The organism is Kitasatospora sp. NPDC059160 (assembly GCF_042755465.1).
Lineage (GTDB): Bacteria > Actinomycetota > Actinomycetes > Streptomycetales > Streptomycetaceae > Kitasatospora.
Window position 1 is genome coordinate 1 of sequence record NZ_JBHZCN010000046.1, and the last position, 57,671, is coordinate 57,671.

Sequence of the window (57,671 nt, forward strand, 5' to 3'; positions counted from 1 at the left end):
TGCCAGCCGGCTCCATTCGTCGTTCGTCAGATCACCCCGCCCCATGCCGGGCACAACGAGCCCGGCATGGAGAAGTCACATGATCCGCCGGACAGAACCTAGCCCCTCACCCGCCGGGCGCCGGGGGCAGCCGGAAGCCGACCTCGGCGCCGCCGGAGGGGGCGGCCGTGGCGAACACCGAGCCGTGGTCGGCGGCGACCAGGTCGTGGACGATGGCCAGGCCCAGCCCCGAGCCCGGGGTGGACTGGGTACCCGCCGCGCGGTAGAAGCGCTCGAACACGGCCTGCCGGTCGCCCGGGGCGATGCCCGGCCCCTGGTCGCGCACGGCCAGCCGGCCGCCGGTGACCCGGATCTCCACCGGGGTGCCGTCCGGGCTGAACTTGACGGCGTTGCCGACCAGGTTGTCCACGCAGCGCTGGAGCGCGCGCGGGCGGGCCAGCACCGGCACCGGCCCGTCGGTGGTGACGGTGATCTCCCGGCCGGTGCGGCGGCGGAAGCGGCGGGCGCTGTCCTCGGCGGCGGCCGGCAGGTCGACTGGCTCCGGGTCCTCCGCCGTCCACTGGTCGGTGGCCAACTCGACCAGCTCGCGCACGAGTTCGTCCAGTGCGACGGTCTCGGTGACCAGGGTGCCGAGGATCTGCTCCTCGTCCGCGGGGGCGAGCCGGCCGCGGGCCCGCTGGAGGAGTTCGGCGCAGCCGCGCACCGAGGTCAGCGGGGTGCGCAGCTCGTGGCTGGCGTCCTGCACCAGGCGCTGCTGCTGCTCCCGGGAGCGCCGCAGCGCGCCCACCATCGCGTCGAAGGCGCGGGTGAGGCGGCCGACCTCGTCACGTCCGGCGGCGGGCAGCGGGGTGGTCAGGTCGCGGGTGGTGGTGATGTGCTCGGCGGCGTGGGCCAGCCGCCGCACCGGGCGCAGGATGCGGCCCAGCACGAGCCAGCTGAGCAGCGCGGAGCCGACCGCGGCGGCGACACTGGTCCAGGTGATCCGCAGCAGGAAGGCCTCGTCGACGGCCGTCACCCCGGCGTAGGTCTGGCCGACCGTCACCGCGCCCCGCCCGTCGGAGCGGGCCTTGGTGAGCAGGCCGTACGGAGTGCCGTCGATCTCGACGTCCTCCTGGTGGGAGCCCTGCCCGGTGCGGGCCACCTCGCGGGCCCGGTCCGAGACCGGCAGCGCCGCCGCGCCCGGGGTGAGCGGGCGGGCGGTGCCGTCGGGGGCCAGCAGCTGTTCGACGGTGTCGGGCCGGGCGATCGGGACACGGTCGAGGTCCACGGCGGCGAGCACGGTGTCGGCCCGGTCCGCCAGGCTCAGGTCGAGCTGGTCGGCGACCAGGGTGGTGACGCCGCGGTAGGCGGCGACGACCGGCACGGCGATCGCGAGCAGCACGGAGGCGAGGACGACCAGGCCGATCCTGGCGCGCAGCATCAGGCGGTCCGGGCGGTGTAGCCGACGTTGCGCACGGTGTGGATCAGCCGGGGTGCGCCGTGCTCCTCGGTCTTGCGGCGCAGGTAGCCGACGTACACGTCGAGCGAGCGGGAGTCGGTGTCGAAGTCGTAGCCCCAGATCCGCTCGTAGATCTGGTACCGGGTCAGCACGGTGCCCTGGTTGCGCAGCAGCAGCTCCAGCAGGTCGAACTCGGTCTTGGTGAGGTCGAGCGGGCGGCCGCCGCGGTGGGCCCGGCGGGCGGCCGGGTCCAGGGCGAGGTCGTCCAGGCCGAGGTCGGCGCTCTCGGCGCCGACCGGCTCGGTGCGGCGCAGCAGGGCGCGTATCCGGGCCAGCAGTTCCTCGGTGGCGAAGGGCTTGGCGAGGTAGTCGTCGGCGCCCGCGTCCAGCCCGGCGACCCGGTCGCCGAGCTGGTGGCGGGCGGTGAGGACCAGGACGGGCAGCCGGTCGCCGCGCCGGCGCAGCATCCGGCACAGCGCGAGGCCGTCGAGCCGGGGCATGACCACGTCCACCACCGCGAGGTCGGGGCGCCGGTGTTCCAGGAGCTCCAGGGCCTCCTGGCCGTCGGCGGTGGTGAGCACCCGGTAGCCCTCGAAGCGGAGCAGGTGGTCGAGGGTGTTGCGGACGCCGGGGTCGTCCTCGACGACCAGGACGGTGCGCCGGGCGGCGGTGGGATCTGTCATGGCGTCATCTTCGCTGGTGGCGGGCGTGGTCATGGCGGCCGGGGGGCGGTCGGGGGCGGTCCGTGGGCGGCTCGGAGCCGGGTCAGCGCGGGACGGGGACGACCGGCACCGGCGGGACGCCCGCCAGGCAGGAGGTGTCGCCGACCTCGCCGGTGCGGATGAAGCGGCCGGCGATCTCCAGGGTGCAGCCGGTGGACTCCATCTCCGGGACGTGTCCGCTGTTGGGCACCGAGACGAACGCGCTGTGCTTGAACTGGGCGGCCGCACGGCGGGAGTTGAGCTCGGGGGTGTTGGTGTCGAGGTCCCCGGAGAGCACCAGGACGGGGACGTCGGGCACGTTCCGCAGGTCGGTCGGCTGCGGGCGGGCGGTGCCCCGGCGCGGCCAGTTCAGGCAGTTGTCCCCGCCGTCGGTCTGCCCCTCGGCCCAGCCCTTGGCGCTGAACGCCCCGAAGTCGGCCGGGTCGGTGGCGGCCAGGGCGGCGCGGTACTGGCGGCGGCGCTCCGCGACCGGGGCGTCCTGGTCCCAGGCACGGGCGTAGTCGTTGCAGGTGACGGCCAGGAAGGAGGCCTGGTCCTCGGTGCCGGTGCCCTCGATCTGGCCGCGCACCAGGGCGGTCAGCGGCGCCTCGTCGCCGGCGGCGAGGGCGTGCAGGGCGGCGGGCAGGGCGCCGAGCAGGCCGGGCTCGCCGGGGTGCAGGCCGATGCCGCGGGTGGCGGGCTCGTACATCAGGTTGGCGAGCTTGTCCTCGGTGAACGCCACGGTGCGCTTGCGGCCGTCGACCGTGGCGGCCACCTTGAGCGGGCGGGTGCGCAGCCGCTCGGTGACGGCGGCGAGGTCGTGCACCACGGTGTCCGGGTCGCAGGAGCCGCTGCGCTCGCAGATCCGGCGCAGCGTCAGCGACACCTGCTGGGCGCCGGGGCGGGCCAGCGAGTCGAAGGCGAGGGGGTAGGCGCCGGACAGCACCATCCGGTCGACCCGCTCGGGGTGGCGGTCGGCGTAGACCGGCATCAGGTAGGTGCCGTACGAGAGGCCGTACAGGACCAGCTTGGGGGCGCCCAGGCGCTCGCGGGCCGCGTCGAGGTCGTCGGCGGTGGCGGCGCTGGTGTAGCCGCGGGCGCGCGGGCCGAGCTCCTCGGCGCAGTCGGCGACCAGCTCGCGCTGGTCGGCCCGCGGGGCCCAGCGGTACTCGGCCTCGGTGACGTCGCAGGGCAGCCGGCCGGAGCGGCCGGTGCCGCGCGGGTCCAGCAGGAGCAGGTCGTAGTCGTCCAGCACTCCCTGGAGTGCCGTGCTCACCTGCCCGGCGCGGTCGATCATGGTCTCGCCGGGGCCGCCCGGGTTGAGCGCGATGGTGCCCAGGGCCGGGCCGGGGCGGCTGTGGCGCACCACGGCGTGGCTGACGCCGATGGTGCCCAGGCCGGGCTCGTCGGCGACCAGCGGGCGGCGCATCGTGGTGCAGTCGACCCGGTGCCCGGGGACGGTCGGGCACCAGGCGGGCCGGCCCTCGGCGCCGGCGGGCGCCGCCTGGGCGGGGGAGGGGAGGGCGCCGATCGGGAGCGCCGTGGCGAGGACGGCCAGCGCGGCGGCGGCCAGGCCGCCCCGGCGGGCCCGCTTCGGGGTGGTGGTCGGGGTGGTCGGGGTGGTGTGCGTGATCGCGGTCATCGCGGTGCCCTCCTGGCGTCCTGCGGTCGGTGTGGGAACGACCTTGCCTGGGGCGCGTCAGGCGTTCGGCAGAGCGATGACAAAGGCGTGTAAGAACTCTCACCGGCCGTGGCGACCGGGCCCGGACGCGGATGTCGGAGCGGGGCGGTACGGTCCTGGTCATGGCAGCCCGGATCGATCTGACCCTCGACTGCGCGGACGCGCAGCTCCTCGCCGCGTTCTGGCGGACGGCCCTGGGGTACGTGGACGAGCCGCCACCGCCCCCGTTCCGCACGCGCGCGGAGTGGCTCGCCCAGTTCGACCTGCCGGAGGACGACTCGGCGGACGACGGCGCCTGGCTCTGCGACCCGCAGGGGGTCGGTCCCCGGCTGTCCATCCTCCGAGTGCCCGAGCCGAAGCGGGCGAAGAACCGGCTGCACATCGACATCCGGGTGCCGGGCCACGGCGGTCCGGCCGAGCGCTGGGCCCGGGTCACCGCGGAGGCCGCGCGGCTGGCGGCGGCGGGCGGGCGGGTGTTGGCGGAGGCCGACGGGCACCACGTGGTGATGGCCGACCCGGAGGGCAACGAGTTCTGCGTGGCGGCGGGCCCGGCCACGGGCTGAGCCGGGGCGTGCCACGGGGCGTGCGGTCCGACGGGGGAGCGCCGCGGGCCGGGCCGGTGGTCGTCGGCCCGGCCCGGCCCGCGCGCCGGTCCGGTCAGGCCTTGATGGTGAGCCAGGCGCCGAGGCCGTTGCAGCCGCGGGCGTCGTAGGTGGTGCTGCGGTAGCCGGCCGGGATCGGCGAGTAGGGGCAGGTCCAGATGCCGTTGCGGACCTGCTCGTGGAACCAGGCGCCGACGCCGCTGCAGCCCTGCGGGTTGTAGTTGGTCAGCACGTAGCCGGAGACGATCGGCGAGCCCGAGCAGGTCCACAGGCGGTTCTGGGCGGGCTGCTGGAACCACGCGCCGTGGTTGTTGCAGCCGCTCGCGTTGTACATGGTGATGACGTAGCCGCTGGGCACGGGCGCGCCGGAGCAGCTCCAGCCGCCCGTGGCGGAGGCGGTGCCGGCCGCCGCGGTGCCGGTGAAGGCGGCGGCGAGCACGGCGATCGCTGCGGCCGCCCGTCCCAGGCGGGTGGTCAGCTGGCGGAGGGTCCTGGTCACGGTGTCACCGGTCCGATCGGTCGTCCCCGCGCCGCTGTCGGGGGCGGGGCGGGAGGGGGAAGTGCGAGGCTGCGCCGCACCCTAGCGGCGGTGATCAGGTCCCTGAAAGATCAGGATCGCAGGATCTTCACAACTGACCGAAAACGATCCGTCGGGACTCCTGCCTCCGCCGAGCCGTGGTGGGGACAACCCCAGGACGGACACACCCGCTGGCCGGACTGCGGTTCGAGGGCGACCGACCGTACCGTCGGCGGCATGAACTCCCTACGCCCGAAGGGCAGATCACGCTCCGTCCGACTCCGGGCCGGCACCGTGCTGGCGCTGGCAGCCCTGGCCACCACGACCGTGACGGCGGGGGTCGCGTCGGCGGCCCCGACGGACCGGTGGGACCGGTCGGACCACGGCGAGCGCGGTCGACTGGTCTCCGCCCGGCTGACCGGCACCCTCGACAGCAAGGACGCCGTCGCCACCGCCCTGACCGCTGCCAAGTACGACGCGGGCGCCGTCCGCTACGGCGTGGACACCTACCGCCTGGAGTACCGGACCGTCGACCCGCAGGGCCGGCCGACCACCGCCAGCGGCCTACTGGTGCTCCCGCGCGGTGGCGAACACCAGCTGCGGACGGTCTCGTTCACCCACGGCACCGCCAGTTACCGCGGCGACGCCCCCTCCACCACGGCCAAGCCCGGGTTCGTGACCTCGCCCGCCCTCACCTACGCCTCCGCCGGGTTCGCCGCCGTCGCCCCGGACTACCTGGGCCTGGGCACCGGCCCCGGCACCCACCCCTGGATGGACGTGCCGTCCGAGACCACCGCTTCCCTGGACATGCTCCGGGCGGCCCGCGCCTTCGCCCCGCGCACCGGCCGCACCCTCGGCCACGACGTCCTGGTCACCGGCTTCTCCCAGGGCGCCTCGGCCGCGACGAGCCTCGCCCGCGCCCTCCAGGACGGCGACGACCGCTGGTTCCGCCTCCGAGCCCTCGCCCCGGTCAGCGGCGGCTACGCCTTCCGGGAGGCCGAGCTGCCGGCCCTGCTCGACGGCTCCCTGGAGCCCAAGTCGAGCGCGCTGTACGCCGCGTACCTGCTCGTCGCCTGGAACCGGCTGCACCACCTCTACGACTCCCCGGGCGAGGTGTTCCAGGAGCCGTACGACCGTACCGTCGAGGCGCTGTTCGACGGCTCGCACACCGGCCCGGAGCTGTTCGCGGGCACGCCGGGCACCATCGGCGAACTGCTCACCCCGCGCGCCCTCGCGATGCTGCGCCACCCGGCCGGCCGCTTCGCCGCGGCGCTCCGGGTGGCCGACGGCACCTGCGACTGGGCGCCGCGAGCCCCCGTGCGGCTCTACGCGGCCGAGGCCGACGAGCAGGCCGCCGACGCCAACACCGACCACTGCGCGGCCGCGCTGCGCGCGCACGGCGCGGACCCGGAGGTCATCGACCTCGGCACCCCGGACTTCGCGGGCTCCCGCCACCTGGGCTCCAACGTGGCCGCCACGGCCGACATCGTGCGCTGGTTCAGCGCCCTCGGCTGAGCGGGTGCGGGCCGCGCCACGGCTGATCGTGGTGCGGCTGATCGTGGCGCGGCCGCCGTTGGCACGGCCCCCGCCCGCTCAGCCGGAGCGCAGGACCCGGAACCGGTCGGGCGCCGCCGGATCCCGGTCGACCACCTGGACCGGCGGCCACGCCCACTGCCACACGCCGCTGCCGGGCACCCGGGTGAACCGGATCCGCCCCCGGGTGCCCGCGACGTCGACCCGCGGCCAGGCCGCGGCGACGCGCTCCCGGTCCGCACCGGCGGAACGCAGCACCTCGGCGAGGACGGTCACGGCGTCGTAGCCCTCGAAGGCCACGAAGGACGGCGCCTCGCCCAGCCGCTCCCGCACGGCCGCCGCGACGCGCTCGCCGGTGGCGCCCAGCCGCTCGGGCAGGTAGCGCAGGAACGGGACGGCCGCGCCCTCCTCGCCCAGCAGCGCCCGCCACTGCGGGAACTCCGGCTGCCCCGCCGGGGCACCGATCAGGACCCCGGCGAGGCGCCGGTCACGGCGGACGGCCCGGACGATCGGCACGGCCGGCTCGGGGTGGCCGACCAGCAGCAACAGGGCCGTCGCGCCGTGCCGGGCGAGCTCCCCGCACAGCTCGGCGGGGGAGAGCGCGGCGGCGTCCAGCTCGACGACGGTGCCGCCGTGCGGAGCCAGGCGCTCGCGCAGGACACGGGCCCCGGCGGCCCAGTAGACGCTCTGCTGGGCCGCCACGGCGATCCGGCGGTGGCCCGCGTCGAGGAGGAACTCCGCGTAGATCCGCCAGCCGTTCGACTGCGCCGGGCAGAGCCGGGCGACCCCGTCCGTCGGCCCGTCGGTGAGCGCGTCCAGGACGGCCGAGGAGCAGAGGTACGGCACACCGAGCGCCTCCGCCCGCGCGGCCACCGCCCGGGCGACCACGCTGTGGTACTCCCCGGTCAGGGCCACCACGCCCAGGCCCGCCAGCTCCTCCACCGCCGCCGCGGCCCGCTGCGGATCGGCCGCCGTGTCCCGGACCAGCAGGTCCAGCGGCCGGCCGGCGATCCCGCCCGCGTCGTTGACGTCCCGGACGGCGGTCTCCAGCCCGGCGAGCAGCTGCCGGCCGGCCTCGACCCACCCCGGGCGACTCAGCGGGACGAGGGCGCCGATCGGCACCGACGGACCGTCGGCGCGCTCCGCGCCGGCCGACGAAGATGGCGTACTCATGGGCCGGCGTCTCCCGCCTGACGGTCCGGTGACAGGCGCTCCTCCGGACCGCCGACCGGCGGGGCCGGGAGGCGCACCTGTGTGATCATGCCGGACATTGCACCCGGCCCGGGGGGTGGCGGGCAACCGGTTTTTCGCCGAGGTGCTGCGCGTGACCCGCGCGAAACCGGCCGTGGTCAGTCGCAGACGAAGCAGGGCGGCCGGTCCCGGGCGGTGACGGCACCCGCGGTGTCGAGGCTGTCACCGGGCACCTGTATGTTGATCAGTCGCCGACCCTGCCGCGCTCCCCACCGGGATGCCGACGCCCGGGTCCGGCCCGGACCGGTACGCGCATCGCGGAGGTCGGGCCGTCGGTGCGGGGGGAACTGCGGAGGGACCTCGGCCCGGGGCGGAAAGCCGCTCACCGTCCCGACGTTCCCGAAGGATCCCGTATGACCGTTCCTGTCCCGCCCGACAGCCCGCAGCCGGGGGCGGCGCCCGCCGGCGCCGACCCGGGGACGCCGCTGACCCCGGGGCAGGGCGAGGCTCCGGAGCAGGCAGACACTCAGAGCGAGGCCCTGAGTGAGGCTCAGGTCGACGCCCAGGGCGAGGCGAAGGGCCCCGCCGCTGAGCCCGCGCCCGCCGATGCCGAGGCCGCCGTCGACGTCGTCCCGCTCGCCGAGGCCGCCACGCCTGCGCCCGCCGATGCCGTCTCGCTCGCCAAGGCCGCTGAGCCCGCGCCCGCCGATGCTGAGGCCAAGGCTGAGGCCGAGGCCGAGGCGGAGGGCCCCGCCGCCGAGCCCGATTCCGCGCCCGTGCCCGCCGACGCGGCGCCTGCGGCGCCTGTCGCGCCCGTGCCGGTCGGTGCTCCCGCTGCCGTAGGAGGCCCGTCGCCGTTCGCTCCTCCGGAGGCGGCCCCGACCCCGCCCCCCGCCCCGGCCGCGTACCCGGCCGCGTATCCGGCCCCGGGCCAGGGCCCGGCCGGTGCGCCCGGTGCGTACCCGGGCGCGCCGTACTGGCAGGGCTACCCGGTGGTCCCGCCCCAGCCGCGCAACGGCCTGGGCACCGCGGGCATGGTGCTCGGGATCGTCGGCACCGTCCTCGGCCTGGTCGTCGTGCTGTTCTGGCTCTCCTGGCTGCCGGCCCTGCTCGCGCTGATCTTCGGCATCATCGGCCTGGGGTACGTGCGCAAGGGCGAGGCGACCAACCGGGGGGTGGCCCTGGCGGGCGTCATCCTGGGCGTCACCGGCCTGCTGTTGTCGGTCGGCGGCGGGGTGGTCTTCGCGGTGGCGCTGAACTCCGTGCAGGAGGACGAGAAGGCCGAGGCGCACGCCGCCCGGCTCCGCTCCGAGGCCGACGACCGGGCCGCCGCCGACCGGGCGGCGAAGGCCAAGGAGAGGCTCGACGCCGCGAAGAAGAAGTTCGAGGAGGAGCAGCAGGCGCGGGCCGCCGACGAGAAGGCCCGGCACCTGGGCTTCGGCCAGTCCTACACCTACGCCGACGGGTTGAAGGTCACGATGGCCGCGCCGCAGCCGTACGTGCCGAACGAGACCGTGTTCCCCGCGCCGAAGAACAGCACGATCATCCAGATACGGATCACCGTCACCAACACCGGCTCCAAGGACGTCTCGCTCGTCGGATCGGGGCTGCCCACCGTCAAGGACGCCAACGGGGGCCTGGTCACCGCGCTGATCGACGGCAGCGGCCGGATGAAGTTCATCGGCGACTCGCTGGCTCCGGGCGCGGAGGCCACGGGGGTGTCGGCGTACGCGCTGCCGAACGCCGCGGCCGACCCGTTCTCCGTCCAGTTCACCTACTACGGCAGCGGGCAGGGCATGAAGTCCGTGACCTGGACCGGCTCCCCGAACTGACCCGGGTTCCGGCTCCGGCTCCGACATACCGAGACCCCTGACCCCCGACCCCTGGCCTCCAGGGGCCGGGGGTCAGTCGTGTGCGAGGCAGCGCCGGAGCTCGTCCAGCCGGTAGTAGTGGCTGCCCTCGGCGATCGGCCGGCAGGAGGGCTTGAAGGCGATCTCCTCCTCGTTGTAGAGCATCCGGACCAGGTGGTCGGCCGGGCCGCCGTCGGAGGGCGCGTTCTCGTAGAGGTCCCACTGGATGTTCGCGGCCATCGGCACCACCTCGGCGCCGCGCCACGGGTTGTTCCGGTAGCTGTACGGCTGTTCGGGATCGGCGCCCTCGGTGCTGCCGGGCAGGCCCATCAGGGCGGCGAGCGGCTCGATCTCCTCGGCGTGGGTGAAGCGCAGCACCGCGCCGTTGTGGTTGCGGCCGTCGGCCCTGGCCCCGGCCTGGGCGAGGAGGTCGTCGAGGAGGACGCCGGCCATCCGGTAGGTGATGGTGCGTCCGCTGAACGCGGGGCCCTTCTGGTAGAACTCCTCCGCGTCGTCGAGGTAGCCCAACCACCGGGCGTCGTGGGCGGTGAGGTAGCGGGAGAGGTCGACCGAGGGCGCCTCCACGGCGAGATCGGGAGCCGCGCTGTACAGCTCGTACAGCGAGCGGGCGAAGGAGAGCTGCTCGTCGACGGGCAGCGCCGTGACGAAGTCCGCCCGGAACAGGCGGGAGAGGGCGTGCCGGGCCGCTTCGGCGGTGCGCGGATCGGCCTCGTTCCGGGCGAGGACCGCGGCGAGGTCGGGGTCGTTCGCCAGGTACGCGCGGTAGTCGGCGTTCTGCGGCTGCTTGTGGAAGTACAGCAGGTCCGTGTCGGTCACCGGGGCCCCGATCAGGCCCGTCAGGCCGGGGTCGCCGGCGGTCAGGCCCGCGGTGAAGGCGTCGGCGCTGGCCACCGCGCGCGGGACGCCGGAGGTCTCCACCAGGACGGGCTCCCGGTCGGCGACGATCGTCCGGAACAGGGACGGCAGCCGCTGCTCCAGGCGCAGCGCCGTCTGCCGGTGCTCCCGGGCTCCCAGGGCGGAGAGGTTCCCGTAGCCGAGGGTGGCGGCGGAGGCCAGCAACGACCGTACCTGCGGGGCGAGTCGGGCCCCGAGGTCGGTGAGGGCGTCCTGCCGTTCCGCCTCGGCGAGGACGGCGAGCACGGCGTCGCCGTCCTCGCTGCCGGTCATGGCCCGGGAGCCGTGGCGGGCGACGTTCTCGGTGAAGACCGGGCGGAAGCCGTGAGGGGGCTGCTGGTAGCGGTCCGGATCGCCCTGCGGCCGGTAGGGGGTCTTGGTCCCGTAGCGGCCGTGCCGGGCGGTGTCGGCGTCGGCGCCGGAGCGGTCGTGGGCGGACGCCGTGCCCGCGGTGGACAGGACGCCGAGGGCCAGGGCGAGGGCCAGGGCGGCGGAGAGGGCGGGGGTGCGCTTCACTGCGGTCCTCCGGGTCGGAGCGGTCGGGTCGGCTCAGGTCTGGTCGGGTCAGGTCAGGTCGGGTCGAGTAGCCCCGGTCAGGTGGTCAGGGCCTTCGGCCGCGCGCATGCTGTCATGCGCATGTGAACGCGAGTTGACGTGTCACCGACGGCAAATCGCCACCCTGGCCGGAATGATGACCCCGAGTCGGCCGAACTCACGATCTTTCGGACAGTGGACGATCAAGCTCTTGATCTCCGGCCGGGCGGCTTCTAGATTGCGGTGCAATGTCACACTGAGCCGACCGACGCGGCCTTCCTGGGGGACCGGTGCCGGACACCGCACAGCAAGTACCGCTCCAGACCACCGAGAAGCTGCCCCGGGTGTTCTACCGGCTGGCGCTGGGCGACGCGCTCTCCACCTACGGGAGCCAGCTCGACCTGGTGGCGCTGAGCCTGTTCGCCTACGAGGCGGCCGGGAACGCGCTCGGCACGGCCGGGTACCTCATCCTGCGTCTGACCGGCGGTTTCGCCGGTGGACTGGTCAGCGGGCGGCTCGTCGCCCGGGTCGACCGGCGGCGGCTGATGACGGGCTGTGCCCTCGCCCAGGCGGTGGCGCTGGTCGTGGTGGCCCTCGCCCCGGCGTCCGCGCGGATCCCGGTGCTCTACCCGCTCGCGCTGGTCTTCGGCGGCGCGGCCGCGGTGTGCGCCGTCGCGCTGCGCACCAGCATCCCGGAGATGGTCGGCGCCGAGCGCCGGGCCCGCGCCAACAGCCTGATGGCGAGCTGCCGTTCGGCCGCCATGGTGCTCGGCTTCGCCTCCGCCGGTGTGGTGGTGGCGTGGGCCGGGTTCCGTGCGGCACTGCTGATCGACGCGTCGAGCTTCGTGGTGTTCGCCGCCGTGGTGCTCAGGCTGCCGTTGCGCACCCGGGCCGAACCCGCCGAGCAGGCGGCCGGACAGGCCGCCGGCGCGGCCGCGACCGGTACCACCGCCGACACCGAGCCCGACAGGGCTGCCGACGGCGGCAAGGCGAAACGATTCGGCAGCCGGTGGCAGGCGCTGGTGGTGCTGCGCGCGGCCCCCGTGGTCGGTGCGATGGCGGCGATCCGACTGCTGGACGCCTTCGGCTCCGCCGCGCACAACATCAGCCTGCCGGTCTTCGCCAACCAGCACGACCCCGGCAACCCGGCCGCGCTGCTGGGCATGTTCTGGGCCACCTGGGCGGTCGGCAACCTCGGTGCCCAACAACTGGTCTCCCGGCTCATGCTGCGCCGGGGCATCGAACCGGGCGAGCGCGCCTTCGCCCTGGGGACCTGCCTGATGTCCGGCTGCTTCATCCTGGTCTTCACCGGACTGCCGACCCCGCTGTTCCTCCTGGTGGCGATCGGCGCGGGGCTCGGCGACGGCTTCACCGAGATCTCGTACACCACCCGGATCCAGGCGCTCACCGACGAACGGCGCGGCCAGGCCTTCGGGTTGCTCGCCTCCGCCGAGAACGTCGGCATGGGCACCGGGATGCTGCTGAGCGGATCGCTGCTGGCCCTGCTCAGCCCGCTGACCGTGGTCGGCGTCTCGCACGCCGTCCCGATCGTGCTGGCGCTCGGCTTCCTGGTCCTGGTCGGCCGGGCCCGGAAGCGCTGACCCGCACCACCCGGCCACGCACCACCGGACCACGTACCGCCGGACCGTACCCGCGACCACCGTGCACCGTGCCACCGCACCCGCAAGTACCGCGCCACCGGATCCGCCGACGCCCCACCGGGCCGCAGGCGACCCCGATCCGCCCACCCTCCGCAACCCGGGGCAGCCCTACCCGCGCACGCCCCGCACCGATCCGAAAGGTGCCGTCGCCGATGAGCCCCACCGGTTCCGAGCGCGCCCGGCTGCGCGCCCTGGAGGCCCGGCTGCTGCTGCGTCCCGAGGTCGCCGACTGCGCAGTGCTGCCGGTCGAGCGCGCCGACGGCCGCCTCGGCCTGCTGGCCTACCTGGTGCCCGCCGCCGACACCGACCCCGTCGCGCTGCGCCGCCGGGCCACCGCCGCCCTGCTGGACGCCGACCCGGGCACCGAGGTGCACCTCCTGGACGGCATCGTGCGGACCGCGCTGGGCGAACCCGACCGCGCCGCCCTCGCCGCCGCGGCGGCCCGGCCGCCGGCCGGGGCCGGGCCCGCGCTCCGCCACCTGCGCGAACTCATCCCGCACTGGCGGCCGTTCGGCGCCGCCGGCACGGCCGCCGGTGCAACCCCGAGCGGTTCGACGGCCGGCTCGACGGCCTCGTCCGAAGAGGCCGCGCCCGAAGAGGCCGCGCCCGAGGAGCCCGGGAGCGAGGACCCCGGGACCGAGGCGGTCGGCGCCCGGCTGCTCGCCCCGGCTCCGGACGCGCCGCGCACCCTGCCCGAGGCCCTGCTGCGCGCCGCCGAACGGCACCCGGACCGCGGCCTGCACCTGGTCCGGGCCGACGGCGGGGCGACCAGGCTGACCTACCGCCGGCTGCTGGAGCGGGCCCGGGAGACCCTCGCCCTGCTGAGCGCCGCGGGGCTGCGGGCGGGCGACCGGGTGATCCTCCAGGTCCCGGACCAGGAGGGCTACTTCACCACCCTGTGGGCCTGCCTGCTGGGCGGGGTGCAGCCGGTCACGGTCGCTCGTCCGCCCGCGTACGACCAGCCCAACCCGGTCCTGGAGAAGCTCTGGCACGCCTGGCAGACGCTGGCGGAGCCGCCGGTGCTCGCGGGCGGGCCGGCCGTGGCGGGCCTGGCCCGGCTCGGGGAGCTCTACCCGGCGCCGGGCCTGCGGGTCATCGCGGTCGACCGCCCCGCCGACGGCGCCGCCGCAGCCGTCGGCGCGGGCGCCGAGCACGCCCCGGACCCTGGCGACGTGGCGATCCTCCAGCTCTCCTCCGGCAGTACCGGCCGCTCCAAGGCGGTGCAGATCACCCACCGCGGCATCCTGGAGTACGTGGCCGGCGCGGTCGCCCAGGGCACCCTGCCCGAGGACGTCACCGTCAACTGGCTGCCGCTGGACCACGTCGCCGGGCTGCTGATGTTCCACCTGCGTGACGTGGCGCTCGCCGCCGACCAGGTGCAGGTGCCCACCGAGCTGGTGCTCGCCGACCCGCTGGTCTGGCTGGACACCCTGGAGCGCTACCGGGGCGCGCACTCCTGGTCGCCCAACTTCGGCTACCGGCTGGTCGCCGAGGCGGTGCGGGCGGCCGGCCCCGGCCGGAGCTGGGACCTCTCCTCGGTCAAGTCCCTGATCAACGCGGGGGAGCAGTGCACCGAGGCGGTGCTGGACGAGTTCCTGGCCGCCACCGGCCCGTTCGGCGTACGGGCGGAGCACGTGCTGCTCGGCTGGGGCATGGCCGAGACCTGCACCGTCATCACCTACAAGCGCTACCACGAGGACGGCGCCCGCCGGCTGGTGCGCACCGACTCGCTGACCGGCCGGCTGGAGCCCGCGGACCCGGACTCCCCGGAGCGCGGCACCGCGTTCCTCAGCATGGGGCGCCCCGCCCCCGGCGCCCGGATACGGGTGGCGGGCGAGGACGGCAGGGCCCTGCCCGAGCACCGGGTCGGCCGGCTCCAGGTCGACTCCGGCCGGGTGACGCCGGGTTACCTGAACAACCCGGCCGCCGACGGCGAGGCCTTCGTCGGCGACGGCTGGTTCGACACCGGGGACCTCGCCTTCCTGGCCGACGGTGAGGTGGTGCTCACCGGCCGGCGCAAGGAGATCATCATCGTCAACGGGGTGCACCACTTCTGCCACGAACTGGAGGACGTGGTCGCCTCGGTGGCGGGGGTGCGCTCCGGGCACGTCGCCGCCTTCGGGGTCCCGGACGAACGCACCGGCACCGAACAGCTGGTGATCGCCTATGTGCCGAACGACCCGGACGCCCCCGCAGCCCCGGTGGCCGCCGAGGTCCGCCGGGTGCTGGCCGCCCGGCGGCAGCCGGCCCCCGCCCTGGTGCTGCCGGTGCCGGCGGCCGACTTCCCGCGCACCACCAGTGGCAAGATCCAGCGCACCGCACTGCGCGGGCGCCTGCTCGACGGCGGGCTCGACGAGCACCTCGTGGCGATCGACCTGGCGGAGGCCAACGCCCGGACCGTTCCCGACTGCGTCCGTCGGATCGTCTGGGAACCCCGCCCGGCGCCGGACGCCCCTGAGGCTCCGGAGGATTCCGAGGCTCCCGCGGATTCCGAAGGTTTCGAAGATCCTGAAAGTTCCGAGCCTCCGGAGCCGACCCTGCTGCTCGGCCCGGCCGGTCCCGGGACCCTCGCCGAGGCACTGGCCGCCGCCCTGCCCGGGGCCGTCCTGGTGGAGCAGCCGCCGACCGCCGACCCCGCGCAGTGGCGGCGGGCGCTCGGCGCCGAGCGCCCCGGGCGGGTGGTCCACCTCTGGGGCGCGGACGGCGGGCCCGCCGCGTCGTCGGACGGCGTACCGCCGGACGTAGCCCTGCTCGCCCTGCTGCGGGCCCTCGCCGAGCGGCCGCCGACCGGCGAGCTGGTCACCGTCAGCGCCGGACTGCACGCCGTACTGCCCGGTGAACTCCCCGACCCGGCGGCGGCGTTGACGGCGGCACTGACCGCCGGGGCGAGAGCCGAGCAACTGGTGCCCGCCGCCCGGCACATCGACCTGCCGGCCGGTCCGCCGCCCGCCGAGCAGGCCGCCGCCCTGCTCACCCTGCTGGCCGAACCCCGGCCGGAGCCGGAGAGCGCCTGGCGCCGGGGCCGCCCGTGGGTGCCCAGGCTCGGACCGGTCGAACCCGGCACCGCCACCGACGCCACCGCCGACGAGGGCTGCTCGCTGCTCTCGCCCGGCGCCCGCTACCTGGTCACCGGCGGCCTCGGCGGGATCGCCGCCGAGCTGCTGCCCGGCCTGCTGCGCGACCACGGCTCCCGACTGCTGCTGATCGGCCGCACCGACCTGGACGCGCCCACCGCCGAGGCGGCCGAACGCCGCGCCGCGCTGCACCGGCTGTCCGGCTACGGCGGCCGGGTCGACTACCGCCGTGCCGACGTGACGGACCGCGAGCAGCTGGCCGCCGTGGTCGCCGAGGCCGAACGGGACTGGGGAGCACCGCTGGACGGCGTGCTCCACCTGGCCGGCGCCTACCGGATCGCCCTGCTCTCCGGCACCGGCCCGGACGACTGGCGGGAGGCGGTGCGTGCCAAGACGACCGGCACGGACCACCTCGTCGAGCTGGTCCGGCAGCGCCCCGGCGCCCAGTTCGTCGGCTTCTCCTCGATGGTCGGCTTCCAGGAGGCCGTCGGCTCCACCGCGTACGCCGCCGCCAACCGCTACCTGGAGAGCGCGGTCGAACGGCTGCACCGGGAGACCGGCACCCCGGCCTGGACGATCTCCTGGGGCCTGTGGAGCCGGGTCGGCATGAACCGCGCCACCGACCACGAGCAGGCCTCCGCCGCCCGGGGCATCGCCGTGCTGAGCGCCGCGCAGGGCCGCCGGCTGGCCACGCTGCTGTTGGCCGGCGCCCCGGGCCGCTGGTACGCCGGGCCGGACCCGAGCGCCCCCGCCGCGCGCCGCCACCTGCTGGCGACCGCGCCCCGGCCGGTCCCGGAGGCGCCCGCCGGCCGTACGGACGAGGACCGGCCCCCGCAGCGGGTTTCCGAGCCCGCCCCCGCCGCGGCCGCCCCTGCCGAGCCCACCCCTGCCGCCGCCTCGCCGGTCTCCACCGAGCTGCGCCGGACCGTCCTGGACGCCTTCGAGACGGTCCTCGACGCCCCGCTCGACCCGGCCCGCCCGCTGGCCGAACTCGGCATCGGTTCGCTCCAGTTGATGCGGGTGCACGGCGCGCTCAGCACGGCCCTGCCGACGCCCCCGGCGCCCACCGAACTCTTCCGGCACCCCACCGTGGACGCCCTGATCGCCCACCTGACCGAGGCCCCCGCGCCGGCCCAGGCCACCGCGACCGCCACCGCGACCGCCACCGCGACCGCCACCGCGACCGGCACCGCCCCCGGGGCCCCGGCGGGCGACGACCGCCGGATCGCCGTCGTCGGCCTGGCCCTGCGCTTCCCCGGCGCCGACACCCCCGAGCAGTACTGGCGCAACATCGTCGACGGCGTCCGCAGCACCACCCGGTTCACCGAGGAGGAGCTGGCGGCGGCCGGACTGCGCCCCGAGGAGTACCGGCACCCCGACTTCGTCCCGGTGACCGGGGCACTGCCCGACACCGACCGCTTCGACGCCGAGGCCTTCGGCATCAGCGGCACCGAGGCCGCCCTGATGGACCCCCAGCAGCGCCTGCTGCTGGAGATCTGTCGCCAGGCCCTGGAGGACGGCGGCTACGACGCCCCCGACCCGCACCGCCGGGTCGGCGTCTTCGCCGGCACCGGGATGACCCTGTACGCGCTGCGCACCTACTACCAGCACACCCTGGCCGGCACGGCCGACCCGGCCCAGCCGGTGTCCGCGCTGCAGACCGCGATCGGCAACCAGGCCGACTTCGCCGCCACCCGGGTCGCCTACCGGCTGGGCCTGACCGGCCCGGCGATCGGCGTGCAGACCGCCTGCTCCACCTCGCTGGTCGCGGTGCACCTGGCGGCCCAGTCGCTGCTCGCCGGTGACTGCGACCTGGCCCTGGCCGGAGCCGCCGCCCTGCACATCCCGCAGGCCGCCGGATACCGCTACGAGGAGGGGTCGATCCTCTCGCCCGACGGCGAGTGCCGGGCCTTCGACGCGGCGGCCGCCGGCACCGTCGGCGGCAACGGGGTCGCGGCCGTCCTGCTCAAGCGCCTGGACCGGGCACTGGCGGACGGCGACACCGTGCACGGCGTGATCCTCGCCTCCGCCGTCAACAACGACGGCGGGCTCAAGGTCGGCTACACCGCGCCCAGCGTGGACGGGCAGGCGGCCGTGATCGGCCGGGCCCTCGACCTGGCCGGGGTGCCGGCCGAGAGCGTCGGCTACGTCGAGGCGCACGGCACCGGCACCCCGCTGGGCGACCCGATCGAGTTCCGGGCCCTGGCCCAGGCGTTCCGAGCCCGGACGCGGGCCGCGGACTTCTGCTCGCTCGGCTCGGTCAAGCCCAACATCGGCCACCTGGACACCTGCGCCGGAATGGCCGGGCTGATCAAGGCCCTGCTGGTGCTGCGGCACGGCACCGTCCCGCCGCTGGTCAACTTCGACCGCCCCAACCCGGCGCTGGAGCTCGCCGGAAGCCCGTTCCGGCTCGCCGCCGAGCGCCGCGACTGGCCGGCCGGCGCCACCCCGCGCCGGGCCGGGGTCAGCGCACTGGGCGTCGGCGGCACCAATGCCCACCTGGTGCTGGAGGAGGCCCCGGCGTCGTCCGCGCCCGGTGCCGCCGACGGCCCCCGGCAGGAGGCGCCGACCGTCCTGCCGCTCTCCGCCCGTACGGAACAGGGCCTGACCGCCCTGGCCGGGCTGCTGCGCGACCGCCTGGCCGCCGGACCGGCGCCCGCCCCCGGCGACCTGCCGCTCACCCTGGGCGGCGGGCGCCGCGCCCTGCGCCACCGGCTCGCCGTCACCGGCGCCGGTCCGGCGGACCTGCTCCGCGGCCTGGAGGCCCACCTGGCGGGCCGCGGCTCGGCCACCGCACCGGTACGCCGCGAGGCCCCGCGCGGTGACGTCCGGCCGGTGCTGCTCTTCACCGGCCAGGGCGGCCAGTACCGGGGCATGGCCGCCGAACTCCACCGCGCCTTCCCGGTCTTCCGGGCCGTCCTGGAGGAGTGCGACCGGCTGCACCGCGAGGCCTGGGACGAACCGCTGCTGCCGCTGCTGCTCGACCCCGTGCCCGAGGGCGCCGCCGACGACTGGACCACCGAGGCCGCGCAGCCCGCGCTGTTCGCCCTGCAAGCGGCCCAGCTGCGGCTCTGGAAGGAGCTCGGGCTGCGCCCGGCCGCCGTCGCCGGGCACAGCGCCGGCGAGTACGCGGCCTTCCACGCGGCCGGCGCCCTCGACCTCGCCGACGGGATGTTCCTCACCGCGCTGCGCGGCCGGCTGATGCACCGGGCGACCGCTCCCGGCGCCATGGCGGCGGTGATGGCCGGTCCGCAGCGGCTCGCCGAACTCGCCGACTGGCTGCCCGGGGTGGAGCTCGCCGTGGTCAACGGCGCCGGCCAGTGCGTGCTGTCCGGCCCGCCGCGCGACATCGCGGCCGCCGAGGCCGTGCTGGCCGCCGAGGCCGTGACCACCGAACGACTCGCCACCGACCGGGCGTTCCACTCCCGGCTGCTCGACCCGGTGCTCGCACCGTTCCGCGAACAGCTCGCCCGGCTGCGGCTGCGCCCGCTGACCGTACCGCTGGTGAGCAACCTGGGCGGCGAGGTGCTGGCCCCCGGCACCGTGCCCACGCCCGACTACTTCGTCCGGCAGACGAGGGAATGCGCGCGCTTCGACCAGGTGCTCGCCGCCCTGGACGGGCAGGGCCACGAACTGTTCCTGGAGCTCGGCCCGCACCCGACGCTCACCGGCATGGGCCGTCGGGAGCTGCCGCACCGCCACTTCGTGGCCGGTGCCCGCCGCGGCGCCCCGCAGGAGCCGCAGTTCGACGCCGCGGCCGGCGCGCTGTGGTCCCACGGCGTCCCGATCGACTGGGCGCGGTTCGCCGCCGCCCGTGACTGGCCGGACGGCCCGGCCCGCCGGGTGCCCCTGCCGACCACCGTCTACCAACGCCGCCGCCACTGGTTCACCGCCCCCGACCGGCCGACGACCACCGAGGACCCCGCCATGCACCAGGCACCGCCGCCCCAGCCGACCGCCCCGGCGGCCGCCGTCCCAGCGTCCGCTGTCCCGGCCGCCGTCCCCGCCGCCGCAGCAAGCCCCGAGCAGCTCGCCGAGGAGGCGGTGCTGCGCCGGGTGCTGGAGCAGACGGCCCGCCAGCTGGGCCACGACGAGGGGGCGGTCGGCGCCGACGACCCCTTCTTCGACCTGGGCGCCGACTCGCTCGGGATGATCAACATGATCCGGGACCTGGAGCGCGCCTTCCGGGTGCGGATCTCGATGCGCGAACTGTTCGAGGCGGCGGACACCCCGGCCCGGCTGGCCGGGCTGATCGCCGACCGGCTGGAGCCCGACGTCCGGGACGGGCTGCTCCCGGCGGCCGCGCCGGAGCCGGTCGCGGTGCCCGAACCGGTCGCGGCCCCGGCGCCCCTGGCCGCAACGCCCGCCCTCCCCGTACCGGCCGCGCCCGCCGCACCCGTCGTACCCGCCGCGACCCTTCCGTCCGCGCCCGCTCCTGCCGCGCCCGTCCCGGCACTTCCGTCCGCACCCCCGGTCCCGGTCCCGCTCGCCTCCGCCCCGGTGACCGACGGCACCGGCCTGATCGAGCGCCAGCTCGCGCTGCTCGGCCAGTTCTCCGACCTGATGCGCGACCAGCTCGGCCTGCTGGCCGGGACCGGGCCGGCGCCCGCGACCGGGGCGGTACCGCCCGCGCCCCTCCCGGTGGCGGCCCCCGCCGCCCTGCCCCCGTCCGTCGCCCCGGTCGTCGTCCCGGCCGTCGAGGCCCCGCTTCCCGCCGCCGCCCCCGCGCCGGCCGCCCCGCAGGTGCACGGCCCCCGGGTGACCGTCTCCCGCGAGTCCGGCATGGCCGCCGGCGGCCTGACCGAGCAGCAGCGCGCCCACGTGGACGGGCTGGTCGCCCGCTTCACCGCCCGTACCGCCGCCTCCAAGGCGGTCACCCGCCGCCACCGCCGCACCCTCGCGGACAGCCGCGCCGTGGTGGGCTTCCGCTCCTCGACCAAGGAGATGCTCTACCCGCTCGCGGCCCGCCGGGCCCGGGGCTCCCGGCTGGAGGACCTCGACGGCAACACCTACGTCGACATCACCATGGGCTTCGGCGTCCTGCTCTTCGGCCACGACCCGGAGTTCGTCGCCGAGGCCGTCCGCGAGCACCTGGCCGGCGGGCTGCGACTGGGCCCGCGCGGCCCGGAGACCGGGGAGGCCGCCGAGCTGCTGGCCGAGCTGACCGGCACCGAGCGGGTCGCCTTCGCCAACTCCGGCACCGAGGCGAACGCCGGGGCGATCCGGCTCGCCCGCGCCTTCACCGGCCGGGACAAGATCGTCATGTTCGAGGGCTCCTACCACGGCCACTTCGACCACACCCTGGGCCGGACGGTGGGCCACGGCGCCGACCGGGAGACCGTCCCGGTGTCGAGCGGCATCCCCGGCAGCGCCGTCGCCGACCTGATCGTGCTGCGGTACGGCGATCCGCAGAGCCTCCAGGTCATCGAGGAGCTCGGCGACCGGATCGCCGCCGTACTGGTCGAGCCGGTGCAGAGCCGCCACCCGGGGCGCCAGCCGGCCGAGTTCGTCCGTTCGCTGCGCGAACTGACCGCCCGCCGCGGCATCGTGCTGCTCTTCGACCAGATGCTCACCGGCTTCCGGCCCCACCTGCGCGGCGCCGAGGGCTTCTGGGGCGTGACCCCGGACCTCTCCACCTACGGCAAGGTGCTCGGCGGCGGCTACCCGATCGGCGCGATCGCCGGGCGGGCCGACATCCTGGACGGGATCGACGGCGGCCACTGGGACTACGGGGACGACAGCTACCCGCCGAAGGACACCACCTTCTTCGGCGGCACCTACATCCAGCACCCGCTGGCGATGACCGCGGCCGGTGCCGTGCTGCGCCACCTCAAGGAGGCCGGCCCCGGCCTCCAGGAGCGGCTGAACGCCCGCACCGACGAACTGGCCGCGACCCTCAACGGGTTCTTCGAGGAGGAGGAGTTCCCGCTCCGGCTGGCCCACTTCGGCTCGCTGTTCCGGTTCGAGCCGCGGGCCGACGTGGAGCTGTTCTTCCCGGAGCTGCTGACCCGCGGGGTCTACGTCTGGGAGTGGCGCAACTTCTTCCTCTCCACCGCCCACACCGACGGCGACCTGGAGTTCGTGGTCGACGCCGTCCGGGAGTCCCTGCGCGGTCTGCGGCGCGGCGGCTTCTTCCCGGCCTCGCCCGGGGTGCGGCTCCCGGCCCCGACCCCGCGCCCGGCGGCCGACCTGCCCGAACTGCCCGCACTCACCACGGAATCCCGCACCGGTACCGGGGCCGAGCCCGTTCCGTACCACCCGGTGAGCGACCCGCAGCGCCCGGTCGATTTCAGCCTGTACTTCTTCGGCGACTACCCCCAGGACTCCCCGGAGGACGAGAAGTACCGCATCGTCCTGGAGAGCGCCCGCTTCGCCGACCGGCACGACTTCCACGCCGTCTGGCTGCCGGAGCGCCACTTCCACTCCTTCGGCGGGATCTTCCCCAACCCCTCGGTGCTGGCGGCCGCGCTGGCCCGGGAGACCAGCCGGATCCGGCTCAACGCGGGCTGCGCGGTGCTGCCGCTGCACCACCCCGTCCGGGTGGCGGAGGAGTGGTCGGTGGTGGACAACCTGTCCGGCGGCCGGGTCGGGCTGGGCTGCGCCAGCGGCTGGCACCCCAACGACTTCCTGTTCTTCCCGGAGAACTACGGCGGCCACAAGGAGCTGATGCACCGCCAGGTCGACACCGTCCGGGCGCTGTGGCGCGGCGAGCCCTACCGCGGCCGCAACGGCAACGGGGAGCCGATCGAGGTGACCCTGCACCCGCGCCCCTTGCAGGAGCAGCCGCCGATGTTCACCGCGATCGTCGGCAACCCGGACAGCTTCCGCGAGGCCGCCCGGCACGACCTCGGCGTGATCACCAACCTGATGACCCAGGACATCGCCCAACTCGCCGAGAACGTCGCCCTCTACCGGCGCACCCGGGCCGAGCACGGGCTGGACCCGGAGGCCGGCCGGGTGGTGGTGCTGGTCCATACCTACCTGGGCGCCGACCTCGCCACCGCCCGCGCGCAGGCCTACCGCCCGTTCTGCCACTACCTGCGCTCCTCGCTCTCGCTGTTCGGGCAGATGGCCAACAGCCTCGGCCTGACCCTGGACTTCGAGAACACCCGCGAGGAGGACCTCGAGTTCGTGCTGGAACGCGCCTACGAGCGCTACTGCGCCTCGCGCGCCCTGATCGGCACCCCGGAGAGCGTCGGGTCCGTGCTCGCCGAGCTGCGGGCGGCCGGCGCGGACGAGATCGCCTGCTTCGTCGACTTCGGGCTCGCCCCCGACCTGGTGGCCGCCGGCCTGCCGCAGATCGACGCGCTGCGCCGCTCCACCGAGCGGGGCGCCGCGCTGTCCTACGCGCAGCAGCGGATGTGGTTCCTGCACCGGATGCTGCCCGACGCCGCCCAGTACAACGAGGTCAAGGCCGTCGAACTGGACGGCCCGCTGGACCCGGAGGCGCTCGACACCGCGCTGCGCGCGCTGGTGGAGCGGCACGTCGGGCTGCGCACCGTCTTCCGGGAGCAGGACGGCGAACCGTTCCAGCAGGTGATCCCGGCGCCGGACGGCCCGGTGCTGGAGCGGGTCCCGGTGCACGGGCCGGCCGAGGAGGCGGTGGCCGCGCTGGTCGCCGCCGAGGGCGCCCGCCGCTTCGACCTGGCCGAGGGCCCGCTGTTCCGCGCCGGGCTGCTGGCGACCGGGCCGGACCGGCACGTCCTGGTGCTGTCCATGCACCACATCGTGATCGACACCCTGTCCACCGTGGTGATCACCCGGGAGCTGGGGGAGCTGTACCGGGCGGCCCGGGAGCAGCGGCCGCACCGGCTGCCCGCGCTCACCACCACCCCGGCCGCCGAAGCCGCCCGGGAGCGGGCCGCGGTGGCCGCCGGGGCCTACGAGGAGAGCCTCGACCACTGGCGCAAGGTGCTGGGCGGCGAGCTGCCGGTGCTGACCCTGCCCACCGACCGGCCCCGCCCCGCCGTACCGGACGGTCGCGGCCGTTCGTACGTCCGCCACCTTCCCGCCGAACTCTCCTCGGGCATCCGGGAGTTGGCCCGCGAGCGGCGCTCGACCCTGTTCATGGTGCTGCTCACCGCCTTCGCCGGGGTGCTCCAGCGCTACAGCGGCCAGGACGAGGTGGTGCTGGGCACTCCGCTGGCCAACCGGGCGGACGGCACCGAGGACCTGGTCGGCTTCTTCGTCAACACCCTGGCGCTGCGGCTGGACCTCACCGGCGAGCCGGACTTCGCCGAGGCGCTGGACCGGGTCCGCTCCACCGCGCTGGACGGCTACGAGCACCAGCAGCTGCCCTTCGAGGTCCTCGTCCAGGAACTGAACCCGCAGCGGGACACCAGCCGCAACCCGCTCTTCCAGGTCATGGTCGAGTTCGAGAACCACGCGGTCTTCGAGCTGGACCTGCCCGGGGTGACGGCCCGCCCGCTGGACCACGTGGTCGACCGCTCCGCCTTCGACCTGGCGCTCTTCCTCACCAACCTCCCCGACGGCATCCGCTGCCACGTGGAGTACGCCGAGACCCTGTTCGACCGGGCCACGGTGGACCGGCTGTTCGACGCCTTCGAGCGGCTGCTGGCCGCCGCCGTCGCCGACCCGGCGCGACCGCTCACCGAGCTGACGGCGGCCCCCGCCGACCCCGCCCTGGAGTGCGGACCGGAGGCGGCGCCGGCGCCCGCGCACCCGCTGGCCCGGGTGGCGGCCACGGTGGCCGACCGGCCGGAGGCCGTCGCGGTGGTCGCCGCCGACGGCACCGAGACCGACTACCGGACGCTGCACGCCAGGGCCGAGGGCCTGGCCCGCCGGCTGCTCGCCGCCGGGGTGCGGGAGGGCGACCGGGTGGCCGTGCTGCTGCCGCGCTCGGCGGACCAGGTGGCCGCGCTGCTGGCCGTGCTGCGGCTGGGCGCCGTCCTGGTGCCGATCGACCCGGTGCAGGGCGCGGAGCGCTGCCGGCTGATCGCCGCGGACAGTGCCCCGACCGTGCTGCTCACCGCCCGGGGCACCGACCTGATGGGCATCTCGCTGCCGACCGTCAACACGGACGCGGACACCGACACCGGGCCCGCGGGCGGGGCGGAACTGCCGCCGCTGCCCGTCCCGTCGGCGCAGGCCGCCGCCTACCTGCTGTACACCTCCGGCTCCACCGGCCGCCCCAAGGGCGTGCTGATGCACACCCTCGGCCTGGCCTCGCTGATCGACTGGAACGTCGCCGAGCACCCGGCCGCCCGCACCCTGCAGTACGCCTCCTGCGGGTTCGACGTCAGCGTCCAGGAGATGCTGACCACACTGGCCGGCGGCGGCACCCTGCTGCTGATCGAGGAGGAGACCCGCTACGACATCACCGCGCTGGCCGCCGTGGTCCGCGCCACCCGGGCCGAGCGGCTGCACCTGCCGTACACCCCGCTGGCCGCGCTGGTCGCGGCGCTCGGCGACGAACCGGCGCCCCACCTGCGCGAACTGATCCAGGGCGGCGAGCAGTTGCTGCTCACCCCCGCCCTGCGGGCGTTCCTGGCCCGCAACCCCGGCTGCCGGCTGCTGAACCACTACGGCCCCACCGAGACCCACGGGGTCACGGCCGGCGAGGCCACCCCGGACGGACCGGACCACGCCTCGATCGGCCGCCCGGTGCCGGGAACCCGGATCGTGCTGCTGGACGCCGCCGGACGCCCCGTCCCGGCCGGGGCCGTCGGCGAGATCCACGTGCTCGGCGTCCAGGTCGGGCTCGGCTACCCCGGCCGGGCGCAGGAGAGCGCCGCCGTCTTCACCGACACCCCGGAGGGCCGCCGCTACCGCACCGGCGACCTCGGCCGCTGGCGGCCGGACGGCACCCTGGAGTACCTCGGCCGGGCCGACCGCCAGGTCAAGGTACGCGGCTACCGGATCGAACCGGGCGAGGTCGAGACCGTGCTGCGGACCGTGCCGGGCGTGCGCGGCGCCGCCGTGACGGGACGCCGGACGGCGACGGGCACCGCGCTGGCCGGGTACGTCCAGTGCGCGGCCGCCGACCTGCCCCGGGTGCGCGACCGGCTGGCCGACCTGCTGCCCGAGCACATGGTGCCGGGGCTCTGGGCCGCGGTCGCCGAACTGCCGTTCAGCGTCAACGGCAAGCTCGACACCACCGCCCTGCCGGAGCCGCTGCCGCTGGGCGCCGGACTGGCCGCCGTCGCCCCGGCCACCGAACTGGAGCGCACCGTGCAACGGCTGTGGGAGGAGGAACTCGGCCGCCCCACAGGCGTGGAGACCTCCTTCTTCGACCTCGGCGGCCACTCGCTGGCCGCCACCCGGCTGCTGAACCGGGTCCGCGAGGCCACCGGGCTGCGGATCGGCGTGCTGGAGTTCTTCCGCCGCCCCACCATCCGGGCGATGGCCGCCCACCGCCCGGCCGTCCAGGACCGCCCGGCCCCGGCCTACGAGGAGGGCGAGCTGTGACCGCCCCCGCCCCCGTGTCCACCGCCGACCAGGGCTGGGACCGCCTGGTCCGGCTGCTCGACGAGCGCGGGATCGTGCTGCGCACCACCGGCGAGCGGCTCGGCTACCTCGCCCCGGCCGGCGCGCTGGACGAGGAGGCCGCCGGGCTCGTCCGGGCGCACCGGGACCGGCTGCTGGCCGTCCTGACCGGCTCCGGCGCGGCGCTCGCCGCCGCGCCGGCCGGGCTGGCCCAGCGCCGGCTGTACGGGATGCACGGCCGCTCCGCCGACCCGGCGGTGTGGAACATCACCCAGCGCATCACCCTGCGCGGCCCGCTCGACCCCGAGCGGCTGGCCGCCGCCCTCACGGCGCTGAGCGAGCGCCACGAGAGCCTGCGGACCGGCTACCGGCACACCGACCTGGGCCTGCTCCAGCAGGTGCGGCCGAACACCCCGGTGGAGCTGCCGGTCGAGGACCTGCGCACGCTCGACCCGGCCGCCCGGGACGCGGCGCTCGCCGGGGCCACCCGGGCCGAGGGCGCCCTGCCGTTCGACCTGGACGGCGACCGACTGCTGCGCGCCCGGCTGCTGCGCACGGCCGAGGACGTCGCGGTGCTGCTGCTGTCGCTCCACCACATCGTGGTCGACGGCTGGTCCCTGGCCACCCTGCTGGCCGACCTGGGCGCGCTGTACCGCGGGGACGGCGCCGCGCTGCCGGACCCCGGCCGGATGACCGACCACGCCTGCTGGGAGCGGACCGTGGTCACCCCGGCCGCCGTCACCGAGGCCCTCGACCACTGGGCCCACGTCCTGGGGGACACCCCGCCGGCGGTGGACCTGCCCACCGACCGGCCGCGCCCCGAGCAGCGCTCCGGGCGCGGCGGCACCCTCGCCTTCCGCGTCCCGGCCGGGTCGGCCGAGGCGGTGCGCCGCTGCGCCGCCGGGCGCTCCACCACCGCCTCGGCGGTGCTGCTCGCCGCCTACGCCCGGCTGCTCGGCGAGCTGACCGGGGCGGCGGAGACCCTGGTGGTGCTCTCGTACGCCAACCGCACCCGGCCGGTGGACGAGCAGGTCGTCGGCCTGCTCACCACCGGCCTGCCGATCCGGCTGCCCACCCGCCCGCCCGGCGGGTTCGGGGCCTCGGTGGACACGGCGGCCAGGGCGGTGGCCACCGCCCTGGACCACGCCACGGTGCCCTTCGGCCAGCTGGTCGAGCCGCTGCGCGAGCGCGGCGTCCGGCTGCCGGCCGGGTACCCGCAGGTCCTGCTCGCGGTGCAGAGCACCCCGGCGATCGCCCTCGACCTCCCCGGCCTGGCCGTCGAGGTCGAGGACGTGCCGGGCCCCTCCACCCGCGCCGACCTCTCCGTGCTCCTCACCCCGGACGCGGACGGCTACGCGGGCCTGGCCGAGTACGACGCCGACCTGTTCGACGCGGGGACGGTCCGGTCCTGGCTGGAACGGATGGTGGCGGACCTGGCCCGGGAGCTGACGGACTGACCGTTCCGGCCGCCCGCCCGGCGTGCGGAACCGGCCCGCGCCCCCCGGCAATCCGGCCGGAACTCCGGAAGATCGGACCAACTCTCGTTCTGTACACGTAAGATGACGCAGAGTTGGGTCCGGTCCGTTCGGAGCGGGCCGGGCAGGACCTGTCGGAGAGGGCCGTGCGAGAGATGCGCTTCACCGTCCTGGGGCCGCTGCGGGCCTGGTCCGCCGACCGGGAGCTGCGGATCAACCGGGCCAGGGACCGGGCGGTGCTCGCGGTGCTCCTCGCCGCCCAGGGCCGGACCGTCCCGGTGGGCGAGATCGTCGACGGGGTGTGGGGCGAGGAGGCGGACGGCGCGCCGGACCGGCCCGCCGCCCTGCCCGGCCACGTCTACCGGCTCCGCAAGGTGCTGGACGGCGCGGCGCCGGACCGGACCGGCCCGAGCGTGCTGCGGCACCAGGGCAAGGGCTACCGGCTGGACGTCGACCCGGGCGCCGTCGACCGGACGGCCTTCCTGGCCGGGCTCGCCGACGCCGCCACCGCCCGCCGCAACTGGCAACCCGAACGCGCCCGCACCCTGCTCTCCGGCGCACTCGCGCTCTGGTCCGGCCCGGCCCTGGACGACGTGCCGGGGCCGTTCGCGGCCCACGAACGCCGCCTGCTGGCGGGCCGCCGGGAGGAGGCACTGCGGCACTGCCGGGAGCTCGACCTGGAGCTCTCCGGCCACCCGGCGCCGACGCCGACGCCGACGCCACCCACCCGGGCGGTTCGACGGCCCTTCCAACTGCCCCCCGATCTGCCCGACTTCACCGGACGCCGGGCCCAACTGGCCGCCGTCGCGGCGCTGCTGGCCGGTCCGGCCGGCCGCACGGCGCCGCTGGCCACCGTGACCGGCCCGCGCGGCGCGGGCAAGAGCGCCCTGGCGGTGCACGCCGCCCACCTGGCCGCCACCGGCTACCCCGACGGCCAGCTGTACGCGGACCTGCACACCACGGGCCCCGACGCCGTGTCCGACACCCTGGCGGCGTTCGTCCGTGCGCTGGGCGTCGAGGACGGGGCCGTACCGCCGGGTCCGGCCGAGCGCCGGGACCTGTTCCACCGGCTGCTGGCCGGACGGCGCCTGCTGGTCGTGCTCGACGGCGCCGCCGCCGTGGCAGCCGTCCGCCCCCTGCTGCCCACGGCGCCGGGCTGCGCCGCCCTCGTCACGCTCGACGGCCCAGGCGGCCCAGGCGGCCCGGGCGGTTCGGACGGCCCGGGCGGTTCGGCCGGGGCGGCCGGGATCGAGGGCGGCGGACACCCCGTCGGTCTCGGCCGGCTCAGCCCACCGGAGGCACTGCTCCTGCTCGGCCGGATCCTCGGCCCGGAGCGGCCGGCCCGCGAGCCGGAGGCCGCCCGGGCCCTGGCGGCCGCCTGCGACCACCTGCCGGGCCCGCTGCGCCGCGCGGCCGACCGGCTGGTCCGCCGCCCGGCCTGGCCGATCTCCGCTCTGCTGCCCCGGCCCGAGGACCCCCGGGCCGAACCGGTCGCGCCGGTCACGGCCTCGGTCACGGCCGTGGGCTGCGGGTCGGGCGGTGGCCGATGAGCCGCCGCGAACCCACCGAGTGCGCGGACGCGCCGGACGGGGTGTGGGCCCACCCCGGGGCCCCGGCAGGCGGCGCGGCCGGACCGCGCTTCGCCCTGCTGGGCCCGCCGGCCGGCTGGTACGACGGACAGCCGCTCGACCTGGGCCGCCGCCAGCAGCGGGCGTTCCTGGCGATGCTGCTGGCCCGCCCCGGCCGGGTGCTGACGGCCGCCGCGCTCGCCGACGGGGTCTTCGAGGAGGGGGCCCTCCCGAACCGCCCCGCCGCCGTACTGGCCACCCACGCCTACCGGCTGCGCAAGGAACTGCGCGGGCACGCCGCCGGGCACCTGCTGGTCACGGTCGACGACGGCTACCGGTTCGACGTGCCGGCCCGGGCCGTCGACCTCGGGGTGTTCGACCTCCTGGTCGGGCAGGCCGACCGGGCGCTGGCCGCCGGCCGGCCGCCGCAGGCCCGCGACCTGCTGGCCCGGGCGCTCGCCCTGCACCGGGGCGAGCCGCTGGCCGGTCTGCCGGGGCGGCACGCGGCCGAGATGCGCGAACACCTGACCCTGCGCCGGATCGCGGCACTGGAGACCAAGCTCGGCCTCGACGTGGAACTCGGGGACAGCCCGTCCTGCCTCGTCGACCTCGGCCGGGCGGTCTTCGCCCATCCGTTCCAGGAGCGCTTCCGGGCCCTGCTGGTGCTGGGGCTGCACCGGGCGGGTCGGCCCGACGAGGCCCGGGCCGTGCACGCCGAAGCCCGGCGCTTCTACCACGACCAGGGTCTGGACTGCGCCGAGCTGGACGCCGTACTGGACCGGATCCGCCGTACCGCACCGGCCTCGGCGCCGGCGGGCCCGAGCGGCCCGGCCCACCGCCCGAGCGCCGTACCGGCCCAGTCCCCGACCCCGGCCCAGTCCCCGCCTCCGCCTCCGTCCCTGCTCCCGGCGCCCCGGCACCTGCCCTTCGGCATCGCGGACTTCACCGGTCGGCAGAGCGCGGTGGCGAGGCTGACCGCCCTGCTCGCCCCACCGGACCCGACCGCCGTGGCCGTCGTGGCGGTCAACGGCCTCGGCGGGGTCGGCAAGAGCACGCTGGCCCTGCACGTCGCGCACGCCCTGCGCGACCGCTTCCCCGACGGTCAGCTCCGGCTGGACCTGCGCGGCACCCTGAGCGACCCGCTCGACCCGGCCGAGGCGCTCGCCGACCTGCTCACCGCCCTCGGCGTGCCGGACCGTGCGGTGCCCACCGACCCCGCCGAACGCGCCGCGCTCTACCGCACCACGCTGGCCGGACGCCGGGTGCTGCTGCTGCTCGACAACGCCGCCGACGCCGCCCAGGTGCTCCCGCTGCTGCCGGGCACCCGGAACTGCGCGGTGCTGCTCACCAGCCGCCACTGGCTGGGCCCCCTGCCCGGCGCCCACCACCTCCACCTGGACGCCATGCCGCCGTCCGAGGCGGTCGACCTGCTCGCCGCCGTCGCCGGACGGGCCCGGATCGCGGCCGAGCCCCGGGCGGCCACCGCGATCGTCGCGGCCTGCGGCCTGCTGCCGCTGGCGGTACGGGTGGCCGGCTCTCGGCTGGCCGCCGACCCGGGGCAGCCGCTCGCGGCGCTCGCCGCGAGCCTGGCCGACGAAGGCACCCGGCTCGCCGAACTTGCCTTCGACCACAGTGCGGTGGAACCCGTGCTGGCCCTCTCCTACGCCCGGCTCGGCGCCGCCCAGGCCCGCGCCCTGCGGCTGGTCGCGCTGCCGGACACGCCCGAACTCCCGCTCGCCGCCGCCGGCGCCCTGCTCGACCGCGCCCCCGAGGAGACCCGGGAACTGCTGGAGACGCTGGTCGACCTCAACCTGCTCCAGTCGCCCGCCGCCGACCGCTACGGGCTCCACGACCTGGTGCGGGCGTTCGCCCGCGGCCGGAGCGAGCGGCAGGACGCCCCGGAGGCGCTCACCGCCGCCTTCGCCCGGCTGCTCGACTTCTGCCTCGCCAGCGCCCGCAACGGTGAAGGGAGCGCCCGCCACGTCGACCGGGCCGGGAAGCAGCTGACCGGGGCCACGACGACCGTGCCGGGGCTGACCTTCCGCGGCGTCGACGAGGCCAACGTCTGGATGCTGGCCCAGAGCGCCCTGCACCACGCGGTGATCCACCGGGTCTGCCGGGACCCCGACCTGCCGGCGGCCCGGGCCGCCGACCTGCTGGACACCATGGGATCCTCCCTCTTCGGCCGGGGGTACGCCGGGTCGGTGGCCGAGCTCGCCGGCCGGCTCGCCGACACGGCCCGGGGCCGCGGCGAGCACGCGGCCGAGGCACTGGCCCGCTCGGTGCGCGCGAGCATGCTCTGGCACACCGGCCGCTTCCCCGAGGCGCGCGCCGAACTCGAGCGCGCCCTGCCGCTCTGCCGGGCCCGCGAGCTGCGCCCACTGCGGGCGAGGGCCCTGCACCTCCTCGGCTCCACCGCGCGATTGGAGCGGCGCTACGAGGACGCCATCGTCGCGCTGCGCCGCGCCGTCGCACTCTTCCACGAGCTCGGGGACGAGGGCGCCGAAGGCCTGGCCCTCGGCGAACTCGCCGTCAACCAGGCGCAGACCGGCCGGTTCTCCCAGGCCCGGGCCACCGCCACCCGGGGCGCCGAGCTCACCGGGCGGCACAGCTGCTGCGCGGAGGCCCTCAGCCACTTCTACCTCGCCCGGGTGCTGCACCTCGGTGGCGACCTCGGACCCGCCCTCGTCGAGGCCGAGCACGCCCGCGGGCGGATGCGCCGCTTCGGCCAGACCGACTACCACGTCGCCGCGAGCGTGCTGATCGCCCGGGTCCACCTGGCGGCCGGGCGGGCCGGGGCCGCCGTCCGGGCGGCGCAGGAGACGCTCCCGCTGGCCCGGCAGGCCTCGGGCACCCTGGAGGGGCACGCGCTCGGGATCCTCGGCGAGGCGTTCGCCGCGCTGCGCCGCACCGACCGGGCCAGGAGCTGCCTGAGCGAGGCACTGGGACGGTTCCGGCAACTGGGCCACCTCCGGGACGCGGCCGACATCGAACGGACGCTGCACGGCCTCGCCTGACGGACTCGCGCACGCGTCCGACGCGCTTGCTCATCAAACGTCCATCGCCGTACCCGAACCTTCTGTTGCGCCCGGTCACCGGACCGGGCCGCTACTGAGAGGCAGGACCGTCATGTTCGGCAACGGAGTCAGGAAGACGGCGATCGCCCTGGTCGGCACGGCGTTGGCCGCCGGCCTCGCGCTGGCGGGCACCGGGACCGCCGCGGCGTCCAGCGGTGGCGGCTGCGGCGGCCCCGACTGGGAACAGGCGTGTGTGAGCGCGGGGAACGGCCAGGTCACGGCGACGGCCAACACCAACTTCGGCAACGGCAACTGCACCGAGGAGGTGATCCTCTGGGACTACACCACCGGCGGCAGGGCGCTGGACACCAGCTTCGGCTGCCACACCGGCCCGTACAGCTTCAGCTACACCCTGAGCAACCCGAGTCCGGGCCACGACTACAAGGCCGAGGTGCGCCTCTACTGGAACGGCGGCTCCAACTACGACTACCAGCTCAGCCCGGACCTGTTCTACTGACCGGCGCCGTGTGACGGGGTCACCGGCCCGGGTCCGCCCCGGGCCGGTCACCCCGTCACCGGGCGGGCGTTCAGCCGTTCGCGCGGATCGTCGCGCGGATCCACTCCGCGTAGGCGGGCGCGCTGCTGTAGAGGCCAGGGCCGGCGGAGCACGGCACGTGCCCGCCGACGCCGGGGCCGGAGGTGACGCCGACGAGCTCCCAGCGCCCGCCCCGGCCGCGCTGGAGCTGCGGCCCGCCGGAGTCGCCGAAGCAGGCCATCGCCCGGGGGACCAGGCTGACGGTGCACAGCCGGGTGGGGCCCGCGTAGCCCGGGTCGCACTCGGCCTCGCCCGCCCGGCGGGTCTCCAACTGCTGGAGGCGGTCGGGGAAGCGCAGGCCGCCGAGGTCGCCGGTGTCGACGACGGTGCCGAAGCCGAGCAGCCGGGTCGGGGTGCCGGGGTCGCCGGGCCGCCCGGCGATCGGGATCGGCCGTTCCATGACGGGGCGGTCCAGCCGGATCAGCGCGACGTCGTTCTGGTTGGGTCCGGCGTTGCCTCCCTGCCGGTACCCGGGGTGGGTGACCGTGCCGGCGATCGCGCGGACGGTGCCGCCGGACCTGCGCTCCGCGCTGCCGATGCGCGCGGTGCCCGCAGGCTTCACCAGGTTCGGGTCGACGCAGTGGGCGGCCGTCAGTACCCACTGGCGGTCGATCAGTGAGGCGCCGCAGACCCCGTCGTCCAGGCCCGGTGCCGACACCGGGACGGAGGCCATGAACGGGTAGCGCTGCGGGGCGGCCGTCCCGTTGACGATCGCCCCGGCACTGCCGGCCGTCGCGACCGCGCAGCCGAGGGCGACCGCGGCCACGGTCGCGGCGCGGGCCGTACGACGCTTGCTGGACTTCCCGTTGAACATCGGGGCTCTCCTCGGAGGTAGGACTTCCGTCTGCCCCCTCAGCCTCCCCTTTCCAAGATCCACTGGACCATCCGGACACCAGGTGTACGAACGGTGGGGATTGCCCCCGTACGGCGCCGGGGTGCGGCGTGACCCGTCCGGCGCAGCGTGGCGCGCGGGGCGGGCGGCGGACTGCGATCTTCGGAGGGACCCGGCGGTGCACGACTGCCGGGTCCCCGTCGTTCCGAGATCGTGGAGGCCCGGATGTGGCAGGCTCCCCCCGCCCCCGTCAGCCGTGAGTGGCTTCCCGTCCTGGACATGCCGGCGCCCGCCGAGCAGAACCGCTGGACGGTGCTGCTGCGCCTGCTGCTGCTGATCCCTCAGTTCGTGGTGCTGTGGGTGCTGTCCCTGGTGGCGTTCGTGGTCACCGTGGTCGGCTGGTTCTGCGCGCTGGTCCTCGGCCGGCTGCCCGACTTCGCGGCGACCTACCTCAGCTCCTTCGTCCCGTACGAGGCGAGGGTCACCGCCTATCTGATGCTCACCGTGGACCGCTACCCGCCGTTCCGGTTCAGCGCCCCCGAGTACCCGGTGCAGGTCGGCCTGCGGCCCGGTGAACTGAACCGGCTGGCCGTGCTGTTCCGGATCATCCTGGTCATCCCCGCCTCCATCGTGCAGGGCCTGCTGCACGCGGGCTGGTGGATGGTCTCGTTCATCATCTGGCTGGTGGTGCTGGTCCTCGGCCGGATGCCGCAGCCGCTCTACGAGGCGACGACCGCGATCCTGCGCTACCAGCTGCGCTACACCGCCTACCTGGTGATGCTGACCTCCGCCTACCCCAAGCGCCTGTTCGGCGAGGAGCCGGGCAGCGAGCCCGAGCCGGTCTCGGCCACCCGCCCGCTGGTGCTGAGCGGCGGCGGGCGCGGCCTGGTGGTGCTCTTCCTGATCCTCGGCGTGGTCTCCTGGGCGACCAGCTCCGTCACCGCCTCGGTCAACACCGACGACAACGACGACAACGACCTCAACCCGACCCAGCACGTGATGGCCCCGCTGCTGCCCGGCCCGTCCTGACGGCAGGGGAGCGGGCGTCAGGAGGCCGGGCGTCAGGACGGGTGCGCCGGGGACGCCTCCCGGGCGGCCTGCTTGACGGCGGCGATCAGCTGGTGGCGGCGGGCGCGCAGGTCCTCGGGGCGGACGGCCAGCGAGACGCTCCCGATCACGGCGCCGTCCGCGCCGAGCACGGGCGCGGCCAGGCAGGCCAGGCCGGTACGGGCCTCCTCGACGTCCAGGGCGACGCCGGTGCGGCGGATCCGGCGCAGCTCCTCGTCGAGCCGGTCGACCGAGGCGATGGTGCGCGGGGTGAACCGGCGCAGGCCGGGCTGCTCCAGGTAGCGGCGGCGGGCGGCCGGGCCGGCGGCGGCCAGGGCGATCTTGCCGTGGGCGTAGGCGTGGGAGCGCGGGTCGACGCCGACGGTGAGCTCGGGCCGCTGGTCACCGTCGGCGGCGACGGTGCGCACGTCGGCGATCACCAGCCCGTCGCCCTGGTAGGCGACGTAGTTCGCGGACGCGCGGGTGGCCTGCCGCATCCGGGCGAGCAGGTCGTCGATGCCGTCGGTCAGGCCCATCTGCCGCTGGAACGCGCGGTGCAGGGCGGAGACCTGGTAGCCGAGGGCGTAGCCGCCGTCGGTGCGCACCAGGTAGCCGCGCTCGGTGAGCGGGGCGAGGAGGGCGTAGGTCGTCGACAGGGCGCAGCCGAGGCTGCGGGCGAGGGCCTTGGCCGGGACGGGCGAGGGTGACCCCGCGACGAGTTCCAGCACCTCCAGGGTGCGGTCGGCGGCGCGCGGCCCGGTCTGCCCGGCCATGACGGGGTGCTCCTCGTGCTGGTGCCGCTCCTGCTGGTGCGGCGTGACCCGTCCAGTGTGCCGGGGGCCGGGTTGGGGGAGGCCACCGGCCCCCGGTCCGGCCCCCGCTCGGCGTCCGGGCTCAGGCCTCGCGCGGGGTGATCTCGCCCATGAGGTCCCAGCCCTCGCGGTCGGGGAGGTCGACGCTGATGATCCGGGGCTTGGCGGCGACCGCACCGGACAGCGTCCCCATGGCCTTGCGGAAGTGCGCCGACTCGACGTGCGCCCGCCCGGCCTCGCCGTCCCGGAACCCCTCCACGAGCACGTACTCGTCCGGGTCGTCCACGCTGCGGGACCAGTCGAAGAACAGGTTCCCCGGCTCGGCCCGGGTGGCCTCGGTGAACTCGGCGACGATATCGAGCCACTGGGCGCTGAGCTCGGGGCGGACGGGGAACTTCACGGTGATGAAGATCATGACGCTCTCTCGGGTCGGGGGGCGGTCGAACCCCCATCGGGGGACGGTCGGACCCCCACCCTGCCCGACCGCCGCCCGGCCCGGGAAACCCGCGCCGCCGCGATTCCGTCCCTGCCGGAATCCGCGGCCTCCGGGCTGGCGACGGCCGGGCCCCGGGCGTGTCGCCCGCCCGGGGCCTGACGGTCAGGCCGGTACGGTCGGCTTGAGCACCTCCTCGCACCACTGGCGGAAGGTCGTCGGGCTCGCGCTCCGCGGGGTGCGCTCGACCCCGGCGTCCAGTCCGTCGTCCTTGGCCCGCATCATGTCGACGTACCCCTCCACGAGGGCCGGGCTGAACCCGTACCCGGGGAGCGAGGCGCGGAAGTCGTCCAACGACTGGCGCTCGTAGCGGACGGGGCGGCCGAGGACCTCGGACATGATGCGCGCCATGTCGTTCGCGGAGAGGTCCTCGGGGCCCAGCACCGGGACTTCGCCGGTGCCCGTCCAGGAGCGGTCGAGCAGCAGGTCGGCGGCGGCCGCGGCGATGTCCCGGGTGGCCGCCAGCGGCGCCGGGCGGTCGGCGGCGACGGTGGAGGTGTACACGCCGCGGTCCCGGATCGAGGCGGTCTGCTCCAGCAGGTTGTCCATGAAGGAGGGGTTGGCGAGCGCCCGGTAGGCCGCGCCGGTGCCCGCGAGGAGGTCGTCCATGGCCAGCGAGGCCGTGACGTGCCCGGCGCGGTGGGCGACGGGGGTGCCGCGGCCGAGCGCGGAGACGCCGACGACGTGCCGGACGCCGTGGGCGGTGAGGGCCTCGGCGGCGGCCCGGGTGAACCCGGAGTAGACGGCGTCCAGGCTCGGTGCCTGCGGGGTGGGCGGGACGACCCAGAAGACGGCGTGCGCGCCGGTGAAGGCGCGGTCGACGACCTCGGGGTCGTCGTGGGAGCCGGCGACGACGTCGACGCGGGCCCGGACGGCCTCCGGCAGGCGCGCCGGGTCGCGCACGACGACGCGCAGTTCCTCGGTGAAGGCGTGCGGCCCGTCGAGCAGGAGGTCGAGGAGCCGGCCGCCGATCTGGCCGGTGGGAGTGGTGATGACGATCATGTGTCGAGTCTCGGGCCGGTCAACTGCGGCGTCCAATACCCTTCCTGGGGCATTGATACCTTCCAGGCATGGATCTCGACCTGCGCAAGCTCCGCTACTTCGCGGCGGTCGCCGAACACCGGCACTTCGGCCGGGCGGCGGAACAGCTCTACATCACCCAACCCGTCCTCAGTCGTCAGATCCGGGCCATCGAGCAGGAGTTGGAGTGCACCCTGCTGGTCCGGACCACGCGCAGCGTGGAACTGACCCCGGCTGGCCGACAGCTCCAGGAGGAGGCACGGGGGATCCTCGCGGCCGTCGCCGCGGCGGTGCAGCGCGTCCACGACGCCGACCGGGGCACCCGGCGGCTCGTCGTCGCCTTCTCGCCCGGCCTCCACGTGTCGGAGGCGATCCGCGCGTTCGCGCTGCGGCACCCGGACGTCGAGACCGACCTCGTCCCGGCGCGCTGGTGGGAGCCGGACGCGCCGCTGCGCGACGGCCGCTGCCAAGTGGCCTACCTGCGGCGGCCGTTCGACGACTCGGGGCTGCGCACCATCCCGATCGGCCACGAGCCCCGGGTCGCCTGCCTGCCCGCGACGCACCCGCTGGCCGCCCGCGCCGAACTCACCACCGCCGACCTCGCCGGCGAGCGGATGCTCGACGCACCGCTCCGGCGGACGGCCACGCTGGAGGAGAAGTTCGAACTGATCGCCTCCGGGCACGGCATCGGCCTGCTGCCGCTCAGCGTGGTGCGCTCCTACGCCCGCCCCGACCTCGTCCACCGGACCGTCACCGACGTCCCCGGAGTCGAGACCTGCCTGGCCGTCCCGGCCGACCCGGCCGACCGGCGGGGCACGCCGCTGCGCGACTTCCTGGAGATCGCCACCGCCACGCTGCGGTCGGCCTGAGTGCTCGGCCGCCCGGACGCCTCCCCGGCGAGAAACCCGCGCGACGCCGACCTGCGGGGACGGCTACGCTGCCCCGGTGATCGAGGACGGAGCAACGGACCGGGGCAGCGTGACCACGGTGCGGCGGATCGGGGACACCATCCGCCGGCCGGTCGGCGCGTGGACGCCCGCGGTGCACGCGCTGCTGGCCCACCTGGAGGCGGCGGGCTTCACGCGGGCCCCACGGCCGATCGCCGTCGAGGGCGGCGAGGAGGTGCTCTCGCTGCTGCACGGCGAACCCGCCTTCGCACCCTGGCCTGCCGTCCTGCGGTCCACCACGGGCGTCCACGCCCTCGGGCGCTGGCTGCGCGCCTACCACGACGCCGTCCGGGACTTCCGGCCGCCCGCCGGCGCACGTTGGCAGGGCGCGGAACAGGAATGGCGGCCAGGCCTGGTCATCCGGCACGGCGACCTCGGCCCGTGGAACGCCGTCTGGGACGGCGACCACCTGGCCGGCTTCATCGACTGGGACTTCGCGGCGCCCGGCCACGCCGTCGACGACCTCGCCCAACTCGCCTGGTACGCCGTGCCGTTGCGCTCCACCGAACAGCAGCGGCGGGCCGCCGTCAGCGGGCCGGGGGTGCTGCGGGAACGCCTGGCCGCGCTGTGCACCGCCTACGGCGAGCGGCCGGAGGCGGTGCTCGACGCCCTGGACGCGCTCCAGGCCCGGGAGGCCGCGCGGATCGAGCGGCTCGGCGGGCGCGGCGAGCAGCCGTGGGCGGCCTTCCTCGCCCGCGGCGACGCGGCCGAGATGGCGGCCGAGCGCCGCTGGCTCCGCGCCGAGCGGGCGGCCCTGCTCGGCGGCTGAGGCAGCCGGGGCGCCTCCGGCGTCCGCGGTTCAGGACAGGCCCAGCACCAGCTTGCCGGTGTTCTCCCCGCGGAAGAGCATCCCGAGGGTCGCCGGGAAGTCCGCGACCGTGCCCTCGACCAGGTGCTCCTGCACCTTGATCCGGCCCTCGCCGATCCAGCCCGCGATCTCGGCCGCCGCCTCCGCGTACCGGCGGGCGTAGTCGAACACCACGAAGCCCTCCATCCGGGCCCGCCGCACCAGCAGCGACAGGTAGTTGGACGGGCCCTGCACCGAGTCCTCGTTGTTGTACTGGCTGATCGCGCCGCAGACCACCACCCGGGCGTGCATCGCCAGCCTGGTCAGCGCGGCGTCCAGGATCGGGCCGCCGACGTTGTCGAAGTAGACGTCGATGCCGTCCGGGGCGTGGGTGCGCAGGGCCTTGCGGACGTCCTCGGCGCGGTAGTCGACGGCCGCGTCGAAGCCGAGCTCCTCGGTCAGCAGCGCGCACTTCTCCGGCCCGCCGGCGATCCCGACCACCCGGCAGCCCTTCACCTTGGCGATCTGCCCGACCATCGTGCCGACCGCCCCGGCCGCGCCGGAGACCACCACGGTCTCGCCCTCCTTGAGCGCGCCGACCTCCAGCAGCCCGAAGTAGGCGGTCATCCCGGGCATCCCGAGCGCCCCGAGGTAGGTGGACAGCGGGGCCAGCGCGGGATCGACCTTGACCACCCCCTTGCCGTCCGACACCGCGTAGTCCTGGACCCCGAAGGAGCCCACCACGTGGTCGCCGACCCGGAACTTCGGGTGGTTGGACGCGACCACCTCGGCCACTGCCCCGGCCCGCATCACCTCGCCCAGCCCCACCGGCGGCAGGTACGACGGCCGGTCGTCCAGCCACCCGCGCATCGCCGGGTCCAGCGACACGTACCGCGCCCGCCCCAGGAACTCCCCGTCCCCGGGCACCCCCACCGGCTCCTCCCCGTACGCCCAGTCCTCCGGCCGCACCTCCCCGACCGGTCGACGGGCAAGGCGGATCTGACGGTTGACGTCGGTCATGACGACTCCTGGGGGCGTACTCGCACGGCGGAAGAGGACAGGTGCCGATTCTAAGCAAGCGCTTAGTCATCTGGCCAGGGATCGTCCGAAACCGGTTCACTCGAACTGGTGACGCGGCGGGGTGAAGGCCGGAACGCTCTGTAGTGTTTCCGCTGGGCAGCCCCCGAGCGCGGAAACCAGCGCCGGAGAGGAGAACAGCAAGTGAGCACAGCGCAGATCGGTCCTGGCGACTACAGCCATGTGCCGAACCCGGAGCAGGCTCTGAAGTACGCAATTCAGCACATTGCGGGTGAACGCGTCGAGATCATCGAGGGAGTCATCACCCCCGTGTCGCCGTCCTGGGCGCATGAGCGCGCCACCGCCCTGATCGGCAAGCAGCTCGGCCGCCGAATGGATGAGTTGGGCTTGTTGGCGGGTTCAGGCAATCTCGATCTGCCGGGCACGCAGAATTTCTACCTGCCTGACATGGCCGTCCTGCCGGAGGAGCTCTTCGAGTCGGAGGGTGCCCTGCTGCCGGACCAGACGCTGCTGGTTGTCGAGGTGACCTCGCCGTCGAACGCTGACACCGACCGGACTGTGAAGCGCCGTCGTTACGCGCAGTTTGGTGCTCCGCTCTATCTGTTGGTGGACCGTCAGGAGGGAGCCTGCACGCTGTTCTCCCAGCCAGGGGAGTTGGGCTACACCCGGGTGGAGGGCCCGCACCCGTTCGGTGTGCCGGTGAGGCTTCCTGAGCCCTTCGAGGTGGACCTCGACACCAGCAGGTTCTGACCCGGCCTGCCCGCCTCAGGGGCCGACCGGCAGGCCGGTGAGGACGAAGCAGGCGCCGGTGCCGTGGTGCGGCGGGACCTCGCGGGCGATGAGGTCGGCGCCGTGGGCGCGGGCGATCTGGCGGGCCATGGCGAGGCCGAGGCCGGAGCCGGGGAGGCGGCGGGCGGTGTCGGAGCGGTAGAAGCGGTCGAAGACGTACGGGAGGTCCTCGGCGGCGATGCCCGGGCCGTGGTCGCGGACGGACACCTCCAGGGTGTCGGCGCCGTCGCCGGCCAGGGCCACCCGGACCTCCACCGGCCCGCGTCCGGCGCCGAACTTGGCGGCGTTGTCGAGCAGGTTCCCCAGCAGCCGCACCAGCCGGGCGGGGACGCCCGGCACGACCGCCCCGTCGGCGCCCGGTCCGACGGTGAGGGTGAACTCCTGGCCCGGCCAGTGCCCGCGCGCCGAGGTGACGGCGTGTTCGACCAGCGGCAGCAGGCGGAACCGCTCGACCAGGGCCTGGGGCTCCTCGTCCCGGGCGAGTTCGACCAGGTCGTTGACCATGCCGGTGACCTCGCGCAGCTGCCGCCCCAGCGCGGTGGCGGCCCGTTCGCGCTGGGCGTCGGTGAGGCGGTCGCCGCGGGCCAGCAGTTCGGCGTTGGTGCGCAGCGCCGTGAGTGGGGTGCGCAGCTCGTGCGAGGCGTCGGAGACCAGTCGGCGCTGGGCGGTGACCGAGCGTTCCAGCGCGTCGAGCATGGTGTCGAAGCTCTCGCCGAGCCGGGTGACCTCGTCCCGGCGGCGGCCGGTGGCCGCGTGGGAGGTGATCCGGTGGTGGGGGTCGCCGGTGGCGGTGATCCGTTCGACCGTGGCGGTGAGCCGGGTCACCGGGCGCAGGCCGGTCCGGGAGGCCCACCAGCCGAGGAACCCGGCCGCCAGCACCCCGGCGCCGCCGAGCCCGGCGAACGCGGCCGCGGACTGCCGTACGGCGCGGTCCACGCCGTCCGAGCGCAGTACGACCTGGAGCGCGGTGCCGCCCCGGAACGGCGTGACCAGCATCCGGGCCGGGAAGCCGGCGACGGTGGCGGTGCTGAAATAGGCGGAGCGCCGCCCGGCGGCGACCTCGCGCACGGCCGGGGTGACCGGGAACAGGTACGGGGCGACGGCCGTGCGGGGGTCGCGGGCCGGGTCGGCCGGGACGACCTGGGTGCAGGCCGGGGCGGCCAGGTAGCGGCACTGCCCGGAGAGCACGCCCGGCGGTTCGTTGCCCTGCTGCTGGACGGCGACGGTGGCGGCCTGGGTGAGCTCCAGCTCCAGCTGGTGGGTCAGTTCGTAGCGGATCACCGCGAAGGCGGCCCAGCTGAGGCCGAGGGCGACGGTGGCGACGGCCAGGGCGGTCGCCACCGCGAGCCGGACGCGGAGGGTCACGAGCCCGCGGCCAGTCGGTAGCCGACGCCGTGCACGGTGTGCACCAGGCGCGGTTCGCCGCCCGCCTCCAGCTTGCGGCGCAGGTAACCGACGTACACGGCGAGGGAGTTGGACTCGGGGCCGAAGTCCTGCCCCCAGACCCGCTCCAGCAGGGTCTCGCGGGTGAGCACCTGCCCGGCGTGCCGCAGCAGCAGTTCCAGCAGGGTCGCCTCGGTGCGGCTGAACTCCAGCCGGCGGGAGCCGCGGTGCCCGGTGCGGGTCCGCGGGTCCAGGACGAGGTCGGCGTAGCGCAGTTCGGCGTCGGCCTCGGCGCCGGGCGCGTCGAGGGCGGCGCGGCGCAGCAGTGCGCGCAGCCGGGCGGTGAGCTCCGCCAGCGCGAAGGGCTTGACGAGGTAGTCGTCGGCGCCGGCGTCCAGCCCGTCGACGCGGTCGTCGATGTTGTCCCGCGCGGTCAGCACCAGGACCGGGGTGCGGTCGTGCAGGGCCCGCAGCTGGCGGCAGACGGCGAGGCCGTCGAGGACCGGCATCATCACGTCGAGGACGACCGCGTCGGGCTCGTGGGAGGCGATCTTTGCCAGGGCGTCGTGCCCGTCGACCGCGGTGACCACCTCGTAGCCCTCGACGGTCAGTCCGTCGGCCACGGCCTCCCGCACCTCCTGGTCATCGTCCGCCACCAGAATCCGCACCGCCGACCCTCCGCTCCTCGTACGACCCCTGCCCGTTCGGGGCATACCGAAAGATAGCGGGCGAAGGCGCGCATTCTCTTAAAGGCCTCTTAGGCCGGCCCGCCACGGTGGTGAGCCATGGACACACCACTCTCGGTCGTGATCGGTGCCGGCGGCACCGGCGGCCACATCTACCCGGGCCTGGCCTTGGCGGAGGCCCTGCGGAAGACCGACCCCGACGCCGTGATCTCGTTCGTGGGCACCACGCGGGGCCTGGAGACCCGGCTGGTCCCCGAGGCGGGCTACCGGCTGCACACCGTCGACATGATCCCGTTCGACCCCTCGCTCGGTGCCCGGCGCTTCCTGCTGCCGGCGGACCTGGTCCGCGCCGCCAAGCAGGCGCAGCGGGCGGTCGAGGAGCAGCGGGCGCAGGTCGTGGTGGGGATGGGCGGGTACGCCTCCGCGCCGGCCGTGCTGGCCGCCCGGATGGCCGGACTGCCCAGTCTGATCCACGAGTCGAACGCCGTGCCGGGGCGGGCCAACGCCTTCGCCGCGCGGCTCACCCCGCAGATCGCGCTCGCCTTCGACGAGACCAGGGAGCACCTGCCGAAGGCGCGCCGACACCGGGCGGTCACCGTCGGCATGCCGCTCACCGGTGCGGTCGCCCGGCTGGACCGGCAGGCCGAGCGTGCCGAGGCCCGCCACCGGCTGGGTGTTCCGCCCGGCGCGCGGCTGGTGCTGTTCAACGGCGGCAGCCTCGGCGCGCGCCGGCTGACCGAGGCCGCGCTCGGCCTGGCCGAACGCTGGCGCGGCCGGACGGACGTCCGGCTGCTGATCAAGACCGGCCCGCAGGCCCTGGACGACACCCGGCTGCGGCTCGCCGCCGTCGGCGGGGACGCCGTCGCCGAGGCGGTGCCGTACCTGGACCGGATGGACCTCGCCTACGCCGCCAGTGACGTCGTGGTCTGCCGGGCCGGGGCGGCGACCGTGGCCGAGCTCGCCACCGTCCGGGTGCCCGCCGTGCTGGTGCCGTACCCGCACGCGCCCGGCGACCACCAGTTCCACAACGCCAAGGTGCTCGCCGACGCGGGGGCGGCGCGGATCCTGCGCGACGAGTCCACCGACGCGGACTCCCTGGCCGCCGTGCTCGACCCGCTGCTGGCCGACCCCTCCTGGCTGGCCGCCATGGGCGCCGCCGCCACCGGGGGGACCCACGCGCGGGCCGCCGACCTGCTGGCCGACTGGGTCCGCCGCCTGGCCGGCCGCTCCGGCGGCCCGGCCGGGATGCCGGCCCCGATCCCGAACCCGACCCCGATCCGCACCATCGAAACGGAGCTCGCCGAATGACCGCCACCACCACCGGCATGACCACCGTCGGCGCCACCACCGACACCACCACCGCCTGGGCCGACCGCACCGTCCTGGTCACCGGCGGCGAAGGCTTCATCGGCTCGACCCTGGTCGACCTGCTCGTCGCCCGCGGCGCCCGGGTCCGCGCCCTGGTCCACTACAAGCCGTACGCCGAACGCGGCTACCTCGCCGCCCACTTGGGCAGCGACCGGGTCGAGATGCTGGCCGGCGACGTCCGCGACGCGGGCCGGGTCTCGGACGCCGTGGCGGGCTGCGACACGGTGTTCCACCTGGCGGCGCTGATCGGGATCCCGTACAGCTACGACTCCCCGGGCGCCTACGTGCACACCAACGTCGTCGGCACCCAGAACGTCCTGGAGGCGGCGCGGCGGCACGGCGTGCGGCGGGTCCTGCACACCTCGACCAGCGAGGTCTACGGAACGGCGCTGCGCGCGCCGATCGGCGAGGACCACCCGTTGCAGCCCCAGTCCCCGTACTCCGCCTCGAAGATCGGGGCCGACATGATGGCGCTGAGCTTCCACCACGCCTTCGACCTGCCGGTCACCGTGGTCCGGCCGTTCAACACCTACGGCCCGCGCCAGTCCGCCCGCGCCGTGATCCCCGCGATCCTCGCCCAACTCCACTCCGGGGTGAGGGAGCTGCGGATGGGCTCGCTGACCCCGACCCGGGACTTCACCTACGTCACGGACACCGCCGAGGGCTTCCTCGCCCTGGCCGACTGCGACCGCGCGGTCGGCGAGGCGGTGAACCTCGGGACCGGGCACGAGGTCTCGATCGGCGACCTGGCGGGCGCGCTGATCGCCGCCTCCGGCCGTACCGACGTCGAGATCACGGTCGACCCGGCCCGGCTGCGCCCGGCCGGCAGCGAGGTGCACCGGCTGCTGTCCGACAACTCCCGGGCCCGTACCTGGTCGGGCTGGCGGCCGGAGGTCCCGCTGGAGGAGGGGCTGGCCAAGACCTCGGCCTGGGTGGCCGAGCACCTCCACCTGTTCGACCCGAAGCGCTACGCGGTCTGAGGACCGACGCCGACGGCCCGAGCGGCGCGCCCCTCACCGGGGTTGCGCCGCTCGGGCGGTTCGCCGAAGTGCCGGCTCAGAACTGGGTGCTGACCGTCACCCCGCTGAAGTCGGTGGTGGCGTACAGGCTGACGTACCGGTAGCCGGCCGCCGGGTTGGTGACGGTCAGGCTCTGGGTGGTGCCCGGGTTGGTGGAGGCGGCCGTGTGGGCGCTGGGGGAGGCCCAGGTGTCGGCGTTGTAGTACAGGGCAGCCGTGCCGGTGCCGCCGGAGGTGGAGACCTTCAAGGTGCTGGTGCCGGCCGGCAGGTAGACGTAGAAGTAGTCCAGGTTCCCGGCGGTGCGGGCCTGGTTCGGCCGGGAGCAGTTCTGGCCGAGGGCGTCGGTTCGCGGGTCGGTGCAGGTCGGCAGGGTGGTGGTGCCGCCGGTGGTGACGGTGACCGAGGTCGGGGTGCTGGTGGACTTGCCGGCGCTGTCGGTGACGGTCAGGTTGACGGTGTAGGTGCCGGCGGCCGCGTAGGTGTGGACCGGGTTGCGGTCCTCGGAGCTGCTGCCGTCACCGAAGGTCCAGTGCCAGGAAGCAAGCGAGGCCGGGGAGTTGGTCTCCACGGACTTGTCGGTGAGGGTGACGGTGGCGCCGTTGACCGACTGGTCGAAGAGCGCGGTCGGGCCGTCCGCGTAGCAGGCGCCGGCGGCGCAGGCGTTCAGCCAGGTGTCGAAGTCGGCGTCGTAGGAGGTGCCGAGGCCGTTGTAGACGGCGTAGCCGCCCTGGTAGTCGCCGGTGCGGAAGTGGCCGAGCATGTTCTGGATGACGTCCGGGTGCTTCTCGACCATGTACCGCACGGCCAGGTAGCCCCACGGGTAGGTGCGCACCGTGTCCGAGTTGTCGTAGGTGTTCTGGAAGACGGTGCTCAGCTTGTACCGGTGCGTGGCGGCCTCGGCCATCGCCTGGGTGTCGGTGGTGCCGCGGTAGGTGTACGACTCGTACTCGGCGACGCCCTCGATCCACCAGATGTCCGGGACGGAGATCTCGGTGCCGAAGTTGCCCTTCATGTCGTAGATGTTGTCGAGGTAGTGGGTGTACTCGTGGTTGAGGTTCCACACGTTGGCCGGGAAGCCGTCGATGTAGGACTTCTTGTACATCACCGACACGGGCTTGTTGTTGGGGTCGGTGACGTCCATGACGGTCTGGCCGCCGTTGTCGGTGGAGTTGTTGTAGATCGCCCAGGAGTAGGTCAGGTAGTCGTCCCGGTTGGCGAAGACGGCGAGGGTGATGCTCTTGCCGTACTGGCCGGGTATCGGGCCGTCGTCCTTGACCAGGTTGTGGAAGAAGGTGTCCTCGCCGCGCAGGCTCGCGCAGACGGTGGCCAGCTCGGCGGGGGTGAGGTCCTCGGTGCGGATGGTGCGGTTGTCGCAGACGAGGGTGTTGGGCAGCACGGCGGCGGTGAGCTTGCCGGGGAGGTCGCAGGTGCCGTAGGTGGAGCACTGCGTGCTGTCGTACTGGTTGGCGTTGTACGCGGTGTACACGTACAGCGGGCCGGTGCTGCCGGTGACCGGGGTGCTGTCGAGGAGCTGCTTGACCAGCGGGCGGGTGAAGGCCGCGACGGAGCCGCCGTCGCCGGCGGTGCGGGCGAGGTCGTTGCCGGCGTTGACGTCGAGGAACTGGTTGGCGGTGCCGAGCAGGTCCTTGTGCTTCTGCGCGAAGTTCGCCAGCGCGGTGATCACGCTCGGGTCGGCGCCGATCGCGCTGACGTAGTCCGGGTTCCAGTTGGCCCGCCACAACGGCGCGTACAGCACGGCGTTGACGGCCTTCACCATCTTCGGGAAGGCGTTGTAGCCGTTGTCGTAGCCGTTCAGGACCTGCTGGTAGACCTTCAGGTACTGGCCCTGGATGTTGGCGCTGTCGGTGAGGACCAGCACCTCGTTGAGCACGGTGCCGTTGGCGTCGCTGACGTCCTTCCAGTGCGAGCCCGCGAAGAAGGCGTCGAGACCGCCCTTGACGGCGCCGGTGAGCGAGGCGTCGTAGGGCCCGACGGTGCCCGCGTTGTTGGACTGGACGTAGTAGCCGGCCCGCAGGAAGAGCACCAGCTGCAGGAGGTTGGCGGAGTTGTCGCCGGAGTAGTTCGCGGCCTGGGCCTTGAAGGCGTTGGCGACGGCGAGCATCTGCGACTGCTTGAAGACGGCGGCCGCGTCGCTGCCGGTGACGTTGAACAGCGTGCTGACGCAGTCCGTGGTCGAGGCCTGGACGAAGGAGACCAGGCCGGCGCCGCTGCGGCTGCCGAAGTCCGAGGGCGCGCAGCCGGCCGCGGCGGGCGCCTGGGCGGTCAGCGCGTGCTGGGCCGCGGCGGCGGACTTCGACTGCGGGGCGGACCGGACGGCCGTGCCGGTCGGCTGGAGGGCCTGGCCGAGCTGGTCCGCCGGGAGCGGGGCGGCCGTGCGGCCGAGCTGCTCGGAGGAGGACGGGGCGGCCGTCTCGGCGCCGAACGGCTTCGGCGCGGTCGGGGCCCGGCCCGGGACCGCCGAGGTCGAGGCGGGGGCCGCGGCGGCGACCGGCGCCGGGGACGCGGCGAGGGCAGGGGTCGGGAGCAGGGTGGCGGGGCCGGCGAGAGCGGCGGCCACCAGGAGCGGAAGGGATTGGCGCAGACGCACTGCGGTGTCCTTGTCCTGAGGTGGGGGAGGTGACGCGGCGTCGGCCACGAGGCTGAGGGGGAGTTGACGTGTGACCTGTCACCGGAATCAGGGTCAGAACAATGTCACAGGTTATATGTCATCGCAAGGGTCCTCACAGGGCCTCGCGAACCGCCGCTGTCAGCCGTTCCACCGGCTCCTGTGCTTCGCGTCCGAAGCTCGGGTGCACGAATCAAAGTGACATGTCACACCCTATTGATTGTGGTGCGGCAACCGTGGCACGGTGCCAGGCGACGGCCTCGGCAGCAGCTGCCCGAGGCCCACCCCCACACCCCCCAGCAAGGAGTGACGATGCGTCACCGACTCCGGCTACCCCGTGCGCTCGCGGTGCTCGCCGCCGCGAGCACAGCCCTCACCGGCCTCGCCGCCGCCCCGAGCCTCGCCGCCCCCACGGCGCAGGCCGGCGCCCAGGCGAGCCCCGCCGCCGCTCAGGCCCCCGGGCAGGCCACCCGCTCCACCCACCCCGACGGGACGCCCCCCACCGGCACCGCCTTCGGTCTCGACACCCACGCCCAGACCCAGGCCGGCCGCCTCGCCCCCGCCCAACTCCCGCCCCGCTCACCGCAGTCGGCAGCGCCCAAGGCCCCGGCTCCCAAGCTCGCCAAGGCCCTGGCCGCCACCTCCTGCACCCCCGCCGACTTCAGCGGCCGGAGCGGCTCCGACCTGGTGGCCTTCATCCAGGGCTCGTCCGTGGACTGCATCAGCTCGCTCTTCCGCCTCACCGGCGGCGACGCCCACGGGGTGTTCCAGCAGAGCCAGATGCTCGCGGTCGCCAACGGGCTCAGGAGCGCCGCCGCCTCGTACACCGGCGACAACTCCACCGGCATCTACCAGCTGGGCTACTTCCTCCAGGCCGGCTACTACGTGCAGTACTACCGCCCGGGCGACGTCGGCGGCTACGACGCGACGCTCACCGCCGCCGTCCAGGCCGCGCTGGACGCCCTGGTGGCGAGCCCGCACTTCCTGGACGTCAACGACGGCAACGGCCAGGTCGCGGGCCAGGCGATGATCCTCACCGACAGCGCCAACCTCCAGGCCCACTACCTCGGCACCTACCAGCGGGTGCTGAACGCGTACACCAGCTCGTGGGACGCGTCCTGGTACATGGTGAACTTCGCCAACAGCGTGTACACCCCGATCTTCCGCGGCCACCAGAACGCCGACTACGTCGCGGCCGTCACCGCCGACCCGGGCATCATCAACACCCTCGACCGCTTCGCGCTCGACCACCGGAGCATGCTCGGCGGCACCAACTCCTTCCTGGCCTCCAACGCGGGCCTGGAGACGGCCCGGTACATCGAGCACCCCGCCCTGGTCGGCACCGTCCGCCCGCTGATCAAGGGCCTGATGGACGTCTCCTCGATCACCGGCCCCACCGCGTCGCTCTGGGTCGGCGTCGCCGGCATGGCCGCCTTCTACGACAAGGCGAACTGCTCCTACTACGGCGTCTGCAACCTGCCGGACCAGCTCAAGGCCGCCGCCCTGCCGGTCAGCCACACCTGCGACGCCACCCACACCCTCCTGGCGCAGAGCCTCACCGCCGCCGACCTGGCCGCCGTCTGCGCCAGCCTGCAGAACCAGGACCCGTTCTTCCACAAGCTGGTCAAGGACAGCGGCCCGATCGCCGGCCAGTACGAGAACTCGCTGCAGATGGTGGTGTTCGCCTCCCCGCAGGACTACCAGACCTACGCGGGCGGCATCTACGGCGTCAGCACCAACAACGGCGGCATCACCCTGATCGGCGACCCGACCGCCCCCGGCAACCAGCCGATCTCGCTGACCTACCAGAACGGCGACGACGGCTTCACCGCGGGCGTCTGGAACCTCAACCACGAGTACACCCACGCCCTCGACGGCCGCCTCGACATGAAGGGCGACTTCAACCAGCAGATATCCGTACCGGACGTCTGGTGGATCGAGGGCGTCGCCGAGTACGTGTCCTACAGCTACCGGAACGTCACCGACACCGGGGCGATGGCCGAGGCGCCCAAGCACACCTACGCGCTCAGCACGCTCTTCCAGAACACCTACGACAACAGCGACACCACCCGCACCTACCCGTGGGGCTACCTGGCCGTCCGCTTCATGGCCGAGAAGCACCCGGACGTCATCCAGAACATGCTGGGCCACTTCCGCACCGGTGACTACACCGGCGGCTACGCGACCTACAACTCGATCGGCACCGCCTACGACGCCGAGTTCAACGCCTGGCTGGACGCCTGCGCCGCCGGCGCCTGCGAGGTCGGCGGCGCCCCGACCGCCGCGTTCAGCGCCGCCCCGACCGGCCTGGCCGTCCAGTTCACCGACCAGTCGACCGAGTCCGGCGGCTCCATCGCCTCCTGGGCCTGGAACTTCGGCGACGGCGCCACCTCCACCAGCCGCAACCCCTCCCACAGCTACACCGCGGCCGGCAGCTACGACGTCAGCCTCACGGTGACCGACGGCAACGGGAAGACCAACACCGTCACCCAGTCCGTCACCGTCGGCAGCCTCAGCGGCTGCACCGCCGCCGACGCCCGGGTGCTGGACAAGAACTGCTCCCGCACCAACCAGTCCGCCACCGCCGGCAACCTGGCCTACTACTACATCTACCTGCCGGCCGGGACCACCACGCTGAAGGTGTCCAGCTCCGGCGGCACCGGCACCGCGTACCTGCTCTACAACCCCGACACCTGGGCCACCCCGAGCGCCTACACCACCGGCTCGACCACCAACGGCACCACCAACCAGAGCCTGACCGTCACCAACACCACGGCCGGCTACCGCTACATCAGCCTCTACGCCCAGACCGATTTCAGCGGGGTGACCATCACCACCCAGTACTGACCCGCACTCCGCACGGTGGCCCGGAGCACCCGCTCCGGGCCACCGCCCGTCAACTGCCGCGCCTGAGCAGCCGGTCGAACAGTCCGCGCCGGGGCCCGGGCGACGGGGCGAGGTCGTGCGCGTCGGAGGGGAGGCCGAGCCGGGCGCGGGCCCCGCGGCGCTCGGCGCGGATCCGGTGGACGGCGCGCTCCCGGGCGGCGTGGTCCCAGCCGCCGTGTTCCTGGGCGCCGTGGTCCCGGGCGGCCGGCGGGTCGGCGGCCTCCGGGAGCAGCAGGTCGAGCGCGGTGGTCCAGTGCCGGACGGCCCGTTCGTCCTGCCCGGCCCCGGCCAAGTGGTCGGCGAGGTCCTCGAAGGCGTACCAGTCACCGGAGCCGCGGGCGTACGCCTCGGCGGCGGTGAAGGCGTCCCGGGCTTCCTCGCCGCGGCCCGCGGTGTGGAGGGTGAAGGCGTACAGCGCCAGCATCCGGTCCAGCCCGGGGTCGTCCTCGGCGGCGAGGCCCCCGGTGCGGGCCGCCGCCACCTCGTCGAGCAGGGCCAACGCCCGGGCGCAGGACCCCGCGTCGGTCCAGTACACCGCCGCGTCGACGAGCGCATCGAGCCGCTCACCGCCGCTCGCGGTGGCGGCGAACGCCTCGGACTCCTCGGCGCACTCCGCGGAGGTGTAGGTCAGCGGGCCGAACGGTCTCTTCACGGTGGTCCTTCGCGGGCGGGGCGGGGCAGCGGCCGCCATGATCCCGCAGGCCGCCCGGACGCCGTCCACCGGGAGGGGCTTCGGTCGGCCCTCCCGCTGTGCCCGGAGCCCGGAGCCCGGAGCCCGACGCCCGTCCCCGACCCGGTGGACGGGGGCGGGGACGGGTGTGCAGGTGGAGGCGGTGGGGACCGGTCGGGTCAGGAGGTACGGCGGACGTACGGCTCCCAGAGCACCTTGATCGACCGCGTCGGCCCGGTGTCGCCGGAACGCCGCTGCGCCTCGGTGCCGAACGGCGGGGCACCGGACTGGAGTCTGGCCGGCTGGTTGGTGATCGCCGTCCACCCCGGGTTGCCGGTCACGCAGTCCACCGGGGTGCTGCCGTCCGCGGTCGCGAACCGGCAGAAGGTCCGGTACACCGTGCCGTCGGTGGTGATGGTCTCCACGGAGATCTGGTTGCCGTGGTCCGACACGGCCACACCGCAGGCGGGGGCGGCCCCCAGCGGGAGCGCGGGCGGGGTCGACCAGGTGGTCAGGTCGGCGTTCGGGCCGTTGAGCGGCGCGCTGCCGACCTGGACGGTGCCGTTCTTGACCACGCCGGTGTAGAGCACCATGCCGTGGGTGACGGTGTCGATGGACATGCACGGGCCGGTCGGGCCGGTGGCCCCGGTGTTGCCGGTGGCTCCGGTCGGTCCGGTCGGTCCGGTCGGACCCGTCGGCCCGGTGTTGCCGGTGGCCCCGGTGGGGCCTGTCGGTCCGGTCGGCCCGGTGGCGCCGGTGTTGCCGGTGGGTCCCGTCGGTCCGGTCGGTCCCGTGGGTCCGGTGTTGCCCGTGGCACCGGTCGGTCCGGTCGGCCCGGTGGCCCCGGTGTTGCCCGCAGCCCCCGTCGGTCCCGTCGGCCCGGTGGCGCCCGTGGCGCCGGTGTTGCCCGTGGCTCCCGTCGGCCCGGTGGCCCCGGTGGCCCCGGTTGCGCCGGTGTTGCCCGTGGCGCCGGTCGGCCCGGTCGGCCCCGTCGGTCCGGTAGGTCCGGTCGGACCCGTCGGCCCGGTGACGCCCTCGCCCGCAGGGCCGGTCGGTCCGGTCGGGCCGGTTTCGCCCGCAGGACCGGTCGGGCCGGTGGGTCCGGTCGGCCCCACGCACCCGATCAGGTGGCCGTGATGGCCGTCGTGGCCCCCGTCTCCGTGCTCCTCGCCGTTGCCGTCGCCGTCGCCGCGGAGGGACCAACCCGGGCCGGACTGCTGCAACGCCGGCGCGTGGACGCCGTCACCCGTCTGCCGGCCGCCCTCGGGCGTCGGCTCGCCCCCGTCCTGGGGCTGCTCCTCGCCCCACACCTCCTGCTGGCCCGGCGGACAGTGCTCCTCGCCGTGGTCGCCGTGCTTCTGCTGGCTCGGCTGCGGGAGGTAGCTGTGGATCCCGGCGGCGAACGTGGTGCCGCTGGTCGACATGATGGCCGTGATGAGCAGTGCGGCACCCGCCGCGCGTTGTTTGCGGCGGTGCGGCACCGCCGGTCTCGGGATCCGTGATCCGCGTGATGACACCCGGTACTCCTCACTCGTCGGGGACGGCGGGACGATGCGGCCCGCCCGGTGTCCGCCATTGATCCGGGCGGCGCAGTCGCTTCCGGCGTCGACGGGACCGGAATGTCATCAACGCGGCGCACTGCGATCACCCGGACGGCCCGAACCCGTTGGCCTGACCCGTGTGGGAGCACGGGGGACGAACGGGCCCGAAATAGCATCACCACCGCGATGCGCGTCCCGGTGCGTGCCCGACCGGGCCCGCCGCCCTCCCGCCCACTCCGAGAGGCCGTTGTGACCCGATCCGACGCTTCCCGTTCCGGTGCAGCCCCGTCCCGGGCGCCCGGCCGGAGGCCCACCGTCTGCCTGTGCATGATCGTCAAGGACGAGGCGGCGGTCATCGAGCGCTGTCTCGCCTCGGTCCGCGGCCTGGTCGACACCTGGGTGATCTCCGACACCGGGTCCACCGACGGGACCCAGGAGCTGATCCGCCGTGCGCTGGCCGGGATCCCCGGCGAGCTGCACGAGGAGCCCTGGACGGACTTCGGCCACAACCGGACGCTCAACATCCGGCACGCCCGCGGCAAGGCCGACTACCTGCTGCTGATCGACGCCGACATGGTGGTGCGGCAGGAAGGGCCGCTCCCCGAGCTGACCGCCGACTCCTACCTGGTACGCCACGCCGCCGACCTGGAGTACCGGATCAAGCGGCTGGTGCGCGGCACCGTCGACTGGCGTTACGAGGGGGCGACCCACGAGTACCTGACGACGGAGCGGCCGGACCAGCCGGACCGCTCGGCCGAGCTCGACGCGCTGGTCATCGAGCACTTCGCGGACGGCGGCTCCCGGTCCGACAAGTTCGAACGCGACGCCCGGCTGCTGCGGGCGGACCTGGAGCGCGACCCCGGCAACTCCCGCGCGGTCTTCTACCTCGCCCAGACCATGCGCGACCTCGGACGCACCGCCGAGGCGATCGAGCTGTACCGGCGGCGGGCCGGGATGGGCGGCTGGCCGGAGGAGGTCTACTACGCGCTGCTCCAGGTCGGCGTGCTGACCGCGGAGACCGGCGGTGACTGGCCGTCCGCCATGGACGCGCTGCTGCGCGCCTGGGAGAGCCGCCCGGGGCGCCTGGAGGCCTGCTACCAACTCGCGTCCCGGCTGCGCCGGATGGGCCGCTACCAGGCCGCGCACGCGTTCGCCCGGGCGGGGCTGGACCGCGGCCTGCCGAACGACTGGCTGTTCACCGAGCCCTGGGTGTACCGCTGGGGGCTGCTCTTCGAGTACTCGATCACCGCGTACTGGGTCGGTGACGCGCGGGGCTCGCTGGCCGCCTGCGACCGGCTGCTCGCGATCGCGGAGCTGCCCCGCCCCTACCGCGAACAGACCGTGGCCAACCGGAGGTTCGCGGAGCAGGCGGTGTCGGCGTCCGCTCCGGGGGTGCTCAGCCGGTCCGGGTGAGCAGCACGTAGCCGTCCAGGTCGGCGACGTCGCGGTAGCCGTGCGCGCGGTGCCAGTTCAGCCGGTTCCGCTCGATCTCGGGCGTCAGCGGCCAGCGCTTGTTCCACAGCGTCCAGGTGTCCACGAGGATCCACTCCGGGTCGGGCCGGCTGGGTTCCCAGCCGAACAGGCCGACGGTGGTGCGGTCGGTGAGCTGGGGCACCAGCAGCGTGGAGGCCTGGACGGTGGCGCCGTCCGGGATGCGGTCGATCAGCCGGTGGGCGACGGCGAGCCGCGGGTCGCTCCGCCAGGTGGCCGGCTGGACCAGCTGCCAGAACGGGAACTGCGGCAGCAGCAGCAGGCAGACCGCCGCCGTGCCCAGCAGGTGGCGCCGTACGCTGCCCGGCCGCGCCCGCCGGGCGGCCAGGGCCTCGACGAGGGCGGCGAAGACGATCGGCATCAGCACCAGCGAGTAGTGGTAGCCCGTGCCCCAGTGGAACGCGTTGGTCGAGAGGAAGCGCCACACCAGCGTCGGCACCGCGACCCAGGCCAACGAGGACCGCAGCGCCAGGAACACCGTGACGGCCAGCACGAACAGCAGCGTCGTCGCCTTGGCCTCGGGGGTGATCAGACCGATCGTCCCCTTGTACAGCAGGCCCGCCACGAGGGTGTCCGCACCGCCCGGACCGCCGCCCGAGCCGTCCCCCCGGCCGCTCACGTACGACCAGTAGGCGAAGTCCCCGCCCGGGTTGAAGGCCGGCAGCACCACCAGCACGGCGAGCAGCGACCCGGCCACCCCGGCCGCGGCCGTGCCGAGCCCCAGCCGCCGGCCGCCCCGCCGGGCGATCAGCAGGCCGATCACCGCCACCGTCAGCCCGAGGTCCTCCTTCACCAGCAGCAGCGGCAGCGCCCAGCAGGCCGCGGCGCGCAGCCGGCCCTCGGCGAGCGCGGCCAGCGAGAAGGCCAGCAGCGGGACGGCGAAGGCCACCTCGTGGAAGTCGAAGCCGATCGCGCTGGCGACCCCCCAGGACAGGCCGTAGCAGAGCCCGACCACCGCGGCGGGCCCCGAGCCCAGCCTGCGCCGGGCCCAGAGGACCAGCGGCACCATGCCGACGGCGACCAGGGCGGCCTGCACCACGAGCAGCGTCACGGGGGTGCGCCAGACCCAGTAGAACGGGGCGACCAGGGCCAGCACGGGGGAGAAGTGGTCCCCCAGCACGGGGAAGCCGGGTGCCTTCAACTCGGAGACGGGCAGGTGCCCGTCCGCGTAGGAGCGGACCACCTGCTCGAAGATGCCCAGGTCGTAGCTGTTGGAGAGCATCCGCTCGTGGATCCGCACGGACAGCGTCGTGTAGACGGCGAAGAGCGCTCCCGCCAGCCCCCAGACCCACCATGCGCTGCCGACGACCGGCGGCAGCAGGTACGGGCGGGTGGCCCGCTCCCCGGGGCCGGACTGCCGCGGCGGACGGTCCACGGTGCTGTCGGTGAGAGGCGCCTGCATGATCACACCTTCCGGAGGCCGCTGCCGAAGCCGCTCCCGGTGCACCGCGGACGACGCACCGCGAGCGGCACACCGGCAGCGGCGCACCGGGAGCGCCGCCCAACAAGATGTCAGCAACGCTTCGGCACCGGCGGGGAAGGGCTGTCACGCGCAGCGCAGAATCAACCGATCGGCCGCAGGCGCCGCGTCGGCCCGGCTGGTCCGCCCGCCCGCGCACACCCTTCCGGGCCCCGGGCCGACGTCAGTCGCGGTACCGGTCCACCAGGTGGCCGTACCCGCCCGCCGTCCAGACCCGGCGCCGGAACTCCGGGAGGGTGACCGCGCCCGCACCCTGTCCGGCGGTGGGCGGGAAGTGGGCGGTCCCGCAGCGGGCGCAGTACCAGGCCGTGGCCCACAGCCGCTCGGCCTGCGGGCGGCCGGCGAGTTCGCGGTTGCTCCTGGCCCAGAGCAGCGCGGCCGTGGCGAACAGCGCGAGCGCGAGGCAGAACGCGATCCCGGAGAACAGGTAGAAGGAGTCGGATCCGGAGGAGTCCGAGAGGTGGGCGAGGGAGGATCCGGCGAGCATCTTGGCGCTGGAGTCCTCGTACCTGCTCTGTGAGTCGGCGACGAAGTACAGGAACCCCGCCGCGAACAGGGCGGGGACGCCGAGGACGGCCGGGACGCGCTCGGGGCGCTTCTCCGGGGCGGGCGCCAGGGCCCGGGCGAGCGGGCTGGTGACCTCCCGGGTGCCGGTCCGGAGCTTGCCGTCGTTGTCCCGGGAGTGGACGGTGACCGTCTTCCGGCCCGCGAGGTGGACGGCCGGAACACTGCGGACCTGGTCGGTCCGGGCGCAGCCGGGGCAGGTCTGCGGGGCGGACGGCGCGGGTGCGGCGTCCCGTGGTTCGATCATGGTTCCCCCCAGTGGTGTCGTCCGGCCGGTGGGCCGTTCGTATCCGCTGGGACGTGCCGGGCCGGGGGGCGGTTGCGGCTCGCCTCCCGGAGGTCGTGGAACCTCCGGCCGGCCCACTGGACCCGCCGCTCGGCCCGGCTGTGCCGACCGGCCGTGCTACCCGGCCGTCGGCGGGGTCCAGCCGAGGGCCGGGCCGAGGCGGGTGGCGAGGTCGGTGAGGATCTGGGTGTAGTCCTCGGGCTCGAAGTCGAACGGGAGCGCGAAGGCGACCTCGTCCACCTCCCGGAAGCCGGCGTGGGCGTGCAGGCGTTCGGCGAGTTCGGCCGAGCTGCCGACCAGGTCGGGGGCGAAGAGCAGCCGGTTCGGGCCCTGCGGGGTGAGAGTGCGCGGGGTGCGGGAGAGCGCGTAGGCCTGGTACCTGGCGCGCTGTTCGGGGGTGGCGCCGTCGGTGGGGACGACCACCAGGCCCTGGGAGACCCGGGCGCGCTCGCCGTCGGGGTGGTGGGCCCGGAAGGCGCGGATCTGCTCGGCCTGGATGGCGGCGAAGTCCGGTGCGTCGTCGCCGGGTTCGGGCTTGACCACGCTGCTGGTCAGCAGGTTGAGCCCCTGTTCGCCGGCCCAGCGGGCCGAGCGCAGGCTGCCCGCGCCGTACCAGAGCCGGTCGGCGAGGCCGGGGGAGTGCGGCTGGACCCGGCGTGAGTACACCTCGATGCCCTCGGTGCCGGCGAAGTCGGAGGCGTCCTCGCCGCGGACCAGGGAGAGGAAGCGTTCGGCGCGGGTGGGGGAGAAGTCCTCGTGCTCCCCGGTGTCGGGGTAGAGCGCGCCGCGCACGTGCTCGTAGTGGACGGGCGGGCCGACGCTGAACCCTGGGTTGAGCCGGCCGCCGGAGAGCAGGTCGACCGTGGCGAGGTCCTCGGCGAGCCGCAGCGGGTTCTCCCAGCCCAGCGGGGTGACGGCGGTGCCGAGCTGGATGCGGCTGGTGCGCTGGGTGGCGGCGGCGAGGACCGCGACCGGGGAGGAGATCCCGAACTGGAGGTGGCGGTGGCGCAGCCAGGCGCTGTCGAAGCCGAGCCGTTCGCCGAGGGTGATCAGGTCGAGGGTGGACTCGTGGCCCCGGCGCGGGTCCGCCTCGTCGAAGAGGCCGATG

The 57,671-nt window shown here is 75.1% G+C and carries 36 protein-coding genes (1 of these 36 running past the window's edge); 17 read left to right on the top strand and 19 right to left on the bottom strand.

Features of this window, described 5'->3' with window-relative positions:
• Positions 1–106: 106 nt before the first annotated feature.
• The 3 genes from ACFXOZ_RS20700 to ACFXOZ_RS20710 form a co-directional block, all read right to left on the bottom strand.
• Positions 107–1,420, bottom strand: coding sequence for an ATP-binding protein (locus ACFXOZ_RS20700; protein ID WP_380527087.1), 1,314 nt, complete (start codon positions 1,418–1,420; stop codon positions 107–109).
• Positions 1,420–2,121, bottom strand: coding sequence for a response regulator transcription factor (locus ACFXOZ_RS20705; RefSeq protein WP_380408237.1), 702 nt, complete (start codon positions 2,119–2,121; stop codon positions 1,420–1,422). Before ACFXOZ_RS20705 ends, ACFXOZ_RS20700 begins: the two co-directional genes overlap by 1 nt.
• A gap of 82 nt (positions 2,122–2,203) precedes the next feature.
• Positions 2,204–3,781, bottom strand: a complete 1,578-nt coding sequence (locus ACFXOZ_RS20710; protein WP_380527089.1) for an alpha/beta fold hydrolase — start codon at positions 3,779–3,781, stop codon at positions 2,204–2,206.
• Between the two features lie 161 nt (positions 3,782–3,942).
• On the opposite strand from ACFXOZ_RS20710, the gene ACFXOZ_RS20715 reads away from it, so the two are divergent.
• Positions 3,943–4,383, top strand: a complete 441-nt coding sequence (locus ACFXOZ_RS20715; RefSeq protein ID WP_380527091.1) for a VOC family protein — start codon at positions 3,943–3,945, stop codon at positions 4,381–4,383.
• Positions 4,384–4,477: 94 nt separating this feature from the next.
• Here the strand turns inward: ACFXOZ_RS20715 and ACFXOZ_RS20720 are convergent, their stop codons facing one another.
• Positions 4,478–4,921 (bottom strand): hypothetical protein, encoded by a 444-nt coding sequence (locus ACFXOZ_RS20720; RefSeq protein WP_380408260.1) that lies wholly within the window; start codon positions 4,919–4,921, stop codon positions 4,478–4,480.
• 255 nt (positions 4,922–5,176) lie between these two features.
• Here ACFXOZ_RS20720 and ACFXOZ_RS20725 point away from each other — a divergent pair, with 255 nt between their 5' ends.
• A complete protein-coding gene (locus ACFXOZ_RS20725; protein ID WP_380527093.1) occupies positions 5,177–6,454 on the top strand; it encodes a lipase in 1,278 nt (425 codons plus the stop codon).
• A 78-nt stretch (positions 6,455–6,532) separates the two neighbouring features.
• Here the strand turns inward: ACFXOZ_RS20725 and ACFXOZ_RS20730 are convergent, their stop codons facing one another.
• Positions 6,533–7,645, bottom strand: coding sequence for an ABC transporter substrate-binding protein (locus ACFXOZ_RS20730; RefSeq protein ID WP_380527094.1), 1,113 nt, complete (start codon positions 7,643–7,645; stop codon positions 6,533–6,535).
• Between the two features lie 431 nt (positions 7,646–8,076).
• Here ACFXOZ_RS20730 and ACFXOZ_RS20735 point away from each other — a divergent pair, with 431 nt between their 5' ends.
• The gene (locus ACFXOZ_RS20735; protein WP_380591883.1) at positions 8,077–9,495 is read left to right on the top strand and encodes a DUF4190 domain-containing protein; all 1,419 of its coding nucleotides are present in this window, start codon (positions 8,077–8,079) and stop codon (positions 9,493–9,495) included.
• 72 nt (positions 9,496–9,567) lie between these two features.
• On the opposite strand, the gene ACFXOZ_RS20740 is transcribed toward ACFXOZ_RS20735, so the two are convergent.
• Positions 9,568–10,944, bottom strand: a complete 1,377-nt coding sequence (locus ACFXOZ_RS20740; protein WP_380591885.1) for a histidine-type phosphatase — start codon at positions 10,942–10,944, stop codon at positions 9,568–9,570.
• Between the two features lie 308 nt (positions 10,945–11,252).
• On the opposite strand from ACFXOZ_RS20740, the gene ACFXOZ_RS20745 reads away from it, so the two are divergent.
• The 6 genes from ACFXOZ_RS20745 to ACFXOZ_RS20770 all read left to right on the top strand — a co-directional run bounded on the left by ACFXOZ_RS20745 (position 11,253) and on the right by ACFXOZ_RS20770 (position 32,720).
• Positions 11,253–12,563: an MFS transporter gene (locus ACFXOZ_RS20745; RefSeq protein WP_380527099.1), complete on the top strand. Its 1,311-nt coding sequence runs from the start codon at positions 11,253–11,255 to the stop codon at positions 12,561–12,563.
• A gap of 212 nt (positions 12,564–12,775) precedes the next feature.
• Complete coding sequence (locus ACFXOZ_RS20750) at positions 12,776–26,125, top strand: MupA/Atu3671 family FMN-dependent luciferase-like monooxygenase (RefSeq protein ID WP_380591887.1); 13,350 nt, start codon at positions 12,776–12,778, stop codon at positions 26,123–26,125.
• On the top strand, positions 26,122–27,600 hold the full coding sequence (locus ACFXOZ_RS20755) for a condensation domain-containing protein (RefSeq protein WP_380591889.1): 1,479 nt from the start codon (positions 26,122–26,124) through the stop codon (positions 27,598–27,600). Before ACFXOZ_RS20750 ends, ACFXOZ_RS20755 begins: the two co-directional genes overlap by 4 nt.
• Positions 27,601–27,773: 173 nt before the next feature.
• Positions 27,774–29,168 carry a BTAD domain-containing putative transcriptional regulator gene (locus ACFXOZ_RS20760; protein ID WP_380591935.1) on the top strand — a complete coding sequence of 465 codons (1,395 nt, stop codon included), beginning with the start codon at positions 27,774–27,776 and terminating at the stop codon, positions 29,166–29,168.
• Positions 29,165–32,203, top strand: coding sequence for a BTAD domain-containing putative transcriptional regulator (locus tag ACFXOZ_RS20765; RefSeq protein ID WP_380591891.1), 3,039 nt, complete (start codon positions 29,165–29,167; stop codon positions 32,201–32,203). The genes ACFXOZ_RS20760 and ACFXOZ_RS20765 overlap by 4 nt, the downstream gene beginning before the upstream one ends.
• Positions 32,204–32,315: 112 nt before the next feature.
• A complete protein-coding gene (locus ACFXOZ_RS20770) occupies positions 32,316–32,720 on the top strand; it encodes a hypothetical protein (protein ID WP_380530473.1) in 405 nt (134 codons plus the stop codon).
• Between the two features lie 70 nt (positions 32,721–32,790).
• Here ACFXOZ_RS20770 and ACFXOZ_RS20775 read toward each other — a convergent pair whose 3' ends face one another.
• Positions 32,791–33,612, bottom strand: coding sequence for a S1 family peptidase (locus ACFXOZ_RS20775; RefSeq protein ID WP_380591893.1), 822 nt, complete (start codon positions 33,610–33,612; stop codon positions 32,791–32,793).
• Positions 33,613–33,855: 243 nt separating this feature from the next.
• Between ACFXOZ_RS20775 and ACFXOZ_RS20780 the strand changes: the two genes are divergently transcribed.
• On the top strand, positions 33,856–34,659 hold the full coding sequence (locus ACFXOZ_RS20780) for a DUF4389 domain-containing protein (RefSeq protein ID WP_380591895.1): 804 nt from the start codon (positions 33,856–33,858) through the stop codon (positions 34,657–34,659).
• A 32-nt stretch (positions 34,660–34,691) separates the two neighbouring features.
• Here ACFXOZ_RS20780 and ACFXOZ_RS20785 read toward each other — a convergent pair whose 3' ends face one another.
• The 3 genes from ACFXOZ_RS20785 to ACFXOZ_RS20795 form a co-directional block, all read right to left on the bottom strand.
• Positions 34,692–35,450 (bottom strand): IclR family transcriptional regulator, encoded by a 759-nt coding sequence (locus ACFXOZ_RS20785; protein ID WP_380591897.1) that lies wholly within the window; start codon positions 35,448–35,450, stop codon positions 34,692–34,694.
• Positions 35,451–35,571: 121 nt separating this feature from the next.
• On the bottom strand, positions 35,572–35,904 hold the full coding sequence (locus tag ACFXOZ_RS20790) for a putative quinol monooxygenase (protein WP_380530509.1): 333 nt from the start codon (positions 35,902–35,904) through the stop codon (positions 35,572–35,574).
• Positions 35,905–36,087: 183 nt separating this feature from the next.
• A complete protein-coding gene (locus tag ACFXOZ_RS20795; RefSeq protein WP_380591899.1) occupies positions 36,088–36,984 on the bottom strand; it encodes an NAD(P)H-binding protein in 897 nt (298 codons plus the stop codon).
• A 68-nt stretch (positions 36,985–37,052) separates the two neighbouring features.
• Here ACFXOZ_RS20795 and ACFXOZ_RS20800 point away from each other — a divergent pair, with 68 nt between their 5' ends.
• Positions 37,053–37,871, top strand: coding sequence for a LysR family transcriptional regulator (locus ACFXOZ_RS20800; RefSeq protein ID WP_380530485.1), 819 nt, complete (start codon positions 37,053–37,055; stop codon positions 37,869–37,871).
• Positions 37,872–37,947: 76 nt separating this feature from the next.
• Positions 37,948–38,718: a phosphotransferase gene (locus ACFXOZ_RS20805; RefSeq protein ID WP_380591901.1), complete on the top strand. Its 771-nt coding sequence runs from the start codon at positions 37,948–37,950 to the stop codon at positions 38,716–38,718.
• A gap of 30 nt (positions 38,719–38,748) precedes the next feature.
• Here the strand turns inward: ACFXOZ_RS20805 and ACFXOZ_RS20810 are convergent, their stop codons facing one another.
• Positions 38,749–39,756 carry an NADP-dependent oxidoreductase gene (locus tag ACFXOZ_RS20810; protein ID WP_380591903.1) on the bottom strand — a complete coding sequence of 336 codons (1,008 nt, stop codon included), beginning with the start codon at positions 39,754–39,756 and terminating at the stop codon, positions 38,749–38,751.
• Between the two features lie 201 nt (positions 39,757–39,957).
• Between ACFXOZ_RS20810 and ACFXOZ_RS20815 the strand changes: the two genes are divergently transcribed.
• Positions 39,958–40,524: a Uma2 family endonuclease gene (locus ACFXOZ_RS20815; protein WP_380530494.1), complete on the top strand. Its 567-nt coding sequence runs from the start codon at positions 39,958–39,960 to the stop codon at positions 40,522–40,524.
• Between the two features lie 15 nt (positions 40,525–40,539).
• Here the strand turns inward: ACFXOZ_RS20815 and ACFXOZ_RS20820 are convergent, their stop codons facing one another.
• Both ACFXOZ_RS20820 and ACFXOZ_RS20825 read right to left on the bottom strand, forming a co-directional pair.
• Positions 40,540–41,928, bottom strand: coding sequence for a sensor histidine kinase (locus ACFXOZ_RS20820; RefSeq protein WP_380591905.1), 1,389 nt, complete (start codon positions 41,926–41,928; stop codon positions 40,540–40,542).
• Positions 41,925–42,659, bottom strand: coding sequence for a response regulator transcription factor (locus ACFXOZ_RS20825; protein WP_380530500.1), 735 nt, complete (start codon positions 42,657–42,659; stop codon positions 41,925–41,927). The genes ACFXOZ_RS20820 and ACFXOZ_RS20825 overlap by 4 nt, the downstream gene beginning before the upstream one ends.
• A gap of 72 nt (positions 42,660–42,731) precedes the next feature.
• Between ACFXOZ_RS20825 and murG the strand changes: the two genes are divergently transcribed.
• Entirely contained in the window at positions 42,732–43,940 is a 1,209-nt protein-coding gene (murG, locus tag ACFXOZ_RS20830; RefSeq protein ID WP_380530503.1) for an undecaprenyldiphospho-muramoylpentapeptide beta-N-acetylglucosaminyltransferase, read from the top strand.
• A complete protein-coding gene (locus tag ACFXOZ_RS20835; protein ID WP_380530506.1) occupies positions 43,937–44,980 on the top strand; it encodes a GDP-mannose 4,6-dehydratase in 1,044 nt (347 codons plus the stop codon). Before murG ends, ACFXOZ_RS20835 begins: the two co-directional genes overlap by 4 nt.
• 76 nt (positions 44,981–45,056) lie before the next feature.
• On the opposite strand, the gene ACFXOZ_RS20840 is transcribed toward ACFXOZ_RS20835, so the two are convergent.
• Positions 45,057–47,627 (bottom strand): collagenase, encoded by a 2,571-nt coding sequence (locus ACFXOZ_RS20840; protein WP_380591907.1) that lies wholly within the window; start codon positions 47,625–47,627, stop codon positions 45,057–45,059.
• A gap of 330 nt (positions 47,628–47,957) precedes the next feature.
• Between ACFXOZ_RS20840 and ACFXOZ_RS20845 the strand changes: the two genes are divergently transcribed.
• Positions 47,958–50,492 carry a collagenase gene (locus ACFXOZ_RS20845; protein ID WP_380591909.1) on the top strand — a complete coding sequence of 845 codons (2,535 nt, stop codon included), beginning with the start codon at positions 47,958–47,960 and terminating at the stop codon, positions 50,490–50,492.
• 49 nt (positions 50,493–50,541) lie between these two features.
• Here ACFXOZ_RS20845 and ACFXOZ_RS20850 read toward each other — a convergent pair whose 3' ends face one another.
• Together ACFXOZ_RS20850 and ACFXOZ_RS20855 are read right to left on the bottom strand one after the other, a co-directional pair.
• The gene (locus ACFXOZ_RS20850; RefSeq protein ID WP_380591911.1) at positions 50,542–51,183 is read right to left on the bottom strand and encodes a hypothetical protein; all 642 of its coding nucleotides are present in this window, start codon (positions 51,181–51,183) and stop codon (positions 50,542–50,544) included.
• A 197-nt stretch (positions 51,184–51,380) separates the two neighbouring features.
• A complete protein-coding gene (locus tag ACFXOZ_RS20855; protein WP_380591913.1) occupies positions 51,381–52,625 on the bottom strand; it encodes a hypothetical protein in 1,245 nt (414 codons plus the stop codon).
• Between the two features lie 444 nt (positions 52,626–53,069).
• Here ACFXOZ_RS20855 and ACFXOZ_RS20860 point away from each other — a divergent pair, with 444 nt between their 5' ends.
• Entirely contained in the window at positions 53,070–54,155 is a 1,086-nt protein-coding gene (locus ACFXOZ_RS20860) for a glycosyltransferase (protein ID WP_380591915.1), read from the top strand.
• On the opposite strand, the gene ACFXOZ_RS20865 is transcribed toward ACFXOZ_RS20860, so the two are convergent.
• The 3 genes from ACFXOZ_RS20865 to ACFXOZ_RS20875 all read right to left on the bottom strand — a co-directional run.
• Entirely contained in the window at positions 54,139–55,635 is a 1,497-nt protein-coding gene (locus ACFXOZ_RS20865) for a DUF2079 domain-containing protein (protein WP_380591917.1), read from the bottom strand. The two genes, ACFXOZ_RS20860 and ACFXOZ_RS20865, sit on opposite strands and share 17 nt — an antisense overlap.
• Before the next feature lie 241 nt (positions 55,636–55,876).
• On the bottom strand, positions 55,877–56,524 hold the full coding sequence (locus ACFXOZ_RS20870) for a hypothetical protein (RefSeq protein ID WP_380591919.1): 648 nt from the start codon (positions 56,522–56,524) through the stop codon (positions 55,877–55,879).
• Between the two features lie 156 nt (positions 56,525–56,680).
• Positions 56,681–57,671, bottom strand: the 3' portion of a protein-coding gene (locus tag ACFXOZ_RS20875; protein ID WP_380530278.1) for an LLM class flavin-dependent oxidoreductase. The gene runs 44 nt beyond the window's last position; only the last 991 of its 1,035 coding nucleotides appear in the window; its start codon lies off the right edge, out of view; its stop codon occupies positions 56,681–56,683.

What these genes read in the sequence shown, in the direction of transcription:
- ACFXOZ_RS20710 (WP_380527089.1), bottom strand. Translation starts at nt 3,781, where the DNA reads ATGACCGCGATCACGCACACCACCCCGACCACCCCGACCACCACCCCG.
- ACFXOZ_RS20700 (WP_380527087.1), bottom strand. Translation starts at nt 1,420, where the DNA reads ATGCTGCGCGCCAGGATCGGCCTGGTCGTCCTCGCCTCCGTGCTGCTC.
- ACFXOZ_RS20715 (WP_380527091.1), top strand. Translation starts at nt 3,943, where the DNA reads ATGGCAGCCCGGATCGATCTGACCCTCGACTGCGCGGACGCGCAGCTC.
- ACFXOZ_RS20775 (WP_380591893.1), bottom strand. Translation starts at nt 33,612, where the DNA reads ATGTTCAACGGGAAGTCCAGCAAGCGTCGTACGGCCCGCGCCGCGACC.
- ACFXOZ_RS20705 (WP_380408237.1), bottom strand. Translation starts at nt 2,121, where the DNA reads ATGACAGATCCCACCGCCGCCCGGCGCACCGTCCTGGTCGTCGAGGAC.
- ACFXOZ_RS20800 (WP_380530485.1), top strand. Translation starts at nt 37,053, where the DNA reads ATGGATCTCGACCTGCGCAAGCTCCGCTACTTCGCGGCGGTCGCCGAA.
- ACFXOZ_RS20725 (WP_380527093.1), top strand. Translation starts at nt 5,177, where the DNA reads ATGAACTCCCTACGCCCGAAGGGCAGATCACGCTCCGTCCGACTCCGG.
- ACFXOZ_RS20795 (WP_380591899.1), bottom strand. Translation starts at nt 36,984, where the DNA reads ATGATCGTCATCACCACTCCCACCGGCCAGATCGGCGGCCGGCTCCTC.
- ACFXOZ_RS20860 (WP_380591915.1), top strand. Translation starts at nt 53,070, where the DNA reads ATGATCGTCAAGGACGAGGCGGCGGTCATCGAGCGCTGTCTCGCCTCG.
- ACFXOZ_RS20760 (WP_380591935.1), top strand. Translation starts at nt 27,774, where the DNA reads ATGCGCTTCACCGTCCTGGGGCCGCTGCGGGCCTGGTCCGCCGACCGG.
- ACFXOZ_RS20845 (WP_380591909.1), top strand. Translation starts at nt 47,958, where the DNA reads ATGCGTCACCGACTCCGGCTACCCCGTGCGCTCGCGGTGCTCGCCGCC.
- murG (WP_380530503.1), top strand. Translation starts at nt 42,732, where the DNA reads ATGGACACACCACTCTCGGTCGTGATCGGTGCCGGCGGCACCGGCGGC.
- ACFXOZ_RS20765 (WP_380591891.1), top strand. Translation starts at nt 29,165, where the DNA reads ATGAGCCGCCGCGAACCCACCGAGTGCGCGGACGCGCCGGACGGGGTG.
- ACFXOZ_RS20790 (WP_380530509.1), bottom strand. Translation starts at nt 35,904, where the DNA reads ATGATCTTCATCACCGTGAAGTTCCCCGTCCGCCCCGAGCTCAGCGCC.
- ACFXOZ_RS20785 (WP_380591897.1), bottom strand. Translation starts at nt 35,450, where the DNA reads ATGGCCGGGCAGACCGGGCCGCGCGCCGCCGACCGCACCCTGGAGGTG.
- ACFXOZ_RS20735 (WP_380591883.1), top strand. Translation starts at nt 8,077, where the DNA reads ATGACCGTTCCTGTCCCGCCCGACAGCCCGCAGCCGGGGGCGGCGCCC.
- ACFXOZ_RS20855 (WP_380591913.1), bottom strand. Translation starts at nt 52,625, where the DNA reads ATGTCGACCAGCGGCACCACGTTCGCCGCCGGGATCCACAGCTACCTC.
- ACFXOZ_RS20810 (WP_380591903.1), bottom strand. Translation starts at nt 39,756, where the DNA reads ATGACCGACGTCAACCGTCAGATCCGCCTTGCCCGTCGACCGGTCGGG.
- ACFXOZ_RS20780 (WP_380591895.1), top strand. Translation starts at nt 33,856, where the DNA reads ATGTGGCAGGCTCCCCCCGCCCCCGTCAGCCGTGAGTGGCTTCCCGTC.
- ACFXOZ_RS20865 (WP_380591917.1), bottom strand. Translation starts at nt 55,635, where the DNA reads ATGCAGGCGCCTCTCACCGACAGCACCGTGGACCGTCCGCCGCGGCAG.
- ACFXOZ_RS20770 (WP_380530473.1), top strand. Translation starts at nt 32,316, where the DNA reads ATGTTCGGCAACGGAGTCAGGAAGACGGCGATCGCCCTGGTCGGCACG.
- ACFXOZ_RS20870 (WP_380591919.1), bottom strand. Translation starts at nt 56,524, where the DNA reads ATGATCGAACCACGGGACGCCGCACCCGCGCCGTCCGCCCCGCAGACC.
- ACFXOZ_RS20835 (WP_380530506.1), top strand. Translation starts at nt 43,937, where the DNA reads ATGACCGCCACCACCACCGGCATGACCACCGTCGGCGCCACCACCGAC.
- ACFXOZ_RS20750 (WP_380591887.1), top strand. Translation starts at nt 12,776, where the DNA reads ATGAGCCCCACCGGTTCCGAGCGCGCCCGGCTGCGCGCCCTGGAGGCC.
- ACFXOZ_RS20825 (WP_380530500.1), bottom strand. Translation starts at nt 42,659, where the DNA reads ATGCCCCGAACGGGCAGGGGTCGTACGAGGAGCGGAGGGTCGGCGGTG.
- ACFXOZ_RS20730 (WP_380527094.1), bottom strand. Translation starts at nt 7,645, where the DNA reads ATGAGTACGCCATCTTCGTCGGCCGGCGCGGAGCGCGCCGACGGTCCG.